This window comes from Actinocorallia sp. API 0066, assembly GCF_020991275.1.
Taxonomy (GTDB): Bacteria; Actinomycetota; Actinomycetes; order Streptosporangiales; family Streptosporangiaceae; genus Actinocorallia.
This window is the reverse complement of sequence record NZ_JAJLQY010000002.1, coordinates 619,981-677,651: the sequence shown is the minus strand read 5'-3', so window position 1 is coordinate 677,651 and position 57,671 is coordinate 619,981. Positions and strand designations below refer to the sequence as shown.

The following is a 57,671-nucleotide window of genomic DNA, read 5'->3' as shown; positions in this document are numbered from 1 at the left end:
GCGATGTGGCCGTTCTCCAGCTTGCTGATCGTCGGACGATGGCCCTTGATCATCTTGGCGAGCTGGTCATGGGTGATCTTCTTCGCGGTCCGTACGCGGATGAGCTCGTCGGCAAGTCGGAGACGGCGGACGTAGGGGCTGATCATCGGCTCTCCCGTGCTCGGCGACGTCCCCGTACGGCGAACGTCGAGGGTCAGGCTATCCGTACACAGAAGCACTACGTCTAGAATTCCTCTTCATTAGTGGATAGCGCTACATCGAGAGCGTGGCACTGCCACCCGTGACGACTGGCTTCCCGACGTGGGTCGTCTAGTGCGGCGGAAGTGGGAGTAGCAGGACGAAGGCGTCGAAGTTCGGGGAGTCCGGATCTGGCTTCAGCTTGCCGACTTTCCGCCATCCCCATCGGGCGTAGGCGGACTGTGCTGAGACGTTGTCCTCTTGAGACTCTCGCGCCGTGGCGGAAGGGCCGGGCGGTCCATGAGCCGGGGAAGGTCTTCGCGAATCTGGCGGTGGCGGTCGCGTTGGGCGGCGACTGCCTGGCGGACATCGCGGTTCTGCGCGAGTGTCCGGAGGTGTTCGGGCCGGTGGCGTCGGATCCGACGGTATCTCGGCTGGTCAGCACTCTGGCCGATGGCGGGACGAAGGTGCTGGCGCGGTTGCGTGCGGCTCGGGAGCACGTGTGGCACCACCAGGGCCCGTGGAACCCCGCACACCCGGCGCGACAGCCGGGACACTACGCTGCCCCACCAGCTGAAAAGCGGCGTTGGTCGGGTCACTACGCGACCCCGACCAACATCACGAAAGATCGAGGCTAGTGTCGTTCATGCCCGGCACCTGCGAATGGGCGTCTGACGCAGTCGAGTTCCGATCAGAGATCCGGGTCTTTCAGTCGAAAACCGGCAGCCCGGTAGTGGGCGAACGGTCTAGTCTTCTGTTTAGAGAGGTGAAGGAAGCCCAGAAGGTTCTACGGAGAGCCAATCAGCACCCACTTCGGGGGCATTACAAGGGCAGCGGTACTCACAACATCACGGATGTTAGGAGGATGAGGAGAGTGCTTGCATGTTGAACCCGTGCACGCCGTATCCGGTCGTTGCCCAAAACACGAAGCCCGCTGCGTGGCTCTTTGACCGGCTTGCGCTCAGCGAGTACAACGTTGCCTCACTGGTTCCCCGCGGATACGACGCATATGCCCGTGTCCTTCACCCCGCCGAGTCTTCTGACGAGCAGCCCGTACGCTGGGATGCGATCGCGCGTTGGTCGGGGCGTGAACTGCATGCCGAGTCCTTGTTCTCCGAGATCTCCGACCGCGCGCCTGGCGGCCAGACCGGAGACTCCCCCTTCGATGAGTCGCCCCGCATCGGCCACCTTCCCGAGACCGAACTTGCGGCCCTCTGCGCACTCCTCGCCGATCACACCTCTACGCCACAGACCTGCTGGTTCTGTGTGTGGGAAGGCTGGGGATGGTTGACACCGGAGAGGGACGGCGCGGAACTACGGGCTGAGGGTCCCGGAGACGAGGCTCCTTCCTCCTCTTCGCCTCCGGCTTTCCTCACCGATGTCCTCAGCGCCCCCCGTGTGCGCATGCCCACGCGTGACTACGCGCTTATGACCGGCCCCCTCAACTCCGTGACGGTTCTGGGCAACTACCGGGATGGCCACTTCTTCCCCCAGTCTCCAAGCATCTTCTGGCCTGAAGACCACGCCTGGTGCGTCGCAACCGAGATCGATCTCGACTCCACCCACGTGGCCGGCTCGGCGGACCTCATCGCGGCCCTGCTGTCCCACGATCTCATCGAAGCCATCGCCGCGACCCCGAACGACTCGATCAGCGCGGCCTACAAGTAAACGCGTCCCACCTCCCTCACGAATTCTTCTTCTCACAGGCCGCGATATATAACGCCAACCGCTGGCCGGACGGCACGCGCGTCATCGTCCGCTAAAAACGCCCGCATCGCTACGCCAAGCTCCTACTGGTGGTACGGGTGGATGTTCGCGACCAGCTCCCGGCGCGGGTCGTCTAGTGCGGCGGAAGCGGAAGTGGCAGGACGAAGGCGTCGAAGTTCGGGGAGTCCGGATATGGCTTCAGCTTGCCGACTTTCTGCCATCCCCATCGGGCGTAGGCGGACTGTGCTGAGACGTTGTCCTCGCGCGTCAGCAACGTCGCCCGCTCCTCTGGTCGGCCGCGTAGCAGTTCGTCATGTAGGGCGTGCGCCACGCCTTGGCCGCGTGCCTCCGGGATGACCATCAGCTCGTTGAAGGCGAAGGTTCGGCCGCCGCCGCGCTCGTCGGTGAACCCCTCGGGGAGCTCGATCGACGGTTCCAGGCCCTCCCACCACCGCCCGGTGACGAGCCCGTACCCGAACGCGAGGCCCAGCGCGGTGCCATCACGGTAGGCGATGACGAACTCGAACGTCGGCGCCCCCGCGTAACCGCGAAGGCGCTCGACGAACCGATCCGTCGAGTAGAAGGGCCGGTCGATCACGTCGGCGTGGGTCGCCTCCCACAGCGGAACGATGACGTCGTCGGCGATCTGAAGTGTTTCGACGGAACCGTAGCGGCTGAAGACAAGGCCCATCAGAGGTCTCCCGGTTCGAGGGTGAGAACCTCATACGCTTCCCGGAACGCGGGTCGATGCGCAACCATCGGTTCGCCCATCGTCAGCGCCGTCAGCGCGCTGGCTCGAACCAGGCCATCGCTCCGCCGATCAGGCGGCAGCGCCCGCAACACCCGAACCGCGTGCTTCGCGCCCTCATCAACGTCGCCGGCACGGATGAGGCAACCGGCCCGGTGGAGTTCGACCTGAGTCCGCCCCAGGGAGCCCGTCACGGGGTAGAGGCGCAACGCCGCATCCTGGGCTGCGAACGCTCGCTCGATGTCCCCGGCATGCGTGTGGACGTCGCTCAGGACATGGTGCAGGCGCTGTTCTCCCCACCCCCACTGACCGGCCCGGGCCGCCTTCACCGGATCCGGCAGCCGCCCGAACAGGTCCTGCAACGCTTCCACCGTTGCGGACGCGGCATCGTGCCTGCCCAGACGTGCATACGCCTGCGCCGTGGCGGCGTACCCGCTGACGACCCCTACGCAGGGCTGGTTGTCCGCCACCGTGATGGCCTCGCCCGCGATGGCGACGACGTCGACTGGCGAGCGTCGACGGTCGTACAGGCTGAAGACGGCATGTCGGCCACGCACCAAGGAGGACGTGGTCCGATCGCCGCTCTCATCGGCTGCCCGCGCCGCAGTGCGCCACCACCGGTTCGATGCCCGATAGTCGGCGGCACTAGACAGGGCGATCGCCGTCAGCGCGGCCAGCTCAGCCGAAGCGCGCAGGAGCTGGTGCCTGACGAGGCCCTTCGCTGCGCCGAGCGCCGTGCCGAGCTCGGCGAAGTCGGTGAGGAGGTCCGGCAGCACCTGGCTCGTAGGAACCCGGCCGACTTCTAGGGCGTAATCAGCGGCGACCCGCTCCCACTCGTCGGCGTCGGCGACGGTCGGTGCTCCGGTGAGCGCCTCGTTGATCCGCACCCGCAGCGGCTCGAAGCCGCCCACGATGGGCGCGGCGGCCGCGATGCCGAGCAGGCCGAGGAGCTCGCGGCGCCTCACGTCGTCGTCCACATCTGCGGGCGTGAGGACCGGCTCGTTGTCGCCGAACAGCGCGTCCTCATCGGTCGCGAACACTCGGGCGAGCAGCATCCGGTACCGGGGGGTGGGCAGGTGCGCCCCTGTCTCCCAGGACCTGCGAATCGTGCGGGCGAGCGTGTCCACAGACGGCAGATCCGCGCGGAGCTTCTTCATCTCCGTGGCGAGATCGGTCTCGGACCACAGCCGGTCGGTCCGGTGCTTTTTCAGTCGTCGTGCCCACGCCTTCAGCGTGTCATCCCTACTCATCGCGCAAGCCCTTCGCGACGGTCCAAGTTGGGGCACGCAGGGGTAACCCGAGATGCCCCTGCGTACTCCCAGTATCCCCATGGCGACAGGGCCTGCACCGCAATTGACTGGACGCAACCAAATCGCTACCAGGAGGCGCTGACGGTGTACGCGTCCAAGGAACGGCCCCAGTCCAGAACCGATTGGCCTGGTTGGACTCTCTGGCGGTCCGACAAGGGCACGTGGATGGCCACTCGGCACGACGATCTCACGGATGAGCAGATGTACGCCGGGCTTGCCATGACGGTCTTCGGCACGACCGAGGAAGAGCTCCACGAGGCGTTGCGCGGCCAGGCGCTCATCGATGAGGCACGCGCGCACCACGTGCTCATCGAGCTCGCGTCCTATCTGATGTCCCGTCACGGCATCCAGTCCGACTGGTCTGGAGGGGGGCTCGTCGTCGGCGCCTCGATCAAGATCGTCGCGGAGGTGAGCGGCGAACACGTCGCCCTGCTCCTGGACGGCCAGCGGCTCGTCACCACGGGCGACCCCGACTGGCTGACGGACGCCACCGCCCGCGTCATCGCCCGCCGCCGCGCGCGCTCCGGCCAGACGCCCGGGACGGGGCCGTGACCCGGCCTCCGGCGACGCTCAGCGTCTCCCAGGCCGCCGGGCTCGCCGCGGCCGCGATGCGGGGCGCGCTGGAGAGCGCGGCGATGCTCACCGGCACCACTGACACGCTGGTCGGCCGGTTGGAGCTGACGCTGCGGGGCTTGGCAGGGGCGCAGGGCTGCGCCGCCTTGCGGCCTGAGGTCGCGCAACTCTTGGCGGTTACCGCGGCTGAGCGGGTTCTGCGGCAGCAGGGGATTCCGTCTGGGCTGGCGAGCATGATCGTCGGAAGCTACGAGCGTGGCCTGCGCACGCTCGCCGAGGCTGCCGTCCGGCCGCCGCGGCGTGCCCGTCGTCTGCGCATGGACGCGCGCCGTCGAGGGAGGGTGCGCGGATGCGGCTGAGCTCCTACGACGGCGTGCTGTGCGCGCGGCCCACCGTGCTGCTGCTGCACGCTGTCGAATCCACGTGTGTGTTGAGGGCTGTGGTTCGGCGGGTGGCGGAGGTCCACCGGCTTTCGGCCGGGGCGACGATGCGGCTGGTGACGGCGACGGAGGAGATCGCGGTCAACGCCGTTCGGCACGGGGTGCCGCCGGTCACCGCTACCGTCAGGGTCGAGTCGCGGGCGGTCCGGACCACGGTCCACGACCATGGGACCGAGGTGTGGGAGGAGGGCTTCGGGCTGGGAGCGGTGCGGCGGCTCGCCGACGAGGTCAGCGTCTCCCGCCGCCACGGCACCACCGTGAGCCTTGCCGTCTACCGGCACGCGCCGCCGCCCTTGGCCCACCCGGAGGGCAGAGGAAACCGACGTACGGGCACGTTTCAGGACGGGGTGGTGCTGGCGCGGCTGGAGTTGCGCTACCCGGGCTGGTGGACGGTCCGGAACGGCGAAGACGTATGGACCGCCACGCGTCGGGACCAGCCCGACAAATCCCTCGCCTTCGCCACGTGGGGAGAACTTGAGGCCGCCTTGGAGGCGGACGCCGTCTCCGCCCGGCACCGCGCCGCCCGCGCCTTCTGCACCGCGCAGTCCGCACAGTCCTATCTGGCCGGGGGCCCGCCCTGCTGCCGCGCCGCCGACTCCAGACCCACGGAGGCACGAACGCCGTGACGAACCGGCACTGGCCTGAGGCCGTCGACAGCCAAGTCGCCGAAGCTCGGCGAGCCCTCCTGATCCTTCACCACACCGCAGAGGCGGCGGGCACCGACATGGGTGAGGTGCTGGCGTTTGGCCGTGAGGGCTGGCCGCCTGGCACGGCCGACGCGTATGACGTGTTCCAGGAAGCGCGGATGCGCCTGACCGTGGCGTTGGCGCGGGCTGACGGCAAGGACTTCGATCGCCTTTCCGCGCGGGAGGCCGCGCCCTATTTGTTGACGGCGATGGCGTTGGCGCTGTAGCCGACGTGTTCGATCAGGAGGCAGCTCTTGAACTCAGTGCGTTTGCTTCAGTTGGAGATCACCGGTAGGTGTCAGCTTGCCTGCGCCCACTGTTACGCCGACTCCGGGCCTGACCGCGGGCACGGCATCATGACGACCATCGACTGGATGGGCGTCATCGACCAGGCCGCCGCGCTCGGCATTCCCGCGATCCAGTTCATCGGAGGCGAGCCCACCCTCTCGCCGTCCTTCGAAGTGCTGCTGGCCTATGCCCTGACCTGCGGCCGACAGGTGGAGGTGTACAGCAACCTCGTCCACATCCCTCGGACGACCTGGGGCTACCTCGCCCGGCCGGGTGTCTCGATCGCGACCTCCTTCTACAGCGACGACCCCGACCAGCACGCCGCGATCACCGGGCGGAGAACCCTTGGCCGAACCGTCGCGACCCTTGAGCGGGCGCTCGCCCTGAACATCCCGGTTCGGGCCGGAATCGTGCGGGTCCTGCCCGACCAGCGGGTCACCGAAGCCAAGGCCCTGCTCACCCGGCTCGGGGTCCGGGAGATCGGCGTCGATCGGATGCGGATGATCGGACGGCCGACCGGCGGCAGGCTTGGCGGCCAGATCTCCGAACTGTGCGGGAACTGCGGCCACGGCGTCGCCGGGATCCTGCCGGACGGGGCTGTCGCGGGCTGCCCGATGTCCCGCGCCCAGGCGTTCGGCGACGTGCGCGCCGAAGGGCTGGCCGGGCTGCTGGACAGGCTCGTCCCGCCACGGGAAGGTGTGCACGCCGGGCCCTGCGACCCCGTCACCTGCCTCCCCAACGGCGACGGGAACTGCGAGCCCAGCCGCACGCCCGGCTGCGACCCCGGCGGCCAGGTCTGCCAGCCCAACGACTTCCCCCCGCCCGCCCCCGGCAAGAACTAGGAGACCCCGTGGACGTGTGGACCTCGGTGCGGTTCCGGGAACGCGCCACCGGACTCGGCGACCACCTCGCCGCCGCAGGCGTCATCAACGACGGCGACCATGCCAGTCGCCTGTGGCGGACGGCGCTGCACGAGGTCCCGCGCCACCTCTTTGTGCCCGACACCGGCTACGCCCAGGCGCAGGGCCGGCACGGCGCCAGCCGACCCATCGACCGCCGCTCGAACACGACGGACTGGTGGAACGCCGTCTACGAGGACGCCTCCATCATCACCCAGCGGAGCGACGGGAACGCCGACGTCACCGACACCACCGCGCCGCCGACCTGCTCGCTGTCGGCGCCCACGGTCGCCGTCCGCTTCCTGTACGCCCTCGGCCTGCGCGACGGCCACCGCGTCCTGGACGTCGGCACCGGCACCGGCTGGACGTCCGCGGTCCTGGCGTGGCGGCTCGGCGACGAAGCCGTCACCACCATCGAGATCGACGACGGGCTCGCCGACACCGCCGCGAGCAACCTCGCCGCAGCCGGGCGCGAGCCGCGCCTTGTCATCGGCGACGGCACCGCCGGGCATCCTGACGGCGGCCCCTATGACCGGATTCACGTCACAGCAGGCGTCCGCGACATCCCTTCTGCCTGGATCGAGCAGACCCGGCCCGGCGGCCTGGTCGTGCTGCCGTGGATGCCGTGGGCCGGAGCCTGGGGCCACCTCCTGGCTCTTGACGTTCTCGGTGATGGAACCGCTGTCGGTCGACTCACCGGCGATGGCGGCTTCATGATGCTGCGGAGCCAGCGGGTCGACGGGATCGAGCGGCAGGGCGCGGCCACCGACACCGTGACCGGGCTTGACCCGCGGCTCGTCGCGCAGGCCGAGCCGGGTGCGCAGCTTGCCATCACCGAGGCCACCGGGCCGCTTGTGCTCGACACCGGCTGGGAGCGTGACGGCGCGGCCTGGCGGCAGCGGGTCTCCGTCGCCAGGCCCGGCGGTGAGGGCTGGGCCGACGTCTACTGGACGCGTGACGCGGAGCGCTTCGACGTCCGGCAGAGCGCCGACGTCCCCCTGTGGTCGTTGGTTGAGGCCGCCTACCTCGGCTGGCTCCGCGCGGGCCGCCCCGGACGCGACAGCTACCGCCTCACCGTCACGCCCCAGGGCCAGCGGCTGCACCGCGCGGGCTGAGAAGGAGCACGTGCCCGACTCCGGAATCCGGGGCCTTCGTTTGATCCTGGGCCTCTGCTCGCCTTGGGTGAACCCGGCCGCGACCGCTTCGGTCGCTCGTGCGGCGTGGGCAGGAGCGCCGGAGGCCAGGGGGAACCCGGGCCGACGGGTTTGCGTCGGCCCGGCGGGGTCAGGGGCGGTTGGTGGACCAGGCGGTCCAGAGGGTGGCGTAGCGGCCGTTTGTGGTGATGAGGTCGGTGTGGGTGCCGGTTTCGACTAGGTGGCCGGAATCCAGGACGAGGATTTGGTCGGCGGTTCGGGCTTGGGAGAGGCGGTGGGCTATGACGAGGGCGGAGCGGCCCTTGGTGATGGTGGCGGTGGCTTGGTCCAGGACGGCGGTGTCGGCGGTGTCGGCTTCGGCGGTGGCCTCGTCCAGGATGACGAGGAGGGGGTCGGCGAGGGCCAGGCGGGCCAGGGCCAGGTGTTGGGCCTGGGCGGGGGTGATGGGGTGGCCGCCGTCGCCTACCTCGGTGTCCAGGCCGTCGGGGAGGAGGTCGACGATGTGGTCGGCGGCTACCTGTTTCAGGGCGGTGCGCACCTGGGCGTCGGAGGCGTCGGGGGCGGCTAGGGTGAGGTTGTCGCGCACCGTCCCGGCGAACACGTGGGTCTCCTGGGTGACGGTGACGATTCGGCGTGGATCGACCCGGCGGACGACGTCGCCCGCCGTGGGTTCGTGAATCCCGGCGATCAGCGCGGCGACGGTGGACTTGCCGGACCCCGTCGCGCCGACCACGGCGAGCACCGTCCCGTGCTCGATCCGGGCGTCGATCGCGGAGAGCACGGGCCGTCCCGCCCGATAAGCGAAATCCACACCCCTCAGCTCGACGGCCGCGCCGTGTTCGCTCGGGCCCGAGGCCGGGTGCTTTACGAGCGTGGCCTTGTTCGGAGTGAGTGGTTCTGGGGGGGTGGTGACGCCGATGATGCGGCTCAGGGAGGCCAGGGCGGACTGGAGTTCGTCGAGGAGGAAGAGGAGTTCGGCGATGGGGGCGACGGTGCGGAGGTAGAGGAGGGCGGCGGCGGTGACTTCGCCGGTGGTGGTCTCGCCCGTCAGGGCCAGGCGGACGCCTATGCCCAGGACGGCTAGTAGGCCCAGGGCCTCGGCGACGTTGAGGTAGCCGAACAGGCGGTTCTGCACGATTCGGGTGCGCATCGCCCACCGGACGGTCAGCCAGGTCGCCGCCTTGATGCGGGCCAGTTGGCGGTGTTCCAGGCGGTGTGCCGTCACCGTCGGGAGCTGGGTGAGGGTGCCCAGGACGTCGTGGCCCCGGGCGGACTCGGCGGCGCGCTCGGCGACGTAGACGGCCGGAGCCGTGCGCAGGTACCACCGGACCGTCAGGCCGTAAAGCGGGATGGTGAGGGAGAAGCCCACCAGGAACCAGGGGTCGAGCACGGCGAGGGCGCCCGCGACCAGGCTCATGGTGAGGATCGAGACGGTGAGCTGCGGCAGCACCTCGGGCAGCGTGCCGGAGACCTGCGCGATGTCGTCGGACGCGCGGGTGACGACGTCGCCGGTCCCGGCCGCCTCGACCGTCGCGCGCGGCAGGTCGAGCGCCGCCCCGACGTAGCTCTCCCGCAGCTCGGCGACGAGCGTCTCAGCGAGCCGGGCCAGCGCCCGCATCGCGACCCAGGCCACCACCCCGGCCGCCACCGAGGTCACGGCGAGCAGCCCGACCTGCCACCAGAACGACCCCGGCACACCCGACCCGTCGGCGGCGATGACGGTGTCGACAAGGCTGCCGATGACGAGTGGGAAGACGAGCGCGAGGCCCGCCTCGACCAGGAACAGCGCGACGATCCCGCCCAGCGCGAGACGGCGTCCGGCGAGCATCCGCCACAGGCGGGCCGCGACCGTGCGGCCGGACGCGACGGGCAGCGTCCGGCGCCCGTCCACGGTGACCTCAGACATCGATCTTCGTTTCCCGTCTGCCGGTGATGACCCGGTCGGCGACCGCCCGGAAGGCGGGCGCCGAGGTCAGCACGAGGGTGGTCCGCCCGGCCCGGCGGGCCCGGACGGCGGTGGCGATCGCCTGCTCGGTGACCGCGTCCACCGAGGTGGTGGGCTCGTCGAGCACCAGCAGTTCGGCGTCGGCGGCGACCGCGCGGGCCAGCGCGATCCGCTGCCGCTGCCCGCCGGAGAGCTGCCATCCGCCGTAGCCGACGGCGGTGTGGTAGCCGTCGGGCAGTTCCTCGGCCGTCAGCGCCGCCACCGCGAGGGCGGTGAGCGCGGCGTCGGCCGGGACGGGCTCGTCGCCGGTCGCGCGCACGTTGTCCAGCACCGTGCCCGGCAGCAGCGCCGGGGTGTGCGGGGCGACGAGCGCCCGTTCGCGCCAGTGTTTTGAGGAGTGTTCGGCGGGGGCGAGCCCGGCGAACGTGATCTCTCCGGCGGACGGCGTGGCCCGGAGCGTCAGGAGGTCGCCGAGCGCGCCTCGGGCGGCGTGCGGCAGGTCGAGCACAACGAACTCGCCGGGATCGACACGTCCGTCGAGAACCAGGCCGTCGGTCAGGGCGAGGTCCCGGAACTCCAGGACCGCCGCCCCGTCGGGAGCGCCCGCCGCCGGGCTGGTCCGCTGACGCGGGCTGGCGAGCAGTTCGAGGACGCGTTCCGCCGACGCCTGCGACATGGCCCAGATCGAGCCCTGCACGGAGATCAGCGCGTCGAGCGGCCCGATCAGCGTGATCGCGATGGACGACACCATGACGACCTGCCCGACGGTGATGTGCCCGCCGAAGGCCAGCAGCGCCGCCCCGATGGTGACGACGGCGGCGAACACGTTGCCGATGGCGGTGCTCGCGCCCTCGAACGCCGCCTCGGTGGAGCGGGCGGCGAGGCTGGCGCGCAGCGCGTCCCGGCTGACCTTCCGGTACCGGTCGGTGGCGGTGGGCTGGGCGTGCAGCCCCTGGATGACGCGGAACCCGGCGACGAGGTCGGCCGCCTCGGCGGCGGCGTCGGCGAGGCCCGCCTGTTCGGACTTGCTGCGCCGCCGCAGCGGATAGGCGGCAAGATGCATCAGCCCCAGCACGAGCGGCAGAACCAGGATGGTCCCGACACCGAGGGCGGGATGCACCCAGAACAGCACACCTGCGGCGGCCAGCAGCCCGATCAGCTCACCGGGTGGATAGACCGAGACGTACACCGACTGGCAAGCCTGGAACGTGTCGGAGGTCGTCAGTGAGAGCAGCCGTCCCGGCGGGTGCGCCGACGCGCCCAGGTCCCGCTCGTCGAGCACCCGTCTCAGGGTGTGTTGGGAGAGTTCGAAGTGCGCGCGCTGCACCCCGTACCACCCGGCCCGGCCGCCGAACCGGAAGCCGACGTTCATCAACGCGTACAGGGCGATGAGCACGGACGTCCAGAGGGCGAGCGGCCCGGCGATCTCCCCGGCGCTCGCGCCGCCCACGGCCGGGGCGACGGCGGTGTCGATGAGCTTGCCGACCGCGACGGGCAGCAGCACGCTCGTGACGTTGAACAGGGTGCGCAGGCTGGCACCTACCAGGACGTACTTCCAGACCGACCCGATGATGGCCCGGGTCAGCTGGGCGGGCGTCCAGGACGGGTCGACGCGCAGCCGTGGTTCGTCGTCGGGAACGGCGGGGGCCTCGAACCTGCCCCAGGCGCGTTCCCCGGTCACGTCAGTTGTCATCGATGTCGGCGTCGTGGTGGTCGAAGCCACCCACGCCGCGTCTCCAGTACCCGTCGACGACGACCTGGTCCTTGGTGAGGCCGACCTCGGTGCGCAGGTGGCGCCGGATCGGTTTGACGGACTCCGTCTCCCCCGCCGCGAACGCGAACAGCGTGCCGGGGTCGGCCGGGGGCCGCCACGCCCGGAGCGCGGTCTCCAGCGCGCTGAGATGTCCCTCGGCGACGGGGGCGGAGTCACGGTGGATCCAACGCAGGTCCAGCTCGGCCGGGCCGGTCAGCTTCTGCTCCTCGCTGGCGTCGGGGATCTCGATCAGTGCGGTGACGTGCGCCTCGGCGGGCGCCTCGGCGATGATCCGCGCGATCGCGGGCAGCGCCGTCTCGTCGCCCAGGGCCAGGTAGCGCGGGTAGTTCTGCGGGAGCCGCCAGTTCGAGCTGGGGCCGTTGACGACGATCGGGTCGCCGGGCGTCGCCTGGCTCGCCCACCGGCTGGCGAAGCCGTGGCCGTGCAGCACGAAGTCCAGCGACAGCTCACGTGCCTCGGGATCCCAGGCCCGGACGGTGTAGTCGCGGTGGATCGCCTCTCCGGTGCCGCCCTCGTTGACCCACCTGCCGTCGGGCTGCTCGCGGGGCGCGACGAGCTCGCCGGTCTCGGGGTTGGGGAAGAACACCCGGACGTGGTCGGGCGAGAACGGCGCGATCGGGAACCCGTCGGCGAGGTCGTCGCCCGCCAGCACGACGCGCCGGTAGCGCGGCGTGATGTCCTCGACCCGCGCCACCCGCAGGTCGCGGCGGACGAGCCGGTCCATGTAGTTGAACTGGAGTTCGCCGGTCCGGTTCGGGCCGGTGAACCTCGGTAGCCTGTCGCGGTTCATCGGGTGCTCTCCTGTCGACGCGGTAGGGGTGATACGTGGTTCGGGTCGGCGTCGTGCGGCTCGACCGGGCGTACCGTCGCGGTGCGCGGGTCGAGCGGGATGACGCTGGGGGTGCCGGTGACGGGGTCGGGCGCGACGAGGGCGCGCAGCCCGAACACGTCCTCGACGAGGTCGGCGGTGATGACGTCGTGCGGCGTGCCGGTGGTGATGATCCGTCCGTCGCGCATGACGATCAGGTGGTCGGCGTAGCGGGCGGCCTGGTTGAGGTCGTGCAGGACACAGACGATGGTCTTGCCCTCGTCGTGGAAGGTGCGGAACAGTTCCATCAGCTCGTACTGGTGGGCGATGTCCAGGAACGTGGTGGGCTCGTCGAGGAGCATGATCGGGGTGTCCTGGGCGAGCAGCATCGCGACCCACACCCGTTGGCGCTGGCCGCCCGAGAGTTCGTCCACCAGCCGTCCCGACAGCTCGGTCAGCCGGGTCGCCGCGAGTGCCGCCGCCACGGCGTCCTCGTCGGACGGGCGCCACTGGTGGATCAGGTTCTGGTACGGGGCGCGGCCTCGGGCCACGAGGTCGGCGACCCGGATGCCGTCCGGGGCGAGTGACGACTGGGGCAGCAGCCCGAGCCGACGCGCGACCTCCTTGGACTTGTAGGAGCTGATCTCCTTGCCGTCGAGCAGCACGGCTCCGGTGCTGGGGGTGAGCACCCGCGCGAGCGCCCGCAGCAGGGTCGACTTGCCGCAGCCGTTCGGGCCGATGATCGCGGTGAACGACCCGTCCGGGATCGCCACGGACAGCCTGTCCGAGATGGTGCGCTTGTCGTAGCCGATGGTGGCGTCCTCGACGACAACACGGGGACGGCCCCCCGCAGGGTCCGCCTTCCCGGATGAGTCGGTCATCTCGCCCTTCGTTCGTTCCGTCGGGCTCATCGGGCGAGCCCGTAGCGTTGTTGGGTTTCGCGGATCAGCAGCCAGATCAGGTAGCCGCCGCCCAGGCACACGGTGATCAGCCCGACCGGCACCGGCCGGTACGCCTGCGCGATGAGCAGCGAGAGCAGGTGCGCGCCGGACAGCAGGGCGGCGCCCATCGCGGCCGAGGCGAGCAGGCTCACGCCGGGCGAGCGGGTCAGGCGGCGCGCGACCTGGGGTGCCGCCAGGGCGATGAAGCTGATCGGCCCGGCGGCGGCGGTGACGACGGCGACCGTCGCGACGCCCGTCACGATCAGCCCGAGCCGGGCGGCTCCCGGCCGCGTGCCGAGCGTGACGGCGGCGTCGTCACCGAGCTCCAGGCGGCGCATCGCGGGCGCGAGCAGGACCGCCGAGACGACGATGGCCGCGGCGATCACGAGGGCCGGGATCATCGGGGCCCAGGTGACGCGGGCGATGGAGCCCGCACCCCAGTACCCCACGGAGAGCGCGTCGTCCAGTTCGGCGCGGGAGACGAGGTAGGTGTTCACCGACGCGAGCATCGCCGCGACGCCGATGCCCACGATGATCATGCGGAAGCCCTGGATGCCGCGCCGGTAGGACAGGACGTAGACGACGAACGCCGTCCCCATCCCGCCGATGAGCGCCGCCGACGCCATGTACCAGTAGCTCCGCGTGTCAATCACCAGGATGGTGACGACAACGGCGGTGTACGCGCCCGCGTCGAACCCGATCACGTCGGGCGCGCCGAGCGGGTTGCGGGTCAGCGACTGGAAGATGGCGCCGCCGATGCCGAGCAGCGCGCCGAAGACGACGGCGGCGATGGCGATCGGCAGCCGCCACCCGGCGACGATGGTCCACTCGAAGCCCCGCTCGCCGCCGAACAGCGTCGCGAACACCTGCTGGAGGGTCAGCGGGTAGTCGCCGTGGGTCAGCGCGACGGCGGCGAGCCCGACGGCGACCAGGAACAGAACGGCTGAGACCGTCAGAAGCCGGACGCTCGCCCGGCCGGAGAACAGACGGTTCCGTACCGTGCGGGAGCGGTATCCGAAGGCGATGCTGCTCTTGTTCACAGGCCGCTCGCCGTCCTCCGCCGCACCAGCGCGATCAGCACCGGCGCCCCGACCACCGCGGTCACGATGCCCACCTCGATCTCTCCGGGCCGGACGATCACCCGTCCGATGACGTCGGCGGCGAGCACCAGGGCGGGTGCGGCCAGGGCCGAGTACAGGATGATCCACCGCTGGTCAGGCCCGGTGAACCAGCGGACGATGTGCGGCACCATCAGCCCGACGAACCCGATGCCGCCGGTCAACGCGGTCGCGCCACCGGCCAGCAGGGTGACCGCGAGAATCCCCAGGACCCGGGTGCGGCCGACCTTCGTGCCCAGGGACGCCGCCAGGTCGTCGCCCAGCGCGATGGAGTTCAACGGCCCGGCGAGCAGGACCGCGATCAGCAGACCGAGCAGGAGGAACGGCAGGACGGCGACCGTCTCGTCCAGGCCGATGCCCGCGATCGCGCCGATCTTCCAACTGCGCAGCGCCCGGAACGTCTCCTCGTCGATCAGCGTCAGGAACGTGGAGAACCCGTTGAGCATCACGGTCAGCGCCACTCCCGCCAGCACGAGCACCGCGGGTGAGGCCGCCGCGCGCCCGGCCGAGCCGATCAGGTAGACGAGGACCATCGCCGCCGCCCCGCCGACAAAGGCGAACCACAGGTAGCCGTGGATGCTGGTCAGGCCGAAGAACCCGACGCCGATCGTGACGGCGAACCCGGCGCCCGCGTTGACGCCCAGGATCTCGGTGTCGGCGAGCGGGTTGCGGGTCAGCGCCTGCAGGAGCGCGCCCGACACCCCGAACGCCGCGCCGACGAGCACACCGAGCAGGGTGCGCGGCATCCGGACCGTCCACACGATGTGCGACGCCTCCGAGCCGTCCCGGCTCCACAGCACCTCCCACGCCCGGACGGGCGGCAGCGGGTTCGCGCCGAAGGAGACGCTGAGCAGCCCGGTGATCCCGAGCGCGGCCAGGATGACCAGCAGGCCCGCCGCACGACGTCCGTACAGCGACGGGACGGCCACGGGCGCGCCCTTCACGAGCGGCTGGGGTGGGGAGGTGGGCGGCACTGCCTTCTCTTCCGATGACGTTCAGGGTGCCGGGGCCAGGACCGTCGCGGCCCCGGCCCCGGCACCTCCTGCGATCCTGGTCAGGACAGCTTGGCCCCGGCCAGCCACTGCTCGGTGACGACCTTGACGGCCCAGGGCAGGCTGACCGAGCTGGCACCGGCCCGCAGCACCCAGACGGCGTTGTCGACCTGCTGCCCGGCGGTGTTCACGAGCTTGGTCGGCTCGTCCTTCACCAGGGTGAGCGGGACGTACCGGCCGTCGGCGACCGCCTTGATGGACTTGAAGAGCGGCTTGGCCTCGCGGGCCTTGCGGACCTCGTCGCTGACGTAGGTGACGACCAGGATGTCGGCGTCCAGGAGGCCCAGGTTCTCGTCGGAGACGACGTCCTCGTCCACGAACCTCTTCGCGTTCGGGTTCGCGGCGAAGCCCAGCTTCAGCATCACGTCCTCGGTGAAGGTGTCGGCCACCGTGTAGTAGGACAGGCCGTACTGGGGGCCGTAGTCGTTCGCGATGGTGATGGTCTTGCCGGCGAACTCCGGGTGCGCCTTGGCGGCGTCGGTGAGGGCCTGCTCGGCGGCCGTGACCAGCTTCTCGGCGGCGGCGCTGAGGTCCAGGGGCTGGCCGACCAGACGCTGGAGGTCCTGCCAGGAGACGCCGTCCTCCTCCTTGGTGTCGAGCACCGGGGCGATGTCGGCGAGCTTCTTGAAGTCGGGCTTGCCCTCCAGCGCGCCGACGGCGACGATCAGGTCGGGCTTCGCCGCGGCGATGCCCTCGAAGTTGATCGGGTCGCGCCGGGTGGCGGTGTCGACCTTCTCGACCTTCCCCAGCCAGGCCGTGTCGCGCCAGGGGGCGGCGGGCTCGTCGGTGAGCGTGTAGACCGGTGTCACGTTGAGCCCCTGGAGCGCGTCCGCGTTGGGGTTCAGGCCGATGACGGCGATCCGCTCGGGGCGCTGCTGGAGGGTCGTCTCGCCCGCCCAGGTCGTCAGCGTCAGCGGGTACTGCGTGGTGCCCTCGGCGGCCGGGAGCAGGCCGACGGGCGCGCTGGCCGCCGGGTCGGGCTTGGCGCCGTCGTCGGTCGAGGCGCAGCCGGTGAGCGCCAGGAGCGTCGTCAGCACGATGGCGGGGGTCAGGCGCCAGCGCGTGCCGCGGCGGAGTGTGGAGCTGATCATGGGTCCCTCTCGGTTATTCCGGCAACGCCGTCTGGGGGTACGGATGCGGCGTGCGCCCGGCATAAGGTTAGGCGAACCTAACTTTGAGCAGTGCACCGTTTCCGACAGACGTCATGCAGAATGCGACAGAACCGACACGAGGTGGGGAGCATGTCTCAGCGCACGTACGGCGACGCGCCCTGGCGCATCTGGATGCCCGCCGTCACCATCCCCGAGCAGCACGAAGAGCACCTGCACGTGCTGCTGTGGCAGGTCTGCGGCGACACCGACCTCGTCGTCGACGGCGGCGGCCGCACGCTGACGGCCGGGCACGCGCTGTGGATCCCGGTCGGCGTGCGACACGAGTTCACGGTCCAGACCAACTCGGTGACGATGCCGCTGTTCTTCGAGGCCGCCGACACCGCCACCACGCTGACCGAACCCACCCTCGTCACCGTCGACCGGGACCTCCAGACGCTCATGCTGGCGTATACGGTGTCGTGGAACACGATCATCAAACCGACGCCGAACCTGGCCCGGCAGATCCTCGCCCTCATCGAGGAGAGCCCGGTGCTGTCGGCGGTGCTGCCGATGCCGTCCAGCGAACCGGCGCGGACCATCGCCGAGGCGCTGCGGTTCAACCCCGGCGACATCCGTGGTGTGGACAAACTCGCCGAATCGGTGCACACGTCCGTCCGTACCGTGGAGCGGACGTTCCTCGCCGAAACCGGCATGACGCTGCGGCAGTGGCGCATCCGCAACCGGATGGAGGCGGCCGCGATCCTGCTGCGCTCGAACGCGGCGCCCGACGCCGTCGCGCACCGGGTCGGCTACACGAACGCGAACGCCTTCCGCCGCGTCTTCAAGAGCCACTTCGGCATCTCCCCGACCGAATACCTCGACCGCTACCGCGCCCAGCCCTGACCCTCCGGGGCCCGCTTCGCGAGGTCGGCGACGAGCTGGCGCAGCGAGTCGGCGCCGAGCTTGGCGATCTCGGTGGCGGGGCGCTCCCGGTAGCCGGGGTTGAAGATCTCCAGTGACAGCGGCCCGCGATAACCGGAGGCGACCGCCGCCGCGACCGGCGCGAGGACGTCGAACTCGCCCTCGCCGGGGAAGCACCGGTGGTTGCGGCTCCACTGGATGACCTCCATCTCCAGCCAGGGCGCGTCGGCCACCTGGAAGAACGCGACGGCGTCACGCGGCAGCCCCGCCAGCACCGACACGTCCTCCCCCGCCGCGTACAGGTGGAACGTGTCCACCACCAGGACGACGTTCGGATGGTCCGCGTACCGGACCGTCTCCCACGCGTCGGCGACCCGGCTGATGTGGGTGCCCCAGGCGAGCGCCTCGAACATCACCGTCATCCCGTACTCCGCCGCCGCGTCCCCCAGCGCGGCGAGCTGGCTCGCCGACAGGTCACGGCTGGCGTCGGCGTCCGCGTCGGTGTTGGACACCACAAGGATCGACTCGGCGCCGAGCCCGCGCATCACTTCCAACTCGCCCCGGAAGCGGGCCAGCACCTCCCGGAACTCGTCCCCGGAAACCCCTTCCGCCCGCCGGAACGGCTGGTACAGCTCGATGGCGAGCCCCAGGTCGGCGCAACGACTCGCGCACTCCTCCGGCGACATCCCGGACTTCCTCAGGTCTTCATCCAGCAGTTCCAGCCCGTCGAACCCCGCCGCCCCGATCGCCCCGATCTTCTCGATGAGACTTCCGCCGATCGACACCGTCGCGATGCACAACTTCATCGTTCCCCAGCCTCACTAGTCGCTAAAGGGCAGCCCGAACACCCGCCGACGGCCACGCTCACCCGCCACCGACGATCTCCACCGGGCACGCGGGGTTAGGTTACCCTAACCTAACTAGCCCCGAACAGACCCGCCCTCAACGAACCCCATCACCGCCACCACACCACCCCCGGCGAGCCTCCCCACCTCGGAACACCAAGATGAGGTCGCCCAAAAGCACGACCCCCCGCTACCCGTCCACCGCGCCGCCAGAACGCCGAAGCCCGCCCTGACCGCCACGCGTCGGTGGCGGATCAGAGCGGGCTGTCGAAGAGGGCGTTCGCCGCGCGGCTCCCCGCCGGGTCAGGCCAGCCGCTTCAGCAGTTCGTCGGCGATCAGGGCGGACGACATCGGGTTCTGGCCGGTGACCAGGGTGCCGTCGACAACAACGTTCGGCGTCCAGGGGGCGGCGACCGACACGTCGGCGCCGATCTCGCGGAGCCTGTCCTCCAGCAGCCAGACCGCCCTGTCGGCGAGCCCGGCCTGGCGCTCCTCCTCGTTGGAGAACGCGGTGATCCGTCGGCCCCGGAACGCCGAGGTGCCGTCCTCCAGCGTGGCGGCCAGCAGCGCGGCGGGCGCGTGGCACACCACGGCGAGCGGCTTACCGGAGTTCAGCGCCGCCACGAGGAGCCGACCCGAGGTGGCGTCCACCGCCAGGTCCTCCATCGGGCCGTGCCCGCCGGGGTAGAACACCGCGTCGTAGTCGGCAAGGTCGACCTCGTCCAGCTTCAGCGGCGACTCCAGCCCGGCGATCCCGGCCAGCTCCGGCGCGACGTCCTCGCCGCCGTTGGCGTCGGGCGCCAGGCTGCCCTGGTCGACGACCGGTGTGACGCCGCCGGGCGTGGCGAACTCGACCTCGTGCCCCGCACCGGTCAACGCCCGGTACGGCGTCAACAGCTCCTCCGCCCAGTAGCCCGTCGGGTGCCGTGTCCCGTCGTTCAACGTCCAGTAGGTGGCCCCGGTCACCACAAAAAGCACCTTCGACATGCGAACCCCCCTCTGTTGTCAGCGACGAACCGACATTCAGCCGCCGAGGTCCTCAACGTAGGCGCCCTCACCTACCCCACAAAATAGGCTCCCCAATACGACCGATAAGAATCCCGATGGCTCACCCGACCCGCGATCCCGCCGAGCACGGCCGGGTTCGGGCTTTGGAGGCGGCCGGGGGGTGGCCGTCTGTTGACACCCGGGTGAAGAGGGGGAAGGGAGCGGATATGTTTGCTACTACTAGTGTAGTAGCAACTGCGCGCGGCGGGGGGACCGCCGGGTGCGGGCCCGCCGTGGACGGAACCACGGCGCGCGGACCCGAGGAGGACAGCTCGTGGCAGTCACCGGAATCATCTCCGCGCTGGTCATCGGCGTGATCATCGGAGCGCTCGGGCGGTTGGTGGTGCCCGGCAAGCAGTCCATCCCGATCTGGCTCACGATGGTGATCGGCGTTGTCGCCGCGCTCGTCGGCACGGCCTTCGCCAGTGTCCTCGGCGTCGCCGACACGCGGGGCGTCGACTGGATCGAGTTGGCGCTCCAGGTGGGGCTCGCGGCCGTCGGCGTCACCGCGGCGGCCAAGACCTACCGGCGCGGTTGAGCCGCGACCACCCGAACGAAGGAGAGACGCATGACCATCACGCTCACCAAGGACGACGGCGCGGCCGACCTCACCGGCATCACGCACCTCGCCGTCGGGGTCTCCTGGGATCCGTCCGCCGGGTCCAGCGGAGGGTTCATCGGCCGGGCCCGCCGCAAGAAGGGCGTCGACCTCGACCTGGTCGCCGTGCTCATCCACGGCTCGGACCCCGTACGGTTCGCCGGCCTGGACTCCCTGGACCCGCTCGGCAACGGCTCGGTGAAGCACTCGGGCGACGAGCAGACGGGCGCCGCCGAAGGCGACGACGAGACCGTCCACGTCACCTTCGCGGACGTCCCCGCCCAGATCACCTCCATCGTCTTCATCGCCGCCGCCTTCAAACGCGGCAGCTCCTTCGACAAGGCCAACAACGTCTCCTTCAAGGTCTACGACGCCACCGGCGGCTCCTCCACCCAGGTAGCCGACATCTGGCCGTCCCTCCTCGGCACCGACAACGCCAACGCCATCTGCCGCGCCTTCCGCAACGGCGACTCCTGGCAACTGGAAGTCCTCAACCGCACCGGCAAAATCAAACAGGGCGACCGCCCCGCCCTCATCCGCTACGCCATCCAGTAGCCCCACCCTCCCCCTCGTCGGCGCTGAAGCGGACGGTTGTCGGTGTTCCGGATGGGCTGGCGGAACCAACAAAGGGGCGCCGGGACGCAACCCGGCTCTGGCAGGGTTCCGTCCCGGGCGGGGGTTGGTCAGGGGGTGGTGGGGGTGAGGTGGACGAGCATCTTGCCGGTGTTGGCGCCGCGCATCATGGACAGGAAGGCTTCGACGGCGTTGTCGATGCCGTCGACTACGGTCTCCGCGGTGCGTAGTGATCCGTCGCGTAGCCAGGCGGTGGTCTGTTCGACGTGGTCCGCGGCCAGGTCGAAGTGGTCCATGACGTTCATGCCGCGCAGCGAGAGGCGCTTGCCGATCGCGAGCGGCAGGTTGCTCGGGCCGGGTGGGAGTTCGGTGCTGTTGTAGACGGAGATCGCGCCGCACAGGGCGACGCGTCCGTGGAGCTTCATCAGGCCGAGCGCCGCCTGGAGGTGGTCGCCGCCGACGTTGTCGAAGTACACGTCGATGCCGTCGGGGGCCGCCTTGGCGAGCTGGTCGGCCAGGTCGCCCTCCCGGTAGTCGAGCCCCACGTCGAACCCGAAGTCCTCGACCAGGCGCCGGGCCTTCTCCGGGCCCCCGGCCGAGCCGATGACCCAGGAGGCGCCCAGGCGCTTGGCGATCTGGCCCGCGACGGATCCGACGGACCCCGCGGCGCCGGAGACGAAGACGACGTCACCCTCCTTGACCGGGGCGATCTCCTTGAGTCCGGCGTAGGCGGTGAGTCCGGTGACGCCGAGCACCCCGAGATGCGCCTGGACGGGGGCGACTTCGGGGTCGAGCACCTGGACGGAGGCGGCGGGCAACAGGGCGTACTCGCGCCAGCCGAGGAAGTGGGAGACGACCGTCCCGACGGGCACCCCGTCGGCGCCGGAACCGACCACGGTGCCGACCGCGCTGCCCGTCATGGCCTCGCCGAGTCCGAACGGCGGGAAGTAGGACTCGGCGGCGTCCATCCGGCCGCGCATGTACGGGTCGACCGACAGCCAGTCGTTACGGACGAGGATCTGGTCCGGCCCCGGGTCGGGCACCGTCGTGGTGGTCAGGGCGAAGTCGGCGTGGTCCGGTTCGCCGTTCGGACGGAAGGCAAGGTGCCATTCACGGCTGGTCACGGGCATCGGAGGTCTCCTGGTCAGGGGTCGGGGACAGGACGAACACGGGAAGTTCCCGGTCGGTCCTGGCGCGGTACTCGGGGAAGTGCGGCCATGCCGCGTCGGCCGTCTTCCACAGCTCGGCCTTCTCGGCGCCGGACACCTCGCGGGCCCGGAACGCCCGCGAGGTCGCGCCGTCGCGTACCTCGACGAGCGGATGGGCGAGCAGGTTGTAGTACCAGACGGGATGGTCGGGCGCGCCGCCGTAGGAGGCGACGGCGAGGTAGCCGCCGTTGTACTCGATCCTCATCAGCGGTGTTTTGCGGAGCTTCCCGGTCTTGGCGCCGCGGTGGCTGAGGATGATGACCGGTCTGTCCTCCAGCGTGCCGCCCTCGCGGCCGTCGGTCGCCTCGTACCGCGCGACCTGGTCGCGGATCCGCCGGAACGGGCTGGGCTCGTAGTCTCCGTGCGACGTCATGGCGTCAGAGGGTGAAGCCGTGGAGGGTGCCGCCGGTCGCGTCGATGGTCTGGCCGGTGATCCAGCGCGCGTCGGGCGAGGCGAGGAAGGCCACGACGTCGGCGATGTCGGCGGGGGCCCCGATCCGGCCGAACGCCGACAGGGCGGCGGCCCGCTCCCGGAGCTGCGGGTCGGCCAGCCATGAGGCGATGTCGGTGTCGATGACGCCGGGCTCGACCGCGTTGACGGTGATGCCGCGCCGCCCGAGTTCCAGGGCGAGGGTGTGGGTCAGGGTGTTGAGCGCGCCCTTGGTCATCGAGTAGGCGATGGTCACTGGCAGCGCCATCCGGGCCGTCGCGGAGGAGATGTTGATGATCCGGCCGCCGTCGCGGAGCCTGAACAGGCCGTGCTGGAGGATGAAGAACGGCGCCCTGACGTTGACGGCGAAAGCCTCGTCGAACTCCTTGTCGGTGGTGTCGCCGATGGGCGCGTAGGTGATGACACCGGCGTTGTTGACCACGATGTCCACGCCGCGGGTGCCGGTGAACTCCACGACGCCCTCGTCGAACGCCGCCCAGAGCGCCTCGGCGTCGCCCGGCTCGCCGAGCCTGGTGCGGACGAGGAACGCGGTGCCGCCCGCGTTCCTGATCGCGGCCAGTGTCTCGTCGGCGGCGGCCTGGTTGCTCCCGTAGTGGACGGCGACCAGCGCCCCGTCGGCGGCCAGCCGCTCGGCGATCCCCCGGCCGATGCCGCGGCTACCGCCGGTGACCAGCGCCGTCTTGCCTTCGAGCGTTCCCATCCCTGCTCCCTTTTTCGAACGATCGCTACAGAATTTGAACCGTAGCACGTTTTCTAGCGATCGATATAGAATTCGTGGATGAGCACGACGCGACGGGGACGCCCCAGGGGATACGACCGCGCCGCCGCCCTGGAACAGGCCCTTGTCCTGTTCTGGGACCGCGGCTACGAGGCGACCTCCATCGCGGAGCTGACCGCCGCGATGGGCATGGGCGCCCCCAGCCTCTACGCGGCCTTCGGCAGCAAACGGCAGCTGTTCGACGAGGTCGTACGGTCCTACGGCCGGACGTATCACGCGTTCATGGCCAGGGCGCTGGTGGAGGAACCGACCCTCAGACGCGGCGTGGAACGCCTGCTGCGCGAGGCCGCCTCCGAGTACACCCGCCCCGACCGTCCCCCCGGCTGCCTGGTGATCAGCGCCGCCGTCAACTGCAGCTCCCCCGACGTCGAACAGGCCCTCCGCACCCTGCGCGCCTCCGACGTCAAAGCCTTCGAACACCTCATCAAGTCCGCGACCAGCGCCGGAGAACTCCCCTCCGACACCGACCCCCACTCCCTCGCCCTCTTCACCAGCGTGACCCTCCAGGGCATGGCCCAACAGGCCCGCGACGGCGCCACCCGCACCGAACTGGAAGCCGTCGCCGCCCTGGCCCTCACATCCTGGCCCTGGACCTGATGCTCGGACGTTCGGCGCGTGTCCGGTAGGCGGGGTGGGGTCGGGTGCGCGATGATCCGCTGGTCCGGGCGGCCGTCCGGGCGGGGGATCGGGGGACGGGTATGGGCAGGGTTCAGGGGCGGGTCGCGATCGTGACCGGGGGGGCTCGGGGTATGGGGGCGTGTCATGCGCGGGTGCTGGCGGGTGAGGGGGCCCGGGTGGTGCTGACCGACGTGGACGGGGCGGGGGCGGAGGTCGCGGCGGGGATCGGGAAGGGGGCGGTGTTCGTTCGGCATGACGTGCGGTCGGCTGATGACTGGGCGCGGGTTGTCGCTACGGCCGAGGAGACGTTCGGGGCGGTGGACATCCTGGTGAACAACGCGGGGACGGCGGTCCATGAGCCGATCGAGAGGATGAGTGAGGAGCGGTTCCGGGGGGAGTGGGAGGTGAACACGCTTGGGGTGTTCCTCGGTATGAAGGCCGTCGCCGGGGCGATGGCGCGCGGCGGGCGCGGCTCGATCGTCAACATCTGTTCGATCTCGTCGCTGGTCGGCGAGGCCGGTGCCGTCGGCTACACCGCGTCGAAGTTCGCCGCTTACGGGATGACGAGGGTCGCGGCCAAGGAGTTCGGCCCCAAGGGCATCCGGGTGAACTCGGTGCATCCGGGGCCGATCGACACGGCGATGCTGCACGACGCGCCGGGGAGCGAGGAAGCCGTCCTGATGATGAAGCGGATGTCGCCGCTCGGCCGGATCGGCGCGCCGGAGGAGGTCAGCGCCGTGGTGCTGTTCCTCGCCTCGGACGAGGCCAGGTTCGTCACGGGCGCGGGGTACGTCGTGGACGGCGGCCTGCTCGCCTGAACGGCAGGCCGCCGCGTTCCTACCGGTCGAGCAGCCGCGCCGCGTCCTGGGCGCGCAGGACGCCGCACAGGTCGCGCAGCGCGGCGCCGGTGCGGGCGATGTCGGCGTCGGTGAGCCGGATCGACGGCTCAAAGCGCAGGGTGTGCACGGCGCTGGCCGTCGGGAAGACGCGGATCGCGTGGGCGCGCAGAAGGTACCCGGAGGCGAAGTAGCCGAACATGTCGGCGCGCGCGCGGATCTCCGGCGCGGCCGACGCCGACTGGTCGTGGAACTCGAGCCCGGCCATCAGCCCTCTGCCCCGGACGTCCCTGACGACGTCCGGGTAGGCGGCCTGGACGGCGCGGAGTTCCGTCATCAGCGCCGCGCCCCGCGCGGCCGCGAGGCGGTAGGCGGCGCCGCCGTCCGCCTCAAGGAGGTCGATGACCTTTCCCGCGATCCGGGTGGAGAACCCGTCCTTGGCGTAGGTCGAGCTGTGGATCAGGTCGAAGTCGCGGCGGTAGCGGGAGGCGCGCACAAGGGTCACCGCGGCCTTGGCCACACCGCCGCCGAGGCTCTTGGCGAGGGTGTAGTAGTCGCCCCGGAGGCCGATCGCCGCGCTGGCGAAGAAGGACCCGCACCTGCCCATGCCGGACTGGACCTCGTCGACGACGATCGGGCAGCCGACCGACGCGCAGACGCGCTGGACGGTCCGCGCGGTCTCCTCGCTGAGCGCCCTGATGCCCGCCTCCCCCTGGACGGGTTCCAGGACGAACGCGCAGAAAACCGGCACCTCGCGCTCGACGACCCGGACGACTCCGGCGTCGACGGCGAAGTCGACCACCGTCCTGCGCTCGCCCTCCACGATCCGTGCGAGCTCGTCGGGACGGTCCGCCGGAACGAACAGGCACCGCGCGGCGAGCGAGCCGAAGGGCAGCCGGAAGGCCGGGTTGTGGGTCAGTTGCACGCTCCCGACGAGCTTGCCGTGGAAGGAGCCCTCCAGGGCCAGCAGGACGGGAGGCGCGGCCAGCCGCTCGGTCTCGGCCCGCGCGGCGGCGTCCAGGAGGGCTTCCGCGCCGTCGACGCCGAGCGCCGCGCGGGCGTCGTCCGCCAGGACCGCGCCGCCCTCCGCCAGCGCCGTCCTGGCCTTCGCCCGGTTCGCCCGCAGCGTCTCGCGCAGTTCGGCGAGCCGCGTCACCCTGTCGAGTTCGGCGTGTTTGAGGGCGACCTCGTTGGCCTCCGCGCCGCTGTTGGCGAAGACCGCGAAGTAGGGTTCGGCCTCCCCGAACTCACGTTCCAGGACGCGGTTGAGTCGCCGTGCCACGGCGTCGGCGTAGGGGTGGAGCGAGAACTGGGCGTACACCGGCAGCCGGGCGTCCAGCAGGGACCTGGCGTAAGCGACGACGTCGGGGTCGTGGTGGCCGAGGATCGTCGCGCCGAAGGCCCCGACGAGGTCGAGCACCGCTTTCTCCTCGCCCCGCCCGTCGCGGTAGTAGAGGGTGTCGCCCTCAGCCCGGACGTATTCGACGGCCAGGCCGAGCACGGCCAGGGTCTCGGCCATGTGCGGTTCGGCGAGGTCGGTTCGGGCCGGGTCGGTCCCGGCCGTGATGACGGCGGATGACATGGTGGTGGCTCCTTCGCGCTGCGGTTCACAGGCTCTGCTCGATGAACGCAAAAAGTTCGTCGTCGCTCGCCGCGTCCAGGTCGGCGGGTCCGGCGGTCTCCGGCGCGGGGGTGCGGGGCACGCCCAGACGGTCGAGGAACGCGTGCAGGCGGTCGGCGACCAGGCGGCGTTCCGCCTCGTCGGCGGGCGGCTCGGCGAGCGCGTCCGCCAGCGCGCCGAGCGCGGCGAGCCGGGTGCGGGCGGCCAGCCGGGCCCGCAGGTGCGCGGCGACGGCGGCCGGTGTCGGATGGTCGAACACCAGCGTCTCGACAAGATCCACACCGGTCGCCTCGCTGAGGCGTTCCTGGAGTTCCAGCGCGGTGATCGAGTCGATCCCGGCACTCTCGAACGACTGTTCGACCCCGATCGGCTCGGTTCCGTCCCGGCCGAGGACCGCGGTCGCCTCCGCGCGCACCAGGTCGAGGAGGTCGCCGGGCCGGACGGGCGCGGCACCGGTCGGCACGGACTTCGGCCGACGCGGCGGGACCAGCTCCCCGAACACCGCCTGCGACCGGCCCGCGTCGGCCTGCCCGCGCAGGACGGGCAGGTCGAGCGCGATCGGCAGGAGCACCGCGTGATCACGCGCGCCCTGGCCGAGCGCGGAGTCCAGCAGCCGCAGGCAGTCCGCCCCGGCGACCGGGCGCAGGCCCGTGCGGGAGAGGCGATCCAGCTCGGCCTTCCCGAGCCGCCCGCCCATGCCGCCCTCGACGTCCCAGAGACCCCAGGCCAGGGACGTCGCGGGCAGGCCCCGCGCGCGGCGGGCGTGCGCGATCCCGTCGAGGAAGGCGTTCGCCGCCGCGTAGTTGGCCTGCCCCGCGGTGCCCAGCACGCCCGCGACCGAGGAGAAGAGGACAAAGGCGTCGAGGCGCAGACCTCGGGTGAGTTCGTCCAGCCACATCGCGGCGTCGGCCTTCGCCCGGAAGACCCGGTCGACGCGGTCCGCGTCCATCGCGCCAACGGCAGCGTCGTCCAGGACACCCGCCGTGTGGATCACCGCGGTCAGCGGCGCGTCGTGCGGGACGCGGTCGAGCAGCGCCCGCGCCTGGTCCCGGACGCCGACGTCGCAGGCGGCGAGGTCCACCCGCGCGCCGAGCGCCCGCAGCTCCGCCCGCAGCTCCGCCGCGCCCGGCGCCGCCTCGCCCCGGCGGGACGCCAGCAGCACGCTACGCACCCCGTGCGCCACCACGACGTGCCGGGCCACCAGCCCGCCCAACGCGCCGGTGCCCCCGGTGATGAGGACCGTGCCGCCGGGGTCGAGACGTCCCGGCGCCTCCGCGAGCCCGGCCCGGCGGAGCCGGGGCGCCCAGACCGCACCGCTGCGCACGGCTGTCTCTGGTTCTTCGGCCGACGCCGCGACGGCGAGGGACGCCTCGGTGTACTCGTCAAGATCAACAAGTGCGAACCGGCCGGGGTGCTCCCGCTGCGCCGCCCGCACCGCCCCCCAAACCGCAGACCCGACGGGGTCCACGGACTCGCCGTCGGCGACGGCCACCGCGCCCCGAGTGGCCACCACGAGCCGCCGTCCCCGGCCCCCGGGCTCCGCCAGGAACGCCCTGAGCACGTCGAGCACCCGGTTGACCGCCGCCCGCGCCAGAACCGGAGGCGCTCCCGACGAAGTCGGGTCCGGCGACGCGCCGCCGTCTTCCGGCAGCAGCACGGGGACTGCCCCAGCGGCGACCGCCGCGAGATCTTGCGCCCGCGTCACGGTGGCCGTCCGGGGCCCGGCGCCGGGCGTTCCGACGCGCGTCCAGGCCACGTGGAACAGCGCCGGGGCGTCGCCCTCGGCCGGAGGTCCGGCGGAACCCTGGGAGTTCCACCAGTACCGACTCCGCTGGAAGGGGTAGGTCGGCAGCGGCACCGTCCGGCCCCTGCCGCGCAGCGTCGGCGTGAAGTCGGCCTTCGCGCCCAGGACGAACGCCTCCGCCAGCGCGCTGACGAAGGCTCCGCCGTCCCCTCCCCCACACCCGGCGGCTTCCGTCCCGGCAAGGGACTCCCGCACGGCCGACGCCTCCGGGCCCGTGCCGATCTCGACGAACACGCCGAATCCGCGCGCGGCCAGCGTCCGGGCGGCGTCCCCGAGTGCCGCCGGAGCGCCGAACCGGTGTCCGCCGCCGCGCACCCGGTCGCCCGTCGCGCGGTACCAGGGCACCTCGGGATCGCGCACCGCAACCGCCTCCCCCACCGGCTCGCCGTCACCGGGTGCGGGGTGCGGCACCGGCGACCGGGCGGCGACGAGGCGGGCGGCGTCGGCCAGGGAGAGCGCGCCGGAGACGCAGGCCGCCGCGATCTCCCCCGTTCCGGTGCCCATGACGGCGTCCGGCCGCACGCCGTGGGAACGCCAGAGCGCGGCGAGGGAGAGCATCACGGCGAAGTCCCTCGGCCCGGCGTTCTCCGGGCCGTCCCACCCGGAACCGGGCAGGTGGGGGGCCAGGGCGGCGCGGCATTCGGCCAGGCGGGCGGCGAACGCCGGTTCGGCCGACCACGACGGGTCGGACGGCCACGGCGCGGCGCGATCCGCGAAGACAAAGACGGTACGGCCGGGCCCGCCTTCCGCCGGGCCGACCACGGACGCGGCGTCCCGGCCCTCGGCGAGCGCGCGCAGGCCGTCGAGGGCCTGGTCGCGGTCTGCCGCCACGACCACCGCGCGGTGTTCCCACACCGTTCTCGCCGTCGCGGATCTGGCGAGGTCGGCGAGCCCGACGCCCGCGTCCAGGGCCGCCGCGAACCGCCCGGCCTGCTCGGCGAGGGCACGGGCCGACCGGGCCGACACGACCACCGGCACCGGCCCGTCCGCCTCCTCCGGTTCCGGCGGCGCCGTCTCCGCCGGTGCCTGTTCGAGGATCACGTGCGCGTTGGTGCCGCTGATCCCGAAGGACGACACGGCGGCGCGCCGGGGCCGCCCGCGCTCAGGCCAGGCGACCCGCTCGGTCAGCAGGGCGACCGAGCCCGACGACCAGTCGACCTTCCCGGACGGGCGGTCGACGTGCAGCGTGCGGGGCAGGACACCGTGGCGCAGCGCAAGCGCCATCTTCGCCACCCCAGCCACCCCTGCCGCCGCCTGGGTGTGGCCGACGTTCGACTTCAGCGACCCGAGGAACAGCGGCTCACTCCGCTCCCGCCCGTAGCAGGCGAGCAGCGCTTCGGCCTCGATCGGGTCGCCGAGGACGGTGCCGGTGCCGTGCGCCTCGACCGCGTCGACGTCGGCGGGCGACAGGCCCGCGTCGGCCAGCGCGCGGCGGATCACCCGCTGCTGGGCGGTGCCGTTCGGGGCGGTGAGCCCGTTCGACGCACCGTCCTGGTTGACGGCCGAGCCCCGGACGAGCGCCAGCACGTCGTGCCCGGCCCGGCGGGCGTCCGCCAGGCGTTCCAGGACCAGCACGCCGACGCCCTCCCCCCAGGCGGTGCCGTCGGCCGCGTCGGCGAAGGACTTGCACCGTCCGTCCGGGGCAAGCCCGCGTTGCCGCGAGAACTCCACAAAGCCCTCGGGGCCCGCCATCACCGTGGCGCCCCCGGCCAGCGCCATCGTGCACTCGCCCGCCCGCAGCGCCCGGACGGCGAGGTGCAGCCCGACCAGCGACGACGAGCACGCGGTGTCGACGACCAAGGCCGGGCCGCATAGCCCGAGCACGTAAGCGAGCCGCCCGGCCGCCATGCTCGTAAGCCCGCCGGTCGTGCGGTAGCCGTCCAGGTCCACGCGGGCCGGGAGGCGTTCGGTGTACCCGTTGGCGAACAGGCCGAGGAAGACGCCCACGTCGAGCCCGCGCAGCGAGACCGGGTCGATCCCCGCGTGCTCCAGCGCCTCCCACGAGGTCTCCAGCAGCAGGCGCTGCTGCGGGTCCATCGCCAGCGCCTCGCGCGGCGCGATCTGGAAGAACTCGGCGTCGAACAGCGCGGCTTCGCGCAGGAAGCCGCCGTGCCGGGTGGCCGAGCCGCCGGGCGAGCCGGGGTCGCGCAGGGCCGCCAGGTCCCAGCCCCGGTCCGCCGGGAACTCCGAGATCGCGTCGCCGCCGCGCGCCAGCAACTCCCACAGCGCCTGCGGGCCGCTCACCCCGCCCGGCAGCCGCACGCCGATCCCCACGATCGCGATCGGCTCGGCGAACGCGCCGACGGCCGGATCACGGCGGTCGGACCGACCCCGGAGCCGCGACCGGAGGTGCTCGGTGACGGCGGCGGGAGTGGGGTGGTCGAAGACGAGGGACGCGGGCAGCGCGATCCCCGTCGCCTCGGCCAGCCGGTCGCGGAGGTCGACGGCGGCGAGCGAGTCCACACCGAGGTCGGCGAACGCGGCACCGGCGCGCAGCCCCGGCGGCGTGTGCCCCAGCGCGGCGGCGGTCGCCTCCTCCACGAGGTCTTCGAGCCGTCGTCCCGCGACGTCGGGGGACGGCGGTGGCCCGGCGGGCAGCAGGGCCCGCAGCGCCGCGAGGTCGATCTTGCCCGTGGCGTTGCGCGGCAGCGCGCCGACCAGGTGCAGGCGCACCGGCAGCTTGTAGGCGGCGAGCCGGGGGGCGAGATGGGCGCGGACGCCGTCGAGCGTGGGCCGCGCGCCTTCGGCCGGGACCGCGACGACGACGACGGCCTCACCCCGCGTCTCGTGCGGAACCCCCGCGACCGCCGCCTCCACGATGCCGGGGCACCCGGCCAGGGCCCGCTCGACCTCGGCCGGGTAGACGTTCTCGCCGCCGGTGATGACCATGTTCTTCAGGCGGTCGACGAGGTACAGGTGGCCGTCGGCGTCGAGTTCGCCGATGTCCCCGCTGTGGAACCAGCCGTCGGCGAACGCGGCCGCGTCGGCGTCGGGGGCCCGCCAGTACCCAGCGGTGACGTTCGGGCCGCGCACACAGACCTCGCCGCGCGCCCCCGGCTCGGTGACCGGCGCGCGGGTCTCCGGGTCGACCAGCCGGATCCGGGTGAACGGCATGGGGAGGCCCGCCGATCCGGACTTGCGCTGGTCGGCCGGGAGGAGCGTCGCGAACGGCGCGGTCTCGGTGAGCCCCCACGCCTGCCGGAGCAGGACGCCGCGCGCCGCGTACTCCTCGATCAGCGCGGGCGGCACCGGCGCGCCCGCCACCACCGCGACGCGCAGCCCGGACAGGTCGGCGTCGGCGAAACCCGGCGTCCTGGCCACCGCCGCGTACACCGACGGCACCCCGAGGAGCGTGCCGACCCGGTGCTCGACCAGGTCCGCGAGGATCACGTCGGGGTCGAACGCCCGGCGCAACACGGTCGTCCCGCCGTGGGCGAGGGCGCGCAGAGTGAAGGAGTTCAGCGCGCCGATGTGGAACAGCGGGGTGACGGCGAGGTTGACCTCGCGGCCGGTCGTGCCGGTGGCCCAGCCGACGTTCACGCCGTTCCACCAGAGGTTCCCGTGGGTGAGCCGGACGCCCTTGGCCCGCCCGGTCGTGCCGGAGGTGTACAGCAGGACGGCCAGGTCGTCGGCCTTGCACGCGACGGGTTCCGGGCGGTCGGCCTCGGCCAGCGCGGCGCGCAGCGGCGTCCAGGAAAACTCCGAGGGGACGCCGGAATCCACCGGGCCCGCCATGGGGTCGTCGTCGACGAGCAGCAGTCGCCGGTGCCCCGACGCGTGGACCGCCTCCACCTCGGCGACGTGCTCGGGCTCCACCACGAGGGTGTGCGGGTCGCAGTCGGTGAGGACCTCCCCGAGCTCGTCCGGCCGCAGCAGGGGGTTCACCGGGACAAAGACCGCGCCGAGCCACGCGCAGGCCAGGTGGGTCGTGAGGAGGGTCGGGCTGTTGCGCCCGAGGTAGGCGACGCGGCAGCCCCCGGCCGCGCCTCCGGCGGCGAGCACCCCGGCGAGGCGCCCCGCCCGGTCCGCGAGGGCCGGGTAGCCGATCTCGGCGCCTTCGTACCGCAGCGCGGGACCGGCGCAGGACCGGCCCGCCTGCCCGAGCACCGCGGTCACCGGGCTGAGATCCACACGCATCGTCGCCTCCAGGGTCGTCACAGGGTCGTGGGCACAGCGGGTCACAGGGCGGCGGCGCGCTCCCGCGCCCGGTCGGCGGGGCGCGGCGCGGCGGGCAGGTAGCCCGACGCGACGAAGAAGTCCACCGACTTCGCGAACAGCCCGTCGTCGAGGGGCGTGCACCCGATGCCGGTGCCCGCGAGCGCCGCCTCGGTCTCCGTCACGTCGACCGGCGGGGTGCCTATGCCGCCGTCCAGGACGCGCAGGAAGACGTCGAGCAGGGGGCGTACCGCGTTGCCGGGGTCGGCCAGCACAGCGGCCCGCCAGGACGCCGGGTCCCGCTCGGGCAGCCGGTAGCCCGCCGCCCTGAGGCGCTCCACAAGATGGCGGTACTCGACGCCGTCCCGGCCGTACAGGTGGAAGGTCCGGCCGACGGCCTCCGGCCTGCGGGACAGCGCCACGATCGCGGCGGCGGCGTAGTCCACCGGCACCATGTGCACCGTCCCGGACAGTCCGGCGGGCGCCCCTCCGGCCTGGATCATGCCCTTGAGGCTCAGCCACACGAAGTCGCGCGTCTGGCAGGCGCCGCCCGCCTGGTCGCCCCAGAGGAAGTCGGGCCGGTAGACGGTCACGGGCAGCCCCCGTTCGCGCGCGATCTCGATGACCCGCTCGGCCGTCCACTTGCTCTGCCGGTACCCGTTGGACAGCGCCTCCGGCGGCCCCGTCGGCGCGTCGGCGGCGAGCGGCGGGCCGCCCTTCGCGGCGTCGGCGAACACACCGGTGCTCGACACGTAGTGGACCGGGACGGTCCGGTGCAGGGCCGCCAGCCGCAGGATCTCGCGGACGCCGCCGACGTTGGCGGCTTCGAGCGCCGCGTAGGGCAGGAGCCAGTTGACGACGGACCCGGCGTGGTACACGGCGTCGGCACGCCGCGCGAGGTCGTCGAACTCCGTTTCGGCGAGGCCGAGTCGCGGGGCGGCGAGGTCGCCGACGACGACCGTGAGCCGCGCCGGGTCGACCTCGTCGCCGATCCGGTACCACGCGAGGTTCTCGCGCAGCCGCCGTTCGGCGTCGGCGCGGTCGGCGCCGCGCACCAGGCAGCGCACCCGCGCGCGCGTCGTGCGCATCAGGTCGCGGAGCAGGAACGCGCCGAGGAATCCGGTCGCGCCGGTCAGCAGGACCTCGCCCGGTTCGGTGACCGCCGGGTGCGTCACGCGGGCGGGCCGCACGTCCTCGTCCAGCCGGACCCCGGCGGCGAAGTCGACGGTGCGGGCGGACGCGGTGCCGAGGAGTTCGGCGCACAGCCGGTCGGCCAGCTCCGCCGAGGTGGGGTGCTCGAAGACGACGGAGGCGGGCAGCCGGACCCCGGTCGCGGCCGCGAGCCGGTTGCGCAGGTCGACGGAGATCCGCGAGTCGAAACCGAGGTCGGTGAAGCGGCTGTCGGGGCCGACGGCGTCGGGGCCCGCGTGGCCGAGCGCACGCGCCGCCTCAGCGCGGACAAGGCCGGACACGAGCGCGTGCCTGCCCTCCTCGGGCAGGTCCGCCAGCCGCTCGGCCAGCGACTCGGCGCCGACGGCGTCCACCGGCACGTCCCGCCCGGCCGTGCGCCCGGCCAGGTCGCCGAACAGCGGCGGTACCGTGCCGCGCCGGGCGCGCGGCGCAGCCAGGTCCAGCGGGGTCGCGACGAGAGCCGCGTGCGCCTCACCGAGCGCCGTGTCGAGCATGCGCGGGCCGAGGGTCGCGGTGACGGGGCGCAGGCCGGAGCGGGACATCCGGGTGCGGTCGGCCTCGCTGAAACCCTTCTCCATGCCTCCGGCGTCCCCCCACAGTCCCCAGGCCAGCGACGTCGCGGGCAGGCCGAGTCCGGCGCGGTGCTCGGCGAGCGCGTCCAGGAAGGTGTTGGCCGCCGCGTAGTTCGCCTGCCCCGCGCCGCCGAGAACGCCGCCGATGGACGAGAACAGCACAAAGGCCGACAGGTCGTGGCCGCGCGTCAGGTCGTGCAGGTGCCACGCGGCGTCCACCTTGGGCCGGAGCACGGCGGCGAGCCGGTCGGCGCTCATCGCGGTGACCAGCCCGTCGTCGTGGACGCCCGCCGTGTGCACAACAGCGGTGAGCGGACCGGGGAGCGCGGCGAGGACGGCGGCGAGCGCCGCGCGGTCGGCGACGTCGCAGGCGGCGAAGGCGACCTTCGCGCCGAGCGCGCTGAGTTCGGCGGCCAGGGCCGCCGCGCCGGGCGCGGCGGGACCACGGCGGCTCACCAGCAGGAGGCGGGCGACCCCGTGGGTTTGGACCAGGTGCTTCGCGAACAGCCTTCCCAGGGCGCCGGTGGCTCCGGTGATCAGCACGGTGCCGTCCCGCCGCCACACCTCGCGCGCGGCGGGGGCGGCGGCCCCGAGGCGGGCCAGGCGCGGTACCAGCACCCTGCCGCCACGGACCGCCGCCTGCGGCTCGCCGGACGCCGCGAGCGCGGGCAGGACGGCCGCCGACGCGGGGTCGCCGTCCAGGTCGACCAGGGTGACGCGGCCCGGCATCTCGGTCTGCGCCGACCGCAGCAGGCCCCAGATCGGGGCGGCAGCCAGGTCGGACACGCCGCCGTGCTCCGTCGGCACCGCCCCCCGCGTCACCACAACGAGGGGCAGGTCGGCGGCCCGGTCGTCCCTGGCCCACGCCCTGACGAGTTCCAGGGCCCGGCGCGTCGCGTCGTGGACGCGGGCCACCACGTCGCCGCCCGGCGGGTACCGGAAGGGGACGACCAGGGACGCGCCCGCGCCGGTCGCGCGAAGCGCCGCGTCCAGGGTGCCGAACACCGGGGGGTCGCCCAGGGCGGCACGCACGTCCGGGCACGGCACGGCGGCCTCGCCCGCGACGTCGAGGAGGACCCAGCGCCCGTCGTCTGTCCGGGGGGTGGGGGCGGCCGGGTGCCAGGCGATCCGGAACAGCGCGTCACGGGCCCGCACCGTCGCGACCTCTTCCGCCGCGACCTCGCGGGCGCCGACGGCGCCGACGGACGCGACGGGCCGTCCGGCCGCGTCCGCCACGCGTACCGTCCCGTCGGCGGCGAACCGGGCGCGGACGGCGGTCGCGCCGACCGCGTGCAGGCGGACGTCACGGAGCCGGTCCACCTCGCCCGGCGTGTCCGGGTGGTGCAGGACGGCGTCCAGCAGCGCGGGGTGCAGCCCGAACCCGTCGACCGGGGTGCCGGGAGGCAGGACGGCTTCGGCGTACACGTCGCCGTCCGCGCGCCACACCGCCGTCAGGCGGCCGTGTTCCGTCCCCAGCGTGACGGGCTCGGCGCCGGGGGGCGGCCAGGCGGCGAGGTCCCACGCGGGTCCGCCGACGCCACGGCGCACCGTGCCGGAGGCGCACTCCGTCCAGCCGGGCCGGTCCTCGGCGAGGCCCGCGTGGACGGTGAACCCCCGCCCGCCCGTCTCGTCCGGCGGGCCGAGGACGAGCTGGAGCCGCAGGGCCGTCCGGTCGGGCAGTACGACGGGGCCCGCCAGCACAAGCTCGTCGACGACGGCGCACCCGACCTCGTCGCCCGCCCACGTCACAAGGTCGAGCAGTACCGCCGCCGGGAGGACCGGAGCGCCGCTCCGGGTGCGCCCGGCGAGCCAGGGCGCGGACCTGGCCGACACCGTCGCGGCGCAGACCACCTCGTCGCGGCCCGCCAGGATGACGGGCGGGTCGGCGTAGGGGTGCGCGCCCTGTTCCGCCCGCCCCTCCGCGAGCGGCCGCAGCCAGTAGCGCTCCCGCTGGAACGGGTAGGTCGGCAGCTCCACCGGGCGCGCGCCGCTCCCGGCGAAGAACGCGGGCCAGGCGACACCCGCGCCGCGCACGTGCAGCGCGCCCAGCGCGCTCACCGCGCGGCGCGCCTCGGGTTCCCCGTGACGCAGCGCGGGGATCACCGTGGCCTTCTCGGCACCGGTCTCGGCCATCGCGGCCAGCACGTCACCGGGCCCGATCTCCACCAGCGTCGTCACACCGAGGGACTCCAGCGTCCGCACCGCGTCCAGAAACCGCACCGGACGGCGGACCTGCTCGGCCCAGTAGTCCGGGGACGTCCACCGGTCGTCCGGCTCCGCCCGCCCGGTCACCGTCGAGACGATCGGGACGCGCGGCGGGTGGAAGGCAAGGCCGCGAAGGGACGCGCGGAACTCCTCGATCATCGGGTCCATGCAAGGCGAGTGCGAGGCGCAGCCGATCGGCAGCCGCTTGACCTGGCGGCCGCGCGCCTCCCAGTGGGCGGCCACCGCGCGCACGGCGTCCTCGGCGCCGGAGACGACAACGTCGCGGGGCCCGTTGACGGCGGCGATCACGGCCCCGCCGTCGAGGTCCAGCGTCGGGCGCACCTCGTCCTCGGCGGCCTGGACGGCGATCATCGCGCCGCCGGACACGGACAGCATCAGCCGTCCCCGGACGGTCACCAGCGCCGCCGCGTCGGGCAGCGACAGGACGCCCGCGACGTGGGCGGCGCTGATCTCACCGAGGGAGTGCCCAACGAGGAAGTCCGGACGCACGCCCCAGCTCTCGAAGAGCCGGTACAGGGCGACCTCCACCGCGAACGTGGCGGCCAAGGTGTAGTCGATCCGGTCAAGCCCCTCCCCGGACTCGACCACCGGAAGCAGCGGACCCGGCAGATGGACGTCCAACGCCGCACACACCTCGTCGAACACCGCCGCGAACACCGGGAAGGCGGCACGAAGGCCCCCGGCCATCCCCGCGTGCTGCGCTCCCCCACCGGTGAACATGAACGCAAGCCGCCCGTCCTGCTCCTGCCCGCGCAGCGCGTCCGTGGCCTCCTCGGCGATCCCGTCGAGCCCTCGGATCAGCTCCGCCCGGTCCGCCGCGACCACCACCGCCCGGTGCGGCAGCGCCGCCCGCGTCGTCGCCGTGGAGTACGCGGCGTCCAGCAGGCCGACGCCCGGATCCCCGGCGAGCAGCGCCGCCAGCCGCCGCGCCTGCTCCCGCAACGCCTCCGGCGTCTTGGCCGAGAGCACGCACGGCACCGCCGGGAGCCGCGTCGCGGGACCCGCCTCGGTGTCCGCGTCGGGCTCGGGCGCCTCCTCCAGAATCACGTGCGCGTTGGTGCCGCTCACCCCGAACGCCGACACCGCCGCCCGGCGCGGCCGTCCCGTCTCCGGCCACGGCCGCCGCTCGGTCAGCAGCTCGACGGACCCGGCCGACCAGTCGACGAGCGGCGTCGCCCGGTCCACGTGCAGCGTGCCGGGCAGGACGCCGTGTCGCAGCGCCTCCACCATCTTGATCACACCGCCCACCCCGGCCGCCGCAGCGGCATGCCCGATGTTCGACTTCAACGAGCCGAGCCACACCGGCCGATCCGCCGGACGCCCGGCGCCGTAGGTCGCCAGCAGCGCCCCCGCCTCGATCGGGTCGCCGAGACGGGTGCCGGTGCCGTGCGCCTCGACCGCGTCCACGTCGGCCGTCCCCAGCCCCGCGTCGGCGAGCGCCTGGCGGATCACCCTCTCCTGCGCGGGCCCGTGCGGCGCGGCGAGGCCGTTGGACGCGCCGTCCTGGCCCAGCGCCGACCCTCGCAGCAGCGCGAGGACGCGGTGCCCGTCGCGCCGCGCGTCCGACAGCCGCTGCAACAGGAGCAGGCCCGCCCCCTCCGCCCAGCTCGTGCCGTCGGCCCCGGCGGCGAACGACTTGCACCTGCCGTCCGGGGCGAGCCCGCGCTGTCTGGCGAAGTCCACGAACCCGCCGGGCGATCCCATCACCGTCACGCCTCCGGCGAGCGCGAGCGACGACTCTCCCGCGTGCAGCGAGCGCACCGCGAGGTGCACCGCGACCAGCGACGACGAGCACGCGGTGTCCACGGTGATCGCCGGGCCCTCAAGCCCGAACGTGTAGGAGATCCGGCCCGACGCGACGCTCCCGAACCTGCCTGTCATCAGGTGGCCTTCGAGCTCGGCCGGGCCGCGCAGCCCCAGGTAGGACTGCTCCGACGCGCCGACAAAGACGCCGACCGCCGTGCCGCGCAGCGCCGCCGGGTCGAGGCCCGCGTGTTCGAACGCCTCCCAGGCGGTCTCCAGCAGGACCCGCTGCTGCGGGTCCATCGCCAGCGCCTCACGCGGGGAGATGCCGAAGAACGCCGCGTCGAACTCCGTCGCGTGCGCCAGGAAGCCGCCCGCACGGGTGTAGGAGGTGCCCGGCGCGTCGGGGTCGGCGCTGTAGAGGCCGTCGAGGTCCCAGCCCCGGTCGGCCGGGAACTCCGTGATGGCGTCGCGGCCTTCGGCGACCAGCCGCCACAGGTCGCCGGGCGAGGCGACCCCGCCCGGGTAGCGGCACGCCATGCCCACGACGGCGACGGGCTCCCGCCGTTCCAGGTCGGCGATGCGGCCGCGCGCCCTGCGCAGTTCCATGGTGACCGACCTCAGGTAGTCGGTCAGCCTCTCGTCGTCGGCCATGTCGGTGCCTCGTGTCCTTACCTAGTGCGGCGGGTGCGGCGCGGCGCCGCCCAGTTCGCGGTCGATGAGCGCCAGCAGTTCGTCGGCCGAGGCCGCGGCGAGGTCGGGCGCGGGGTCGTCCGGCTCGTCCGGCCGCCGCCGCAGCAGCGCCCGGAGCCGGTCGGCGGCCGCCCTGCCGTCCACTTCCGACGCCGCCGCCAGGGCCTCCTCCAGCCGATCGAGCGCGGCGAGCACGGGCGAGGGCGGTGCCTCGCCGTGCGCGATCCGCGCGAGCAGGAGGTCGGCGAGCGCGGCCGGGGTCGGATGGTCGAAGACCGCCGTCACCGGCAGCCGGAAGCCGCAGGCCGCGCCCAGCCGGTTGCGCAGGGCGACCGCCGTCAGCGAGTCGAACCCGAGGTCGCGGAACCGCAGCCGGACGTCGACCGTGGCCGGGTCGCGCAGCCCGAGCACGGCGGCGGCCTCCGCGCGGACGAGGTCGAGCACCCGCCGCCCGCGTTCCGCGTCGCTCATCTCGGCGGGCCACCCGGACACGACGGTGTCCGCCGGATCCGCCGGGCCTGCGGCAGGGCCGACGAACCGGTGTGTGTCGCTCTCGGCTGGGAGGGAGTCCGGGTTCAGCCAGTGGCGTTCCCGCTGGAACGGGTAGGTCGGCAGCTCGACGGGCCGGGCCCCGGTCCCGGCGAAGAGGCGTTCCCAGTCGACGGTCACCCCGCGCGCGTGCAGCGCGCCCAGCGCGCTGACGGCACAGCGCGCCTCGGGTTCCCCGTGACGCAGCGCGGGGATCGCCACCGCCTTCTCGGCACCGGTCGCGGCCATCGCGGCCAGCACGTCACCGGGACCGACCTCCAACAGCGTCGTCACACCGAGGGACTCCAGCGTCCGCACCGCGTCCAGAAAACGCACCGGACGGCGGACCTGCTCGGCCCAGTAGTCCGGGGACGTCCACCGGTCGTCGGGTTCGATGTCGCCGGTCACCGTGGAGACGACGGGCAGGCGCGGCGGGCGGGGTGCGAGGCCGCCGATCAGGGACCGGAACTCGCCGATCATCGGGTCCATGCGCGGCGAGTGCGAGGCGCAGCCGATCGGGAGCCGTCGGGTGAACCTGCCACGGTCCGCCCAGTGCGCGGCCACGGCGAGCACCGCGTCCGCGTCCCCGGAGACGACGAGGTCGTGGGGCCCGTTGACGGCGGCGATCACCGCGCGGCCCGCCGCGTCCAGCGTCGGGCGCACCTCGTCCTCAGCCGCCTGCACCGCTGCCATCGCCCCGCCTTCGGACAGCGCGAGCATCATCCGTCCCCGGGCGGTGACGAGGGCGGCGCCGTCGGCGAGGGAGAACACGTCGGCGACGTGGGCGGCGCTGATCTCGCCCAGGGAGTGCCCAACGAGAAAGTCCGGGCGCACGCCCCAGTCCTCGAAGAGCCGGTACAGGGCGACCTCCACCGCGAACGTGGCGGCAAGCGTGTAGTCGATCCGGTCAAGCCCCTCCCCGGACTCGACCACCGCAAGCAGCGGACCCGGCAGATGGACGTCCAACGCCGCACACACCTCGTCGAACACCGCCGCGAACACCGGGAAAGCGGCACGAAGGCCCCCGGCCATCCCCGCGTGCTGCGCTCCCCCACCCGTGAACATAAAGGCGAGGCGCCCGTCCTGCCGTTCCCCGCGCACCGTCCCCATCGAACACAGCCCGTCCTCGGCGATCTCCGCGAGTCCTCGGCGCAGCTCCTCCCGGTCCGCCGCGATCACCACCGCCCGGTGTGGCAGCGCCGCCCGCGTCGTCACCGAGGAGAACGCCGCGTCCGCGTGGCCGACGCGCGGGTCCTCGGCGAGCAGGTCCGCCAGCCGTCGCGCCTGCTCCCGCACCGCCTCCGGCGTCTTGGCCGACAGCACGCACGGCACCGGGAACCCGCCCGCCGACGACCGGGGCGCGGGCACCTCGGCGTCGTCCGCCTCCTCCAGGACGACGTGCGCGTTGGTGCCGCTGAAACCGAACGCGGAGACGGCGGCGCGGCGCGGACGCCCGTCCCTCGGCCAGTCCCGCGCGCGCACGAGCAGGGACAGCGGACCCCCCGCCCAGTCGACGCGGGGCGTGGGCTCCTCGGCGTGCAGGGTGCGGGGCAGGACGCCGTGCCGCAGCGCCTCCACCATCTTGATCACACCGCCCACCCCGGCCGCCGCAGCGGCATGCCCGATGTTCGACTTCAACGAACCGAGCCACACCGGCCGATCCACCGGACGCCCGGCCCCGTAGGTCGCCAGCAGCGCGCGGGCCTCGATCGGGTCTCCCAGCGGCGTCCCCGTGCCGTGCGCCTCGACAACGTCCACCTCGGCGGCCGTAAGCCCGGCGTCGGCCAGCGCGCGGCGGATCACCTTCTCCTGCGCCGGGCCGCTGGGCGCGCTCAGCCCGTTGGACGCGCCGTCCTGGTTGACGGCGCTGCCCCGGACGACGGCGCGCACCCGGCGGCCGTCGCGGCGCGCGTCGGACAGCCGTTGCAGCAGGAGCAGCCCCGCCCCTTCGGCCCAGCCGGTGCCGTCGGCGGCCGCCGCGAACGGCTTGCACCTGCCGTCGGGCGCGAGGCCGCGCAGCCGGGAGAACTCCACGAACGGCCTGGGCGTGGCCAGCACCGTCACGCCGCCCGCCAGCGCGAGGTCGCACTCGCCCCGGCGCAGCGCCGTCACCGCGAGGTGCAGCGCGACGAGGGAGGACGAGCACGCGGTGTCCACGGTGACGGCCGGGCCCTCCAACCCGAAGGTGTAGGCGAGCCGTCCCGAGGCGACGCTGCCCGCGCTGCCGCTGAACAGGTGGCCCTCGTAGCCCTGCGCGGGCGGGAACGGGCGGGAACCGTAGTCGTTGTACATGATCCCGACGTAGACGCCGGTCTGGCTGCCGCGCAGGGAGTCGGGGGCGATTCCGCCCCGTTCGACCGCCTCCCACGCGGTCTCCAGCAGGAGCCGCTGCTGGGGGTCGGTGGCCAGCGCCTCACGCGGCGACATGCCGAAGAACCCGGCGTCGAACAGGTCGGCGCCGGTGAGGAAGCCGCCGTGCCGGACGTAGGACCTGCCGGGCGCGTCGGCGTCGGCGTCGTACAGGTCGCCGAGCGGCCAGCCCCGGTCGTCGGGGAAGGGGGACACCGCGTCCACGCCGTCGGCCACCAGGCGCCACAGCTCTTCGGGCGAGGCCACCCCTCCCGGGTAGCGGCAGGACATGCCGATGATCGCGATCGGCTCGCGCGTCCGGTCCTGGAGTTCGCGCAGGCCGCGGCGGCTCTCCACCGCGTCGGCCACGGCCCGCCTGAGGTAGCGGCGCAGTTGTTCCTCGTCGGCCATGTGGACATCACCCCCGGTCCTGTGCGGTCACCCGCCGCCGTGCTCCAGCGGGGCCTTCCTGAACTGCTCGACGACGCTGGCGTAACCGTCCTTGCCGTGGCCCTGGGCGATCGCCTTCTCGATGACGGCCCTGAGCCGCCTGGGCGGGTCGGCGTCCACGCCTCTGGCCAGGCACTCGGCGACGAGGTTCCGGGCCGCCGGGAGGTGCGTCTCCAGGGTGGAGTCCTCGGCCGCGTGGGCTCCCTCGTCGATCTGCCGGGCGCAGCGGGCGACGAACGAGGGCAGGGCCGCGAACAGCAGGTCGGCGAACGGCGCGAACTCCCCGGCCCTGACGTCCTCGGTGGCGACGAGCGCCGACGCGTGCAGGAACCCGTTCAGGCTCGCCCACAGGATGTCCAGGAGCGCGACGTCGTACAGCGCGGGCAGTCCCGGATCGTCGCCGAGCCGGGTGAGGCCGCCGCCGATCGCCCGGAGGGTCGCGTGGTGGGCGTCGAACGGCTCGCGGCGGCCGCCGTAGAGGACAGCGGTGTCGGGCCCGCCGACGGTGTCGGGGGTCGCCAGGAGCTTGCCGTCGAGGTACGCCGCGCCCTGGTCGGCAGCCCAGGCGGCGAGCCCTCGGGCCTCCCGTGACGTGCCGGAGGTGAGGTTCACCAGCGTCCGGCCGTCAAACGCGCGTCCGGCGGACTCACACGTCCGCGAGACCGCGTCGTTGTCGCTGAGGCAGACGACGGTGAGACCGCCCGCCGAGACCGCCTCGGCGACCGTCCCGGCCCGCAGCGCTCCCCGCGCGACGAGGGGCGCCGCCCTTTCCGGCGAGCGGTTCCAGACCGTCGTCGGATGCCCGCGCCGCAGGAACGCCCCGGCGAGCGCGGAACCCATCAGGCCCAGACCCAGGACCGCGACGGGCTCAGCCATGCGCCGCGACGGGTTCGAGGTCGAACATGACGCCGCCGGGCGGGGCCGTCACGTCGTGGGCGGCGACGCAGCGCCAGCCGGACGCGGCGAACGCGGCGAACCACTCGTCGCGGGTCGGCAGGTAGACACCCATCAGGGCGTGGACCAGCTCGAACCCGAGCGTGAAGAGGGGGGTGTCCGGGCCGGGCCGCCGGGTGGCGCGCGCCACGTCGCACAGCAGGAAGCGGCCCGCGTTGGGGAACGCCCGGCGCAGCCCGCGCAGCGTCCGGACGCACCGGTCGTAGGGCCAGAAGTCGTGCCCCATGAAGGAGCAGGTGATCACGTCGACGCGCTCGCCGCCGGGGATCGCGGGCAGGTCCAGGACGTCGGCCTCACAGACCGTGATCCGGTCGGCGAGCCCCGCGTCCTCGATGGACCGGGCGGCGAGCTTGACGGCGGCGGGCGCGATGTCCACGCCGATCCCCCGGACGCCGGGACGGCCCCCGGCGACCCGCGTCAGCCGTCGGCCGGAACCGCACCCCAGGTCGGCGAGGGCGCCGAACTCCCGCTCGGCCAGCAGCGCGTCGTACAGGCCCTCCACGGCGGTGTCGGCGATCAGGTGCGAGCCGACCGCGACCGCGCGCATGTCGCGGCGGTAGAAGGCGCCGTCGCGCTGGTCGCGCCGGGCCACCCTGGGCGCCTCGCTGAACAGCGCGCCGCAGCCGCGCACCATCCAGTAGAAGTAGCCGCGCGCGGCGTACGCGTCGGCGAACCCGGGGCCCGGCCGCGCCACCCCGTCCGCGACCCGCACGACGTCGCCCCAGACGAGCCCGTTCAGCAGGCGTTCCACCACCACCGGGTCGAGTTCCCGGTCGTCCCGGTCCAGGCGGTAGGCGCCCTCGTCGGCGAGGACGTCGAGGATCCCGAGTTCGCAGGCGGCCGAGAGGGCGACCGCGACGATGTAGGACGAGAAGTGCCCCGCCGAAGGTCCGTGCACGAACGAGTCCGGGCGGGCGGGCTGAACTGCGGTGGTCATGCGGCTCCTCGGCTCGGTGGTGGTGGGCATGGCGCGGACCGGCCGGTGCGGCGCGCGGTCCGGGCCATGCCCGGTGCGGAGTCAGGCGAAGATCGCGTTGAGTTCGCGGTGGGCCTGGTCCCGGTCGTCGGCCCGGTAGTAGACCTCCCAGGCGGTGCGGTACTCGTCCAGCGAGATCGAGCCGTCGCCGTCGGTGTCCAGCGCCTCGAAGGCGGCGACGGCCTCCTGCTTGGACGAGCCGCCCTTGGCGTCCAGCACGCGCAGGAGCTCCGGGAGCGTGGCCCTGCCGTCCCCGTCGGTGTCGATCGCCTGGAACTCCGCCTCGCCCACCGCGTGGATGGCGGCGCGGAGCGAGCGCGGGCCCTCGTCGGGGTCGTCGATCCGGGACAGGAACTCCTCGCGGGTCACCCGCCCGTCCCCGTCGAGGTCGGCGGTGCTGGTGAGGGCCTCCCAGCCGGTCCGGTAGGCGTCGTGCAGGGCGCGGGCCCTGGGCGAGGTCGGCTCGGTCTCGGTGCGGCTGAGGATCTGCCCCGCCAGGATCTCGAAGTCCTGCCACTCGATGGCGCCGGAGCCGTCGGCGTCCAGGTGGTCGAAGAGGCGGCTGAACCGCTCGCGCTGGGTGTCGTTCATACGGTGGATCTCCCTCGCGGCCCCCGTGGAGGCCGATCGGCGATGGCCGGACAGAAGCCGACCACGTACGGTGATCATGTAACAACCGTGCGCTGTAATTCTCAAGCACCGGCTGGTGCGCCGCGCCAGGGCGCCCGCCGCGCCGCGAGCCGGTCGAGCAGCGCGGCCGCCCGCTGGACGTCGACGTCGAGGGGACGGTCCGGATCGATCGGCGCGACCGCCCCACCCAGCTCGCCCAGCACCGCCGCGCACGCGGGCGCGGTGGCCCCCCGCGCGCTGAGGTGTCCGGCCTGCCGGAGCGCCACGCCCAGCGCGCCCTGCACCCAGCGCAGATGCTCCGCCTGCTCCAGCGCGGTGAGGGCGGCCTGGGTCCCCAGCGGCACCACGTCCTGGTTGTGGCCGTTCGTCGGCAGGCTCTGGCCCGAGATCGGCGTCGCGGCGCGGCGCATGGCCGCCACCGTCGCGGTCGCCGCGATCTGCATGCCGACCACCCCGTGCTGCCTGCCCGGCTCCGTCGCCAGCATCGGCGGCAGGCCGCTGTTGCGGTGCGTGTCGGTGAGCAGGTCGAGCTGGCGTTCGGCGAGGTTGGCGAGCTGCGCGGCGACCGTCGACATCGAGTCCGCCGCGAACGCCACCGGCTGGCTGAAGAAGTTGCCGCCGTGCGTGACCACCCGGTCCTCGGCGAAGAACAGCGGATTGTCGTTGATCCCGTTGAGGTCGTCGCCGACGACCGTCGCCGCGTAGTCGAGCGCGCCCGCCGCCGCGCCGATGAGCTGCGGGCTGCACCGGATGCTGTACGGCTCCTGGAGCGGCCGGGCACCGGTCGGCGCCGTCCCGTCCAGCAGGGCGCGCAGCGCGGCGGCGACGTCCTCGCCGTGCCGGTGGCCGAACGCGGCGAGGGTCGGCGCGGCGGCGAAACCCGGATCGCTGCCGAGCAGGTCGGCGAGCAGCGCGGTGAGGGTGACCGCGGTGTTCACCGAGCGGGCGAGGCTCGCCAGCGCCAGGCCCGCCGCCGCCGACGTCACCGAGGTGCCGTTGACCAGCGCGACGGCGTCACGCCCCGCCAGGTGCAGCGGGCCGACCCCGCAGCGGTCGAGCGCCTCGGCGGCGGGCACCCGCACACCGTCCACGTAGGCGTGGCCCTGGCCCTGCATCGCGCGCACCGCGTAGGCGAGCGGGATGAGGTCGCCGCTCGCGCCGACCGAACCCATCCGAGGCACGGCTGGGGCGAACGAGGTCTCCAGGACCGCGACCAGCGTCCGCAGCGCGGCCGGGGACACCGCCGAGCGGCCCTTGGCCAGCGACCACACGCGGGCCAGCAGCGTCGCCCGCATGACCTCCGGCGGCAGGTCCCGGCCGTGCCCGGCGGTCAGGAAGTTCAGGAAACCCTCACTCTGCTCGTGCGCCGTCGCGCGCCCGGCGAAACCGACGAGGTTCCCGAACCCCGTCGTCACCCCGTAGATGTCACGCCCCTCCGCGACGCACGACAGCATGTAGGCGTGCCCTGCGGCGACGCGCTCGGCGGTGTCGTCGGCCATCGCCACCCGCACCGGGCCGCGCGCGGCGGTCTCCAGGTCCGCGGTCGTCAGCCTGCCCGTCACCTCGAGGACCGGCGTGCCGTCCGGGCCCGCCGGGGCCTCCGGCCTGTCGTCGAGCACATCCTGATGGGTCATGCCTGCCTCCTCGTCCGTGTGCCGGACTCGACTGCACCACACCAAGATCACCTGGCCGGTCAAACGACGGCATGGGGCGCTTCCGATTCCCTTTCCGGTCCGCCCCGCCGCGCGTCAGCCGTCGCCGACCGGCGTCCGGCCGCCCAGCGCGGCGAGCATCCCGCGCAGTCCGGGACCGGCGAGATCGACGCTCCAGCCGCCGTCCACCGCGAGGCACTGCCCGGTGACGTAGGAGGCGGCGTCGGAGGCCAGGAAGAGCGCGGCCGCGGCGATCTCGTCCGGGTCCGCCCAGCGTCCGGCCGGGACGGACGCCACCGCGACGTCGAAGGCCGCCGGGTCGCCGCTGACGGCGTCGGTCTTGGCGGTGTGCGTCCACCCCGGGGCCAGCGCGTTGACCCGCACGCCGTGCGCCGCCCACTCCATCGCCAGTGCCTGCGAGAGGGAGATCAGCGCCGCCTTGCTGACCGCGTAACTCGCCGCGAACGGCATGCCGCCCAGGCCCATGATGGACGCGACGTTGACGACCGAGCCCGCGCCGCCCGCCGCCAGAAACGGCGCGGCGGCCCGGCACGTCGCGACCGCGCCGCCGACGTTCACGCCCAGGGTCGCGGCCCAGTCGGCCTCGTCCAGGTCGGTGAACGGGCCCACGCAGCGCATCACCCCCGCGTTGTTGACCAGCACGTCGAGCCCGCCGAGGCCGTCCACCGCGGCCTTCACCATCGCCTCGGCCCGCGCGGAGTCGGCGAGGTCGCAGTCGATCACGACGGCGCTCCGACCGTGGCCCTCGACCTCTTCGGCCACCCGCTTGAGCGCCTCCACGTCCCGCGCGGCGAGCGCCACGTCGGCCCCCGCCTCCGCGAACGCCACCGCGACGGCCCGGCCGATGCCCCGCGACGCGCCCGTGACGAGCGCCCTCCGCCCCGCGAGCCCGAACCGCTCGACCACCGTCCCACCGCGCATCAGAACCCCTCCCCGCGCCGACTTCCATGATCACGACCAGCGTAGGAAGGGACACGCCGAGTCACGGGGACGCCGGGTTCGGCGCGTCGATGTTCCTCGCGGCGTCTGCCAAAAGAGCTTTCCCGCGTTCCCAAGAACGCGCCAAAGGCCGAACACGCCGCCGTGATGTACCGACCGGCGGCCTACTGTCGGAGACCGCCGAGCGCGGCGACGGGGAGGGGATTCCGGAAATGCTGCACGATGTCTCATCCGAGGTGGCCGAGCACTACACACGATTTCCCTTTCCGCTCCCGGACGCCGCGCATCCGTCGAGCGGAATGGAGGCCATCGGGGGCCTCATCCGATTCCACGGGCTCGACCCGTCGGGATGGCGCGTCCTCGACGCGGGCTGCGGCACCGGGAACCGGCTCCTCGGCCTGGCCGGAGAGTTCCCCGACGCGCACGTCACCGGGATCGACCTCGCCCCCGGCGCGCTCGACCTGGCCCGCCACTACCTCGCCGAGACGGGCGTCACGAACGCCACGGTCCGGCAGGGCGACCTCGGCACGGCACCCCTCGACGGCCCGTACGACCTCATCTGGTGCTGCGGCGTCCTCCACCACATCCCCGACCCGCTCCCGGCCCTGGCCAACCTTCGCTCGGCCCTCGCGGACACCGGACTGCTGATCCTGTGGCTGTACAACAGCATCGGCACCATGAACGAGAGCCTCCAGCGTGAACTCGTCCTCACCCTGGGCCGCGACCTGCCCCCGGACCGGCGCCTCGACCTCGCCAAGCGCGTCTGCCCGTCGCTGAACGAGGACTGGTACATCGACGAACGGCACGACTTCGGCGACATCTCCCCCGCCGCCTACGACTCCATCCTCGCCGACGCCCTCCTGACCCCGTACGTACGCGAGTACCGGCTGGCGGAGATGCTCGACCTGCTGCGTCAGGGCGGGTGGCGGCACGTGCAGCTCGCCGGGATGTCGGTGCCCGACCGCGCGCTCACGTCCTTCGAGATCGACGGCGTCGACGGCCTCCCCGTGTTCGACATCGGCGACCACACCACCGACGGCACCGTCGCCGAGCTGTACCGGGAACTGCCCCTGGAACCGCGCTGGCGGGCCGCCGAGCTGGTGACCAGGCCCACCGGCCTCCTCCTGCTGGCCTGGGCGCCGGGCGCCTACGACCGGCTCAGCCCCGAGCACCGCCGCCGCGTGCGCACCCTCGACCGGCCCCGCGAGACGATCGGAAAGGCGACGCCATGCTGACACTCGGCCTCAGCGGCAACTTCTCCCCCGCGGACCGCGACCTCGTCCCGCAGCTCCACTGGGGCGACTTCCATGACGCCGCCGCCTGCCTGGTCGAGGACGGCGTCCTCCTGGCCGCGGCGGAGGAGGAGCGGTTCAACCGCATCAAGAAGACGACGAAGTTCCCGGCGCACGCCATTCGCGCCTGCCTGGAACTCGCCGGACGTTCGGTCCGGGAGATCGACGCGGTCGGCTACTACTTCACCGAGAAGTTCGTGGACGACTCACTCAACCACCTCTACCTGCAACACCGGCGGACACCGACGCGTTACGCGCGGGAACTGATCAGCGGATGGTTCGAGGAACAGTACGGCACCGGACTCCGCGCCGACGAACTGCACTTCGCACCGCACCACACCACACACGGGACGTCCGCCTATGCCCGCTCCGGAATGAACGAAGCGCTCGTCTTCGTCGTGGACGGCCAGGGCGAGGAAGAATGCATCAGCGTCTACTTCGGCAAGGACGGCGAACTGAAGCGCCTCGCCGACTATCCCTTCTCCAAGTCGCTCGGCTACCTGTACCTGTACGGCACGATGCAGCTCGGCTACGGGTTCGGCGACGAGTACAAGGTCATGGGGCTCGCCCCGTACGGCCGCGCCGAGACTTTCCGTGAGGTCTTCGAGTCGCTGTACACGCTGCGTCCCGACGGGGACTTCGACCTCGCGCCCGGCGGCCCCGGCCAGAACGTCCTGGGCCCGGCGTTCCTCGCCAGGGGCGTCCCGCCCAGGCGCGGCGGACAGCCGTTCACCCAGGACCACATGGACCTGGCGGCGGGGCTCCAGGAGACGCTGGAGAACATCGTCCTGCACGTGCTGCGGCACTGGGTCAGCGCGACGGGCGTCCGCGACGCCGTCCTCAGCGGCGGTGTCGCCCACAACTCAAGCCTCAACGGCCGCATTCTGCGCTCCGGACTCTTCGACGAGGTGTACGTCCACCCCGCCTCCCACGACGCCGGAGCGGCCGAGGGCGCCGCGCTGTTCGCCGAGCGGCGGCTGACCGGAGCACCCCTCCCCCGGCGTCGCCTGCGCCGCGCCGACTTCGGCCCCGGACTCGGCTCGCCCACCGAGATCGAGCGGCGGATCAGCGCCTGGGGCCCCTGCGTCCGCGTCGAACGCGTCGACGACATCGTCACGCGCGCCGCCCGGCTCCTGGCCGACGGACACGTCCTGGGCTGGGCGCAGGGCCGCTCCGAGTTCGGGCCCCGCGCGCTCGGCAACCGCAGCATCCTGGCCGACCCGCGCCCCCCGGGCAACCAGACGCGAATCAACAAGATGATCAAGAACCGCGAGTCCTACCGCCCGTTCGCCCCGGCCGTCACCGCCGACGCCGCCCCCACCTACTTCGCGTTCCCCGACACGACCGCGGACTACTCGTTCATGTCCTTCGTCCTCCCCGTCCGCGAGGAACGGCGAGCGGAACTGGGCGCCGTCACCCACGTCGACGGCACCGCCCGCCTCCAGGTAGTGGACGAGGAAACCAGCAGCAGATACCACCGACTGATCTCCGCCTTCGGGGCCCTGACCGGCACGCCCGTCCTCCTGAACACCTCCTTCAACAACAACGCCGAACCCATCGTCCAGACCGTCGACGACATCCTCACCTGTTACCTCACCACCGACCTGGACTACGTCGTCATCGAGGACTTCCTCATCCACCGCACCTCCACGCCCCCCGGAATCGACCACCTGACCATCCATTTCCCCCCGACGGCCCGCCTCACCGAACACCGGACCCCGGGAGCGCCCGCGGACTCCGCGACCCACGAGATCCACCTGGATTATGTGGACGGCCCGAGAACAGCGATCTCCCCCGAGATGTACAACCTTCTCCAGCGGGTGGACGAATCCGTCCCCCTCTCCGCCCGCGAAGCCGAACTGACCGACGACCTCAGGGCCGAACTCCTCAGGCTGTGGCAAGCCCGCCTCATCGCCCTGCGCCCCCACGTCAAATAAACATGCGTGTCTGGTAACGTTCGCGTATCCGAGAGTACGAGTGACGGGCGCGATTCGATGGACATCACAGAGGCTTGGGTCGAGGACTCGCGCAACATCCTGGTCGCGCCTTCGACGTCGCACGACGACGACGCGGTCAGGGACTTCTTCGGGACCGTCGTCACGCCCGAGGACCTCGCGTCCGGTTCACTCGACCTCGCCCACAAGAACGTCTACCTGTGCGGCGACATCTCCAGAATCAGCGGCGGCCATCTGTCGGCGGCCGCGCGGGTGTTCGTCGTCCGGGAGCTTTCCCACGGCCATCGCGCGGACGACCCGTGGATTCTCGTCGATCTCGGCAGGGTTCCCGTCCGCGTGCACGGCCTCGGCGTGTACTACCGCCGCTTCTTCGACCTCGACGACGGGTACTTCAAACGGATCAGCGAGGAGCACGAGTTCCAGTCGCTCACCGAGTCCACCAAACCCGGAACCGCGCATCGCAGCGGAATCTATCTGACGCCCGTCACGCGGGACGGCGACGACCTGCGTTTCCGGCTGCTCCGGTGCTCCACCAATCTCTCGGGCCCGACCGAGGGCTTCCGCGCGACCGACACGTCCATCGTCGACGCCCTCAACCAGGAGGCCGCCGCCGTCTTCCGGGACCAGGCGCCGCTGAACCACGTCCTCGCGCAGATCTACCACAACACGCCGGCCACGGCGGAACGCAAGCAGTCCAAAGCCAAGATCTCGTCTCACGCCGACAAGACCAAGGACATGCCCGCCAACGGCATCATGGCGTTCTGCACCTTCTACGAAGGACTCGACAGGCTGCGGCCCATGGCCGAAGACACCTTCGACCACGGAATTCAGGGCACCAGCGGACTGACCAGCCTCCGCTTCCGCCTCAAGGACCCGGCCGGAGAACACAATGGGCTCCCCGCGCAGTTCACCCTGACCCTCTATCCCGGCTCCGTGTTCTTCATGCCGCTGTCCACCAACCGCCTGTACACCCACGAGATCCGGCCCTCGACCCTGGCCGCCGAGTCACTCCCCGTCCGCCTGGGATACGTCGTGCGCTGTTCAAAGGCGGAAGCCGTCCACCGCAACGGCCGCACGTTCCTCAACACGGCCGGCGATCTGGTGGAACTCGCACCGCCCACACAGGCGGGAATGGACCGGCTACGCGCGCTGTACGCCGAGGAGAACCGGAACTCGTCGTTCATCGACTACGGCGAGGAGTTCCTCTTCAGCATGAACGAGGGCGACTACCTTGCCCCCCGTGCCTAACCTCCGGGACGAGATCCTCTCCTACGCACTGCCGACCAACGAGGATCTCTTCGCAGAACTATCCACGTCGGCCCATCTAGAAGACGTAGGAAAAGGCCGCCGAGGCGCGGTACTCACCCGAATCGACGAGACCGGCAACGTGCCCCTAGTCCGCACCACCACCCGGTACAACAACCCGACCCAGCGTTTCCGCCCGATACACGAACGCCTGGCACAACAAATCCAAACACACGCCGGACTCCCCGCCAGTTTCAACAACGCCCTAATCGAGAACTACACCGACACTTACCGAACCATGGGCAGCCATTCCGACCAGGCCCTGGATCTGGCCGACGATTCGTTCATCGCCGTCTTCTCCTGCTACTCACACCCCGAAGCATCCCCACCAAGAAAACTAATCTTCGAACCCAAGGAACCCACCGGAGAGCAGTTCACTGTCCCCCTAACCCACAACAGCGTCATCATATTCTCCATCAAGTCAAACCAAAGACTCCGACACAAGATCATCCTATCCCCACCCGTCCAGACCAACAACCAATGGCTAGGCCTCACCTTCCGAACCTCAAAAACCCTAATCCAGTTCCACAACAAACACCCCCACCTCCCCCAAGGCACCCCCCTCACCCTCGCCAACAACAACCAGAGCCAAGAACTCTACACCCTCCGCCGCCGCGAAAACACCGAAACAACCTTCACCTATCCCCCCCTGACCTACACCCTAAGCCAAAGCGACCTAATACCACCCACCTAACCGGCAGCCGCGGCAACCTCAAGCTCCACGAACGCATCTGGATCCTCGTCACCTTCGGCGTCGGCCTCAACCTCTTCGCCCTCCTCACCATCGCCGGCACCTGGTACATCACCAGAAAACGCAAATAGCGCGCCGCTACCGGAAGCAATCCTGAGTCATCCCGTCGACAACGCGCCGTGTCGTCCCGACGGCCCGAGGAACCCGCAGGAGTCGGGCCTTGTCAGCTACATCTAGTTCAAGTCCGGCGTGATGGTGAAACCTCATCGCTCGACGTAGCGTTGCGGGACCATCCGACGTCACGCACTCGCAAGGCATCGCCCCCCGAGGGAGAAAACAGCCCGATGAAACGCCGTAGGGTTATGGCCGTGTTGTCAGTCGTCGGCGCGGCATTGCTGGTGGGCGCGCTCGCGGTGTTCGAGCCCTGGAAGCTCTGGGTGGACGAGACCGTGCGGGAGGATCCGCCCGTCGCCGTTCCCACCGCGACGCTGAGCCCCGGGGCGGCAGGACCCGTCACGGTGGCCCGGGGGACCTTCGTCAGCCACGAGCACACCACCGAGGGCACCGCGAAGATCATCCGTCTCGCGGACGGCAGTCACACGCTGCGGCTGGAGGGGCTGGAAACGAGCAACGGGCCGGATCTGCGCGTCTGGCTGAGCGACGCGCCCGTGCTCGAAGGCCGGGCGGGCTGGCACGTGTTCGACGACGGGAAGTACGTGAACCTGGCCGAGCTGAAGGGCAACCGGGGGAACCAGAACTACCCCCTGCCCGCGGACGTCGACTGGTCGGACTACCCCAGCGTCAGCATCTGGTGCGACCGGTTCAACGTCTCCTTCGGCGCGGCAGCGCTCACCCGCGTCTGATCCCGGCACCTCGGTGTCATCACTCGCGGCAGGGGCCGCGCCCTCCCGGGTGGGGCGGTTGTCGCTTTGGCCTGGCGGGGCGCAACCTGGCTCTCACGGATTCGTCCCGGCTGTGACGCGCTCCGCAGGCGGCTCTTCGGGTCTTGACCCGCCTCCCAGGAGGGCGGACGGCCCGTCCTCGTCCGGGTGGCGGAAGGGGTGCGGCGTGAGTGACTCGATGGTGTCGGTGCGGAACGGCGATCTGGGGTCGTCGCTGGCCCGGTTGGAGGCCGAGCAGGCGCCGATCTCGAACAGGGCGGCGGCGGGGAACAGCACGGAGGAAGGGGCGACGGTCAGTGGTCCTGGTTGGTCCGGGGTGTTTCAGGAGGTGGGTGGCTGGTGGTGCCGAGCAGTTCGTCGATCAGGTCGTTGTGCCCGGGGTTGGTGGTGATCTCCAGGTGCAGGTGGGGGGCGTGCAGGTGGAGACCTATGTTCAGGGCGGGGTGGCGGGTCTGCTCCGCGACCGCGAGTTCGGCGACGGCCGGGGCGCGCCCGGCGGGCAGGATGAAGCGCCAGCCGCCTGGGACGGGGGTGCGTGAGGCGCCGTCCAGAGCCTGTCTCCAGTGGTCTGCGCTCGTGGGGTCCGGCATGGTCTGGCCGGTGAGGAACGGGCAGGACGGATCGCACGAGGTGTGCCGGTCCGGCAGGGCGTCCAGGCGGGCCAGGGCGTCGCGCAGCGAGGCGGCGAAGACCTCCAGTTGGGCGGCGCGGTGCTCGGCGTCGCGGAGACGGGCGGTGATCATCGGCCGCAACGCGGCCCGGACCTGGGAGCACGGCCCGTCCTGCCAGACGGTCAGCAGTTCGCGGATCTCCTCCAGGGCGAGGCCGAGGTGCTTGGCGGCGACGATGAACGCCAGCCGCTCCAGCGCCTCGACCCGGTAGATCCGGTATCCCGACGGAGTACGTTCAGCGGGCAGCAGCCCTTCCGCCTCGTAGTAGCGCAACGTCGTCGCCGGGACCCCACTGCGCTCCGCGAACTGGGAAATCCTCATGGCGGCCACACGCACAGGCTAAACCTTCGAGCCGACTCGAAGGTCAAAACCCCTCCGGTCAGAGGCGGGTACCCGCGCACGAGCAGGCCGTGCCTTCTTCCTGGCGCGTGCCAGCGCAACCGCAGCCGGTCGCGTGCCTGCGGCGCCGGGCGGCCAGGGCGAACACCGCGACGGCAGCCGCACCCAGCAGCGCGGCGACCAACGGCATCCGCTCAACCAGCACAGCGGCACCAGCACCCGACACCACCCCGGCCGCGATCAGGACCGGCAACGCGCAGCACGCCACGCACGCGAGCACCGCCAGCACACCCAACCCCGCCCCCGCCCCCGCCTTCGACGACACCGGCTTCCTCATCATGAGCGGCCCTCCAGAGGATCGGGACGGCGTTCGAGCCGCGCCAGAGACGTGAAGGGGATCGGACAGCAGCCCACCTGGGCGCGCACCACCAGGTCGGCGCAGCCCGCTCGATCCTTCGGCGGACGGCTCCGCCAACGCGTCCAGCCGCGCCTTCACCGCTCCGTCCGGCACCTCCTCAGCAACCGGGCCGCACCCGCATCCAGGTCCGCACATCACCAACCCCCTCCCGGCCACCCCTGCGGCAGCCCTTCACCAACGACGGTAAGCCTGTACCCAGGTACAGGATGCAACCTCAACCCGTACCGGCCCGTGGCACCTGCCCAGGGCTGTCGGTTCACCCGCACCGCCGACCCAGGGCCCGCCCTCACCGGCCGCAAGGCGCCGTTGAACCCGGACGGTTCCGCCGAGGTCATCGTCCAGACCGTCTGAGCGACCGCCTAAGCCACGGCGAACGGACATCCATCTGTCCGTGCGGTCTGCGGCTGCCGACAGCGCTCCGCCGTCCCGCTCGTCTCCAGGCACCGGGAGCGTTGTGGTGTCGGGCACCGGAGCTGGAACCGCCGGGTTCAGTAGATGTCGCGGACGTAGCGTTTTTCGGTGGAGAGCCGTTTGACGTAGGCGTCGGTGGCGTGGTCGGTGAGGCCGCCGTGGGTGGTGATGATGTCGCGGAGGGCCTGGTCGACGTCCTTGGCCATGCGTGAGGCGTCTCCGCAGACGTAGAAGTGGGCGCCGTTCTCCAGCCAGTCCCACAGGCGGTGGCCGTGTTCGCGCATGCGGTCCTGGACGTAGATCTTGGTGCGCTGGTCGCGGGAGAAGGCGGTGTCGAGCCGGTCCAGGATGCCGTCGTCGCGGAGCGCGGTGAGGTCGTCACGGTAGTAGAAGTCGGTGGCCTGGTGCTGTTCGCCGAAGAACAACCAGTTGGGCGCGGGGTGGCCCTGGGCGCGGCGGTCGTCCAGGAAGCCGATGAAGGGGGCGACGCCGGTGCCGGGGCCGATCATGATCATCGGCGTGTCGGGGTCGGCCGGGGGACGGAAGTGGGGGGCGGGCTGGACGTGGACGGGAACGGGTGTGCCCGGGTCCGCGTCGGCGAGGAAGGCGGAGCAGACGCCCTTGCGCGCGCGGCCGATGGCGCTCTCGTAGCGGACGACGGAGACGGTCAGGGAGACCTTGGTCGGGTCGGTGCGGGGGCTTGAGGAGATGGAGTACATCCGGTTCTGGAGCTTCTTGAGGGTGGTGGCCCACTCCTGTGCGGTCGCGGCGACGGGGTGTTCGGCGAGGACGTCGGCGGCCTGGCGACCCCATACCCATTGGGCGAGTTCGCCCTTGTTGTCCGGGCGGAGCAGTTTGCGCAGAAGGCGGTCGTCGGTGCGGTCGGCGAGGAACCCGAGCAACCCCGTGGTGATCTTGGTGATGTCGAGGTGCAGATGCAACGCCTCCCCGAACGGGACGGTGCCGGGCCCGTCGAGGTCCACCGGGGTCTGCCCGTCGACGCCGGTGAGTTCGAGCCACTCCGCGACCAGGCCCAGGTCGTTGGCGGGCCGGACGCTGAGCGCGTCACCGACCTGGTAGTCGAGCGAAGTGCCGGTGAGGTCGAAGGTGAACTGGCGGACCTCCTTGGCGGCTCCGGGGAGGCTGAGGAGTTGGTTGCCGACCAGCGGGGCGGCCACGGCCGTCGGGCCGGTACGCGCCGGGGCGGACGGCGGGGTGCGCGGCATGGCGGACGCCGACGACGTCGCGGGCGGGGCGTCGGTCAGGGAGCCGAGAACCTGGTCGAGCCAGGCGTTGGCGGTGGTCTCGAACTCGGGTTCGCAGTCGGCGCGGGGCGACAGGCGGGTGGCGCCGAGTTCTTCGAGACGCTGGTCGAGGCGGCGGCCGTGGCCGCAGAAATCCCCGTAGGAGGAGTCTCCGAAGGCCAGAACGGAGTAGCGGAGATGGTCGAAGCGTGCCTCGGTCGCGGCGAGCGCGTCCCAGAAGGCGCTGCCGTTGTCAGGAGCGTCACCGTCGCCGAAGGTGCTGGTGATGAGCAGCGCGTCGGACGACGGCAGCGCGGCCGGGTCGGCGTCGTCCATGCCGAGCAGGGTGACCTGGTGCCCTTCGGCGGTGAGCCGCTGTGCTGCGGCGGCCGCGAACTCCTCGGCGTTGCCCGTCTGCGACGCCCACAGCACGGTGATCGCACGGCCCGCCGTGGGCGCGTCGGGCCCGGACCGCTCGGCCGGAGCACCGGCGAGAGCCGCGATCGGGCCGTCGGACGCCGTCCGGGAGAACCTCCCGGCGAGGAGGCCGTCGATCCACAGCGCGTGCTCGGGGCGGAGCGGCGCGCCGGACGGCAGGACCGGCACGCCCGCCGCCTCCGGTCCGATTCCGGTGAGGAACCCGGCGAGGTAGTGGCGTTCACGCTCGTCGAGGACGGGCTGCGGGACGTCGCCGACGCCGAGGATCCCGGCGAGCACCGGATCCACTCCCAGGGCGACCGGCGCCGCCTGCCGCGCGGGTACCGGAGCGGTCTCGATGGGATCCTCCTGCGGTTGGGCCACCACGACGGCGACGGCGGACTTGGCGAGTGACACGGCGCAGACCTTGAACTCCGGCTGGAAGGACAGCGGGTCGACGGCGTCGTTGGTGACGGCGTTGACGCTCAGGTACTCGCCGAACAGGTCGTTCCAGTGGAACGGGGCGAAGCAGCAGCCGGGCCGGACCCGGTCGGTGACGACGGCCGGCAGGATCGCCTTGCCGCGGCGTGAGGCGACCTCGACCGCGTCGTCGTCGGCGAGGCCGAGCGCGCGGGCGTCGTCGGGGTGGATCTCGACGAACGGGCCGGGGTTGAGTTTGTTGAGCTTGCCGACCTTTCCGGTCTTGGTGAGGGTGTGCCACTGGTGCTGGAGCCGTCCCGTGTTGAGCGCGAACGGGTAGTCGTCGTCCGGCATCTCGCGGGCGGGCTGGTGCGGGCGGGCGAAGAACACCCCGCGACCGGACGCGGTGGGAAACACCGGCTTCCCGTCCGCACCGAGATAGCGGATCGGGTTGCGGTCGGGGCCTCCGGGCGCCGCGGGCCACTGGACGGGCGTCGCGCGCAGCCGCTCGTAGGT

45 protein-coding genes and 1 pseudogene (2 of these 46 only partly in view) are annotated in these 57,671 nt (G+C 72.3%); 18 read left to right on the top strand and 28 right to left on the bottom strand.

The genetic code is table 11. The features are described 5' to 3' along the window. Nucleotides 1-146, bottom strand: partial view of a helix-turn-helix transcriptional regulator gene (locus LO762_RS07865; protein WP_230613564.1) — the 5' portion only. 730 nt of this gene lie to the left of the window's left edge; the window shows 146 of its 876 coding nt (coding positions 1-146); it begins with the start codon at nt 144-146; its stop codon lies beyond the left edge, outside the window. 264 nt (nt 147-410) lie between these two features. Between LO762_RS07865 and LO762_RS07860 the strand changes: the two are divergent. Further along, nucleotides 411-680, top strand: a pseudogene (locus LO762_RS07860) (IS1380 family transposase); the annotation flags it as partial. A 379-nt stretch (nt 681-1,059) separates the two neighbouring features. After that, nucleotides 1,060-1,845 (top strand): hypothetical protein, encoded by a 786-nt coding sequence (locus LO762_RS07855; RefSeq protein ID WP_230613562.1) that lies wholly within the window; start codon nt 1,060-1,062, stop codon nt 1,843-1,845. 172 nt (nt 1,846-2,017) lie between these two features. On the opposite strand, the gene LO762_RS07850 is transcribed toward LO762_RS07855, so the two are convergent. Continuing rightward, nucleotides 2,018-2,575, bottom strand: coding sequence for a GNAT family N-acetyltransferase (locus LO762_RS07850; protein WP_230613560.1), 558 nt, complete (start codon nt 2,573-2,575; stop codon nt 2,018-2,020). Beyond that, nucleotides 2,575-3,882: a hypothetical protein gene (locus LO762_RS07845; RefSeq protein WP_230613558.1), complete on the bottom strand. Its 1,308-nt coding sequence runs from the start codon at nt 3,880-3,882 to the stop codon at nt 2,575-2,577. Before LO762_RS07845 ends, LO762_RS07850 begins: the two co-directional genes overlap by 1 nt. A gap of 225 nt (nt 3,883-4,107) precedes the next feature. Here LO762_RS07845 and LO762_RS07840 point away from each other — a divergent pair, with 225 nt between their 5' ends. The 6 genes from LO762_RS07840 to LO762_RS07815 are packed head-to-tail and all read left to right on the top strand — an operon-like array spanning nt 4,108 to nt 7,943. Then, on the top strand, nt 4,108-4,494 hold the full coding sequence (locus LO762_RS07840) for a hypothetical protein (RefSeq protein WP_230613556.1): 387 nt from the start codon (nt 4,108-4,110) through the stop codon (nt 4,492-4,494). Next, complete coding sequence (locus LO762_RS07835) at nt 4,491-4,874, top strand: hypothetical protein (protein WP_230613554.1); 384 nt, start codon at nt 4,491-4,493, stop codon at nt 4,872-4,874. Before LO762_RS07840 ends, LO762_RS07835 begins: the two co-directional genes overlap by 4 nt. Further along, the gene (locus LO762_RS07830) at nt 4,865-5,581 is read left to right on the top strand and encodes an ATP-binding protein (RefSeq protein WP_230613552.1); all 717 of its coding nucleotides are present in this window, start codon (nt 4,865-4,867) and stop codon (nt 5,579-5,581) included. Before LO762_RS07835 ends, LO762_RS07830 begins: the two co-directional genes overlap by 10 nt. Further along, nucleotides 5,578-5,868, top strand: coding sequence for a hypothetical protein (locus tag LO762_RS07825; protein ID WP_230613550.1), 291 nt, complete (start codon nt 5,578-5,580; stop codon nt 5,866-5,868). The genes LO762_RS07830 and LO762_RS07825 overlap by 4 nt, the downstream gene beginning before the upstream one ends. A gap of 36 nt (nt 5,869-5,904) precedes the next feature. Continuing rightward, nucleotides 5,905-6,771 carry a radical SAM protein gene (locus LO762_RS07820; RefSeq protein ID WP_230613621.1) on the top strand — a complete coding sequence of 289 codons (867 nt, stop codon included), beginning with the start codon at nt 5,905-5,907 and terminating at the stop codon, nt 6,769-6,771. Between the two features lie 8 nt (nt 6,772-6,779). Continuing rightward, nucleotides 6,780-7,943, top strand: a complete 1,164-nt coding sequence (locus LO762_RS07815; RefSeq protein WP_230613548.1) for a methyltransferase domain-containing protein — start codon at nt 6,780-6,782, stop codon at nt 7,941-7,943. A 169-nt stretch (nt 7,944-8,112) separates the two neighbouring features. Here the strand turns inward: LO762_RS07815 and LO762_RS07810 are convergent, their stop codons facing one another. The 7 genes from LO762_RS07810 to LO762_RS07780 all read right to left on the bottom strand — a co-directional run bounded on the left by LO762_RS07810 (nt 8,113) and on the right by LO762_RS07780 (nt 16,711). Then, nucleotides 8,113-9,888 carry an ABC transporter ATP-binding protein gene (locus LO762_RS07810; RefSeq protein WP_230613546.1) on the bottom strand — a complete coding sequence of 592 codons (1,776 nt, stop codon included), beginning with the start codon at nt 9,886-9,888 and terminating at the stop codon, nt 8,113-8,115. Next, complete coding sequence (locus LO762_RS07805; RefSeq protein WP_230613545.1) at nt 9,881-11,620, bottom strand: ABC transporter ATP-binding protein; 1,740 nt, start codon at nt 11,618-11,620, stop codon at nt 9,881-9,883. Before LO762_RS07805 ends, LO762_RS07810 begins: the two co-directional genes overlap by 8 nt. After that, nucleotides 11,610-12,491: a siderophore-interacting protein gene (locus LO762_RS07800; protein WP_230613544.1), complete on the bottom strand. Its 882-nt coding sequence runs from the start codon at nt 12,489-12,491 to the stop codon at nt 11,610-11,612. Before LO762_RS07800 ends, LO762_RS07805 begins: the two co-directional genes overlap by 11 nt. Beyond that, nucleotides 12,488-13,390, bottom strand: a complete 903-nt coding sequence (locus tag LO762_RS07795) for an ABC transporter ATP-binding protein (RefSeq protein ID WP_230613543.1) — start codon at nt 13,388-13,390, stop codon at nt 12,488-12,490. The genes LO762_RS07800 and LO762_RS07795 overlap by 4 nt, the downstream gene beginning before the upstream one ends. Nucleotides 13,391-13,416: 26 nt before the next feature. Next, nucleotides 13,417-14,490, bottom strand: a complete 1,074-nt coding sequence (locus LO762_RS07790; RefSeq protein ID WP_230613541.1) for an iron chelate uptake ABC transporter family permease subunit — start codon at nt 14,488-14,490, stop codon at nt 13,417-13,419. After that, entirely contained in the window at nt 14,487-15,542 is a 1,056-nt protein-coding gene (locus tag LO762_RS07785; protein WP_230613539.1) for an iron ABC transporter permease, read from the bottom strand. Before LO762_RS07785 ends, LO762_RS07790 begins: the two co-directional genes overlap by 4 nt. 80 nt (nt 15,543-15,622) lie before the next feature. Continuing rightward, entirely contained in the window at nt 15,623-16,711 is a 1,089-nt protein-coding gene (locus LO762_RS07780) for an ABC transporter substrate-binding protein (protein ID WP_230613537.1), read from the bottom strand. A 150-nt stretch (nt 16,712-16,861) separates the two neighbouring features. On the opposite strand from LO762_RS07780, the gene LO762_RS07775 reads away from it, so the two are divergent. Then, nucleotides 16,862-17,614 carry an AraC family transcriptional regulator gene (locus LO762_RS07775; RefSeq protein ID WP_230613535.1) on the top strand — a complete coding sequence of 251 codons (753 nt, stop codon included), beginning with the start codon at nt 16,862-16,864 and terminating at the stop codon, nt 17,612-17,614. Here the strand turns inward: LO762_RS07775 and LO762_RS07770 are convergent. Both LO762_RS07770 and LO762_RS07765 read right to left on the bottom strand, forming a co-directional pair. Beyond that, nucleotides 17,596-18,438, bottom strand: coding sequence for a sugar phosphate isomerase/epimerase (locus tag LO762_RS07770; protein ID WP_230613533.1), 843 nt, complete (start codon nt 18,436-18,438; stop codon nt 17,596-17,598). The genes LO762_RS07775 and LO762_RS07770 overlap by 19 nt on opposite strands. A 342-nt stretch (nt 18,439-18,780) precedes the next feature. Beyond that, nucleotides 18,781-19,464: a type 1 glutamine amidotransferase domain-containing protein gene (locus LO762_RS07765; RefSeq protein ID WP_230613531.1), complete on the bottom strand. Its 684-nt coding sequence runs from the start codon at nt 19,462-19,464 to the stop codon at nt 18,781-18,783. Nucleotides 19,465-19,798: 334 nt separating this feature from the next. Here LO762_RS07765 and LO762_RS07760 point away from each other — a divergent pair, with 334 nt between their 5' ends. Together LO762_RS07760 and LO762_RS07755 are read left to right on the top strand one after the other, a co-directional pair. After that, nucleotides 19,799-20,062, top strand: coding sequence for a GlsB/YeaQ/YmgE family stress response membrane protein (locus LO762_RS07760; protein ID WP_230613530.1), 264 nt, complete (start codon nt 19,799-19,801; stop codon nt 20,060-20,062). A gap of 30 nt (nt 20,063-20,092) precedes the next feature. Continuing rightward, nucleotides 20,093-20,677 carry a TerD family protein gene (locus tag LO762_RS07755; RefSeq protein ID WP_230613529.1) on the top strand — a complete coding sequence of 195 codons (585 nt, stop codon included), beginning with the start codon at nt 20,093-20,095 and terminating at the stop codon, nt 20,675-20,677. Nucleotides 20,678-20,805: 128 nt separating this feature from the next. Here LO762_RS07755 and LO762_RS07750 read toward each other — a convergent pair whose 3' ends face one another. Genes LO762_RS07750 through LO762_RS07740 form a run of 3 tightly spaced genes read right to left on the bottom strand, consistent with a single transcriptional unit; the run spans nt 20,806 to nt 23,054 of the window. Continuing rightward, nucleotides 20,806-21,825: an NADP-dependent oxidoreductase gene (locus LO762_RS07750; protein WP_230613527.1), complete on the bottom strand. Its 1,020-nt coding sequence runs from the start codon at nt 21,823-21,825 to the stop codon at nt 20,806-20,808. Then, entirely contained in the window at nt 21,806-22,276 is a 471-nt protein-coding gene (locus LO762_RS07745) for a nitroreductase family deazaflavin-dependent oxidoreductase (RefSeq protein ID WP_230613526.1), read from the bottom strand. The genes LO762_RS07750 and LO762_RS07745 overlap by 20 nt, the downstream gene beginning before the upstream one ends. A 4-nt stretch (nt 22,277-22,280) precedes the next feature. Beyond that, nucleotides 22,281-23,054 (bottom strand): SDR family oxidoreductase, encoded by a 774-nt coding sequence (locus LO762_RS07740; RefSeq protein ID WP_230613524.1) that lies wholly within the window; start codon nt 23,052-23,054, stop codon nt 22,281-22,283. A gap of 78 nt (nt 23,055-23,132) precedes the next feature. Here LO762_RS07740 and LO762_RS07735 point away from each other — a divergent pair, with 78 nt between their 5' ends. After that, nucleotides 23,133-23,729, top strand: coding sequence for a TetR/AcrR family transcriptional regulator (locus LO762_RS07735; protein WP_230613522.1), 597 nt, complete (start codon nt 23,133-23,135; stop codon nt 23,727-23,729). Between the two features lie 101 nt (nt 23,730-23,830). After that, nucleotides 23,831-24,568, top strand: coding sequence for an SDR family NAD(P)-dependent oxidoreductase (locus LO762_RS07730; protein ID WP_230613619.1), 738 nt, complete (start codon nt 23,831-23,833; stop codon nt 24,566-24,568). Nucleotides 24,569-24,587: 19 nt separating this feature from the next. On the opposite strand, the gene LO762_RS07725 is transcribed toward LO762_RS07730, so the two are convergent. The 9 genes from LO762_RS07725 to LO762_RS07685 form a co-directional block, all read right to left on the bottom strand. After that, nucleotides 24,588-26,168 (bottom strand): aspartate aminotransferase family protein, encoded by a 1,581-nt coding sequence (locus tag LO762_RS07725; RefSeq protein ID WP_230613520.1) that lies wholly within the window; start codon nt 26,166-26,168, stop codon nt 24,588-24,590. A 25-nt stretch (nt 26,169-26,193) separates the two neighbouring features. Further along, nucleotides 26,194-32,148, bottom strand: a complete 5,955-nt coding sequence (locus tag LO762_RS07720) for a type I polyketide synthase (protein WP_230613519.1) — start codon at nt 32,146-32,148, stop codon at nt 26,194-26,196. A gap of 41 nt (nt 32,149-32,189) precedes the next feature. Then, the gene (locus tag LO762_RS07715) at nt 32,190-38,552 is read right to left on the bottom strand and encodes a type I polyketide synthase (protein ID WP_230613518.1); all 6,363 of its coding nucleotides are present in this window, start codon (nt 38,550-38,552) and stop codon (nt 32,190-32,192) included. Nucleotides 38,553-38,573: 21 nt separating this feature from the next. Then, nucleotides 38,574-41,879, bottom strand: coding sequence for a type I polyketide synthase (locus tag LO762_RS07710; RefSeq protein ID WP_230613517.1), 3,306 nt, complete (start codon nt 41,877-41,879; stop codon nt 38,574-38,576). A 27-nt stretch (nt 41,880-41,906) separates the two neighbouring features. Next, nucleotides 41,907-42,794 carry an NAD(P)-dependent oxidoreductase gene (locus LO762_RS07705; protein ID WP_230613515.1) on the bottom strand — a complete coding sequence of 296 codons (888 nt, stop codon included), beginning with the start codon at nt 42,792-42,794 and terminating at the stop codon, nt 41,907-41,909. Next, nucleotides 42,787-43,809: a cyclopropane-fatty-acyl-phospholipid synthase family protein gene (locus LO762_RS07700; RefSeq protein WP_230613514.1), complete on the bottom strand. Its 1,023-nt coding sequence runs from the start codon at nt 43,807-43,809 to the stop codon at nt 42,787-42,789. The genes LO762_RS07705 and LO762_RS07700 overlap by 8 nt, the downstream gene beginning before the upstream one ends. Nucleotides 43,810-43,890: 81 nt before the next feature. Then, a complete protein-coding gene (locus LO762_RS07695) occupies nt 43,891-44,439 on the bottom strand; it encodes an EF-hand domain-containing protein (protein ID WP_230613512.1) in 549 nt (182 codons plus the stop codon). A gap of 101 nt (nt 44,440-44,540) precedes the next feature. Continuing rightward, nucleotides 44,541-46,112, bottom strand: a complete 1,572-nt coding sequence (locus LO762_RS07690; RefSeq protein WP_230613510.1) for an aromatic amino acid ammonia-lyase — start codon at nt 46,110-46,112, stop codon at nt 44,541-44,543. Nucleotides 46,113-46,226: 114 nt separating this feature from the next. After that, complete coding sequence (locus LO762_RS07685) at nt 46,227-47,072, bottom strand: SDR family NAD(P)-dependent oxidoreductase (protein WP_230613509.1); 846 nt, start codon at nt 47,070-47,072, stop codon at nt 46,227-46,229. A gap of 230 nt (nt 47,073-47,302) precedes the next feature. On the opposite strand from LO762_RS07685, the gene LO762_RS07680 reads away from it, so the two are divergent. The 5 genes from LO762_RS07680 (at nt 47,303) to LO762_RS07660 (ending at nt 53,196) form a co-directional block, all read left to right on the top strand. Then, complete coding sequence (locus LO762_RS07680) at nt 47,303-48,325, top strand: bifunctional 2-polyprenyl-6-hydroxyphenol methylase/3-demethylubiquinol 3-O-methyltransferase UbiG (protein WP_230613507.1); 1,023 nt, start codon at nt 47,303-47,305, stop codon at nt 48,323-48,325. Further along, complete coding sequence (locus LO762_RS07675; protein WP_230613505.1) at nt 48,319-50,319, top strand: carbamoyltransferase C-terminal domain-containing protein; 2,001 nt, start codon at nt 48,319-48,321, stop codon at nt 50,317-50,319. Before LO762_RS07680 ends, LO762_RS07675 begins: the two co-directional genes overlap by 7 nt. Nucleotides 50,320-50,376: 57 nt before the next feature. Continuing rightward, nucleotides 50,377-51,585, top strand: coding sequence for a hypothetical protein (locus LO762_RS07670; protein ID WP_230613502.1), 1,209 nt, complete (start codon nt 50,377-50,379; stop codon nt 51,583-51,585). After that, nucleotides 51,578-52,336, top strand: a complete 759-nt coding sequence (locus tag LO762_RS07665) for an alpha-ketoglutarate-dependent dioxygenase AlkB (protein WP_230613500.1) — start codon at nt 51,578-51,580, stop codon at nt 52,334-52,336. The genes LO762_RS07670 and LO762_RS07665 overlap by 8 nt, the downstream gene beginning before the upstream one ends. A gap of 365 nt (nt 52,337-52,701) precedes the next feature. Then, nucleotides 52,702-53,196: a DM13 domain-containing protein gene (locus LO762_RS07660; RefSeq protein ID WP_374201538.1), complete on the top strand. Its 495-nt coding sequence runs from the start codon at nt 52,702-52,704 to the stop codon at nt 53,194-53,196. Nucleotides 53,197-53,289: 93 nt separating this feature from the next. On the opposite strand, the gene LO762_RS07655 is transcribed toward LO762_RS07660, so the two are convergent. The 4 genes from LO762_RS07655 to LO762_RS07640 form a co-directional block, all read right to left on the bottom strand. Further along, nucleotides 53,290-53,511, bottom strand: coding sequence for a hypothetical protein (locus tag LO762_RS07655; protein WP_230613497.1), 222 nt, complete (start codon nt 53,509-53,511; stop codon nt 53,290-53,292). Nucleotides 53,512-53,528: 17 nt separating this feature from the next. Further along, complete coding sequence (locus LO762_RS07650) at nt 53,529-54,227, bottom strand: MerR family transcriptional regulator (RefSeq protein WP_230613618.1); 699 nt, start codon at nt 54,225-54,227, stop codon at nt 53,529-53,531. Nucleotides 54,228-54,285: 58 nt separating this feature from the next. Next, nucleotides 54,286-54,570 carry a hypothetical protein gene (locus LO762_RS07645; RefSeq protein WP_230613495.1) on the bottom strand — a complete coding sequence of 95 codons (285 nt, stop codon included), beginning with the start codon at nt 54,568-54,570 and terminating at the stop codon, nt 54,286-54,288. Between the two features lie 581 nt (nt 54,571-55,151). Further along, on the bottom strand, nt 55,152-57,671 hold the 3' portion of the coding sequence (locus LO762_RS07640) for a bifunctional nitrate reductase/sulfite reductase flavoprotein subunit alpha (protein ID WP_230613493.1). 1,608 nt of this gene lie beyond the right edge of the window; the window shows 2,520 of its 4,128 coding nt (coding positions 1,609-4,128); its start codon lies beyond the right edge, outside the window; its stop codon occupies nt 55,152-55,154.

Coding starts and splice junctions, on each gene's coding strand:
- LO762_RS07845 (WP_230613558.1), bottom strand. CDS start 3,882: ATGAGTAGGGATGACACGCTGAAGGCGTGGGCACGACGACTGAAAAAG.
- LO762_RS07855 (WP_230613562.1), top strand. CDS start 1,060: ATGTTGAACCCGTGCACGCCGTATCCGGTCGTTGCCCAAAACACGAAG.
- LO762_RS07735 (WP_230613522.1), top strand. CDS start 23,133: ATGAGCACGACGCGACGGGGACGCCCCAGGGGATACGACCGCGCCGCC.
- LO762_RS07685 (WP_230613509.1), bottom strand. CDS start 47,072: ATGCGCGGTGGGACGGTGGTCGAGCGGTTCGGGCTCGCGGGGCGGAGG.
- LO762_RS07700 (WP_230613514.1), bottom strand. CDS start 43,809: ATGACCACCGCAGTTCAGCCCGCCCGCCCGGACTCGTTCGTGCACGGA.
- LO762_RS07810 (WP_230613546.1), bottom strand. CDS start 9,888: ATGTCTGAGGTCACCGTGGACGGGCGCCGGACGCTGCCCGTCGCGTCC.
- LO762_RS07670 (WP_230613502.1), top strand. CDS start 50,377: ATGGACATCACAGAGGCTTGGGTCGAGGACTCGCGCAACATCCTGGTC.
- LO762_RS07780 (WP_230613537.1), bottom strand. CDS start 16,711: ATGATCAGCTCCACACTCCGCCGCGGCACGCGCTGGCGCCTGACCCCC.
- LO762_RS07690 (WP_230613510.1), bottom strand. CDS start 46,112: ATGACCCATCAGGATGTGCTCGACGACAGGCCGGAGGCCCCGGCGGGC.
- LO762_RS07750 (WP_230613527.1), bottom strand. CDS start 21,825: ATGCCCGTGACCAGCCGTGAATGGCACCTTGCCTTCCGTCCGAACGGC.
- LO762_RS07745 (WP_230613526.1), bottom strand. CDS start 22,276: ATGACGTCGCACGGAGACTACGAGCCCAGCCCGTTCCGGCGGATCCGC.
- LO762_RS07680 (WP_230613507.1), top strand. CDS start 47,303: ATGCTGCACGATGTCTCATCCGAGGTGGCCGAGCACTACACACGATTT.
- LO762_RS07705 (WP_230613515.1), bottom strand. CDS start 42,794: ATGGCTGAGCCCGTCGCGGTCCTGGGTCTGGGCCTGATGGGTTCCGCG.
- LO762_RS07830 (WP_230613552.1), top strand. CDS start 4,865: ATGCGGCTGAGCTCCTACGACGGCGTGCTGTGCGCGCGGCCCACCGTG.
- LO762_RS07740 (WP_230613524.1), bottom strand. CDS start 23,054: ATGGGAACGCTCGAAGGCAAGACGGCGCTGGTCACCGGCGGTAGCCGC.
- LO762_RS07720 (WP_230613519.1), bottom strand. CDS start 32,148: ATGCGTGTGGATCTCAGCCCGGTGACCGCGGTGCTCGGGCAGGCGGGC.
- LO762_RS07795 (WP_230613543.1), bottom strand. CDS start 13,390: ATGACCGACTCATCCGGGAAGGCGGACCCTGCGGGGGGCCGTCCCCGT.
- LO762_RS07775 (WP_230613535.1), top strand. CDS start 16,862: ATGTCTCAGCGCACGTACGGCGACGCGCCCTGGCGCATCTGGATGCCC.
- LO762_RS07715 (WP_230613518.1), bottom strand. CDS start 38,552: ATGGCCGACGACGAGAGGCTGACCGACTACCTGAGGTCGGTCACCATG.
- LO762_RS07725 (WP_230613520.1), bottom strand. CDS start 26,168: ATGTCATCCGCCGTCATCACGGCCGGGACCGACCCGGCCCGAACCGAC.
- LO762_RS07755 (WP_230613529.1), top strand. CDS start 20,093: ATGACCATCACGCTCACCAAGGACGACGGCGCGGCCGACCTCACCGGC.
- LO762_RS07675 (WP_230613505.1), top strand. CDS start 48,319: ATGCTGACACTCGGCCTCAGCGGCAACTTCTCCCCCGCGGACCGCGAC.
- LO762_RS07730 (WP_230613619.1), top strand. CDS start 23,831: ATGGGCAGGGTTCAGGGGCGGGTCGCGATCGTGACCGGGGGGGCTCGG.
- LO762_RS07650 (WP_230613618.1), bottom strand. CDS start 54,227: ATGAGGATTTCCCAGTTCGCGGAGCGCAGTGGGGTCCCGGCGACGACG.
- LO762_RS07805 (WP_230613545.1), bottom strand. CDS start 11,620: ATGACAACTGACGTGACCGGGGAACGCGCCTGGGGCAGGTTCGAGGCC.
- LO762_RS07800 (WP_230613544.1), bottom strand. CDS start 12,491: ATGAACCGCGACAGGCTACCGAGGTTCACCGGCCCGAACCGGACCGGC.
- LO762_RS07710 (WP_230613517.1), bottom strand. CDS start 41,879: ATGGCCGACGAGGAACAACTGCGCCGCTACCTCAGGCGGGCCGTGGCC.
- LO762_RS07695 (WP_230613512.1), bottom strand. CDS start 44,439: ATGAACGACACCCAGCGCGAGCGGTTCAGCCGCCTCTTCGACCACCTG.
- LO762_RS07850 (WP_230613560.1), bottom strand. CDS start 2,575: ATGGGCCTTGTCTTCAGCCGCTACGGTTCCGTCGAAACACTTCAGATC.
- LO762_RS07770 (WP_230613533.1), bottom strand. CDS start 18,438: ATGAAGTTGTGCATCGCGACGGTGTCGATCGGCGGAAGTCTCATCGAG.
- LO762_RS07840 (WP_230613556.1), top strand. CDS start 4,108: ATGGCCACTCGGCACGACGATCTCACGGATGAGCAGATGTACGCCGGG.
- LO762_RS07765 (WP_230613531.1), bottom strand. CDS start 19,464: ATGTCGAAGGTGCTTTTTGTGGTGACCGGGGCCACCTACTGGACGTTG.